This window comes from uncultured Thiohalocapsa sp., assembly GCF_913062725.1.
Classification (GTDB): Bacteria; Pseudomonadota; Gammaproteobacteria; order Chromatiales; family Chromatiaceae; genus Thiohalocapsa.
The window spans coordinates 1-57,671 of record NZ_CAJXWY010000013.1 but is presented as its reverse complement, the minus strand read 5'-3'; the positions used below and the strand labels follow the sequence as shown (position 1 = coordinate 57,671).

Genomic DNA, 57,671 nt, shown 5'->3' with positions numbered 1-57,671 from the left:
TCTCCGTTGGCTGACGGGCGCCGCTTCTCGCGGCTGCCCTCAGGCTTAAGTCTGCGCCATGGAGCGGAAATCGCAAGGGCGATGCGTTGCGCGGGCGCGCTCGCCCCGGGCGGCGGGCGGCGGCGGCATTGTCAGACGACGCTGCGAATGTCGCGTAGGCTTTGACGGGCGACGGGGCAGGGCTCGAGGGCGAAGCGCGTGTCCCACCTCAGGATGCCGTGTGCCACAAGGCGCTTTGCCCGCTCCTGTCGGCGGGTTAGACTGCAATGCCCAAAGCCCGCCGACGGCGCGCATGCGCTCCAGCTTCAGCCCCGCCGCAGTACCCGCATCATGAACGACCTCACGCCCGATCCGTCCGAGCGTCTCGACGTCTCCGCGCCCAGCGCCGAGCAGGACATTGCGCTCTTCGCCAACCTGCTCGGCGACGTGTTGCGCCAGCACAGCCGCAAGCGCGTGCTGGTGGTGGTGGAGCGCCTGCGCGATGGCTTCCTGACCCTGCGCGAGCAGGATGACCCCGAGCTGCGCACCAAGCTCATGAAGCGCATCGATCAGCTCGATCCACAGACGCTTTCTGAAGTCATCCGCGCCTACACCATCTATTTTTCGCTTGCGCACATCGCCGAAGAGGTGCAGGCCTTCCTGGCGCGCCGGACCCGCATCAGCGCCGGCGGGCGACTCTGGCGGGGATCCTTCGACCACACCCTGCGGCAGTTCGCGGAGGAGGGCACCAGCGCCGAGGGCTTCCAGACCCTGTTGGACAAGTTGCTGTACCTGCCCGTATTCACCGCCCATCCAACGGAGGCCAAGCGCCGTACCACGCTGGAGACGCAGCGCCGGATCTTCCTGCTCATGCTGGATTGGCGGCGCTCGGTGCTGAACGCCGAAGAAGAGCAGGACCGGATGGCGGAAATCCTGCGCGAGATCCAGATTCTTTGGAAGACGGATGAGGTGCGGGTGCACAAGCCGCAGGTTACCGACGAGGTACGCCAGGGGCTCTACTTCTTTCACGCTTCCCTGTTCGAGACCCTGCCGCGGATCTACCGCAATCTCGAAAAGGCGGTCAGGCGCGCCTACGGCGTGGGGTCCGGCATCCGCGTGCCGAGCTTCGTCGCCTTCGGCTCCTGGATCGGCGGCGACCGCGACGGCAACCCGTTCGTCAAGCCGGACACCACGGCGCTGGCGGTGCGTATGCACTGCGAACAGGCGCTGAAGGAGTACATCCGCCGGGTCAAGGACCTGACCCGCGTTCTCAGTCACTCCAACACCCTGGTGCAGCCGTCCCAGGCGTTTCTCGACAGCCTGGACGACGACGAAGACTACTGGCTCGGGGCCATGGGCCAGACGGCGCGCCGCTACCATCACGAGCCCTACCGGCGCAAGCTCGCCATCGTGCAGCATCGTCTGCAGACCAACTTGGCACGGGTACAGGCGCGCATCGAGCATCCGGAGGCGCCGACGGACATCGTCAAGGGCTACGACGACGCCAACGCCCTGCTTGCGGACCTGTACCTGATCCGCGATTCCCTGGTGAGCCACGGCGACGCCAGCGCCGCCGATGGCCCGTTGGCGGACCTGATTCGTCTGGTCGAGAGCTTCGGCTTCCATCTGGTGCAACTCGACGTGCGCCAGGAATCCACCCGGCACACGGCTGCGGTCACCGAACTCTTCGCCCGCCAGCCCGGAGCGCCCTTCTACGAGTCCTACAGCGAGCAGCAGAAGCTGCAGGCGTTGGCGGAGGCCATCGCGCACCCTTATCCGTTCCTCATCGACAAGGGCACGCTGACGCCCGAGACGCGGGAGACCCTGGAGGTCTTCGAAATCATGGCCCGCATGCGTGCCGAAATCAGCGAGCATGTGTTCGGCGCCTACGTCATTTCCATGACCCACCAGGCGAGCCATGTCATGGAGGTGATGCTGCTGGCCCGTCTCGCCGGGCTCGCCGGCAAGACCCCCAGTGGCTGGCACTGCGACGTCCGCATCGCACCGCTGTTCGAGACCATCGACGACCTGGAGCGCATCGACAGCGTCATGTCGGCGCTCTTCGACAACGAGACCTACGCGGCCTTGCTCAAGGCATCGGGCAACCTGCAGGAAGTCATGCTGGGCTACTCGGACTCCTGCAAGGACGGCGGTATCCTGTCCTCGGCTTGGAATCTCTACGAGGCGCAGGAGAAGATCGTTGCCCTGGCGGAAGGGCGCGGCGTGCAGTGTCGACTCTTCCATGGCCGCGGCGGCACCATCGGCCGCGGCGGCGGCCCCACCCACGAATCCATCCTGTCGCAGCCCGACGACACCGTGCACGGTCAGATCAAGTTCACCGAGCAGGGCGAGGTGCTCTCCTACCGCTACGCCAACCCCGAGACCGCCCTGTACGAGCTCACCATGGGCATCAGCGGACTCATCAAGGCGAGCCGCTGCGTCATCGAGCCGCCGCCCAAGCCGCGCAAGGACTATCTCGGCGTCATGGAGGAGCTGGCGCGCTTCGGCGAGGAGACCTATCGGGAATTGGTGGACGCCGAGGGCCTGTTGGATTACTTCTACGAGGTCACGCCCGTCGATGCCATCGCCCTGCTGAACATCGGCTCGCGTCCATCGCATCGCAAAAAGGCGGATCGCTCGCTGACTTCCATCCGTGCCATCCCCTGGGTGTTCGGCTGGGCCCAGTCCCGTCACACGCTGCCGGCGTGGTACGGCATTGGCAGCGCCATCGAGCGTTGGCGCGGCGGCGACCTGGAGCGCCTCGCCAAGCTGCAGAAAATGTACGAGGAATGGCCCTTTTTTCGCGCCATCCTCAGCAACACCCAGATGTCGCTGTTCAAGGCAGAGATGCACATCGCCGCCAGCTACACCCAGCTGGCGGCGGACGCCGAGCGTGCAGCCCGTCTCTACGGCCAGATCGCCGCCGAGTACGAGCGTACCCGCGTGCAGGTGCTCAACATCTCGGGCCTCCACGGGTTGATGGAGGAAACCCCGGACCTTCAGCTCTCGCTGGCGCGGCGCAACACCTACCTGGACCCCCTCAACCACGTGCAGATCGCATTGCTCCAGCGCTACCGCAACAGCCCGGATCAGGATGGTCGCGAGCAATGGCTCGATCCGCTGCTGCGTTCCATCAATGCCGTAGCCGCTGGCATGCGCAACACCGGCTAGTGCGGCGTGGCGGCCGCTGATTGTCGTTGATTTTCAATTCGAGGTGCCCTGGTGCTGGGCGCTGCGCCCTGCCGATCCGTCTAGCGGGTGATCCTCATAGCGCTCGTCCTGTTTCGTGTAGATGGCGTCGGAGCCAAGTGTGGCGTCGGTGCGGAAGTGGTCGAGCTCCATGCGCCGTACGCGCTCCAGCGTCATCTCCAGGATTTGGCGGTTGAAGGAGATCAAATCTGCGACCAGGCCGATCATAAAGGTGATGAAGCCGAGGATAATCAGCACACCGCCGAGGAGCAGGGATTGGATATGGCCTTGGCCATCGCCGGTGAAGTAAAAAAAAAGAAAACGCATGATTGGCACTACGCCGATGATGGTCAGAACCGATCCGAGATAGAAAAATACCCGTAACGGCTGATACATGGCATACATCCGTATCATCGTACCGAGGGAATTTTGAATGAAGTGCGGAATGCTCTTGAACAGTCGGGACTCGCGCGTCTTGGGATTGGTGCGCACAGGCACGGACTGCACCATCAACTGGCGCTTGCCGGCCTGGATGATCGTCTCGATGGTATAGCTGAAGGAGGAGACGATATTGATACGGATGGCGGCCTCGCGAGAGAGGGCGCGAAATCCGCTCACGGTGTCTGGTACGTGGATGCCGGCGAGCATACGTACGACGGCGCTGCCCACGGACTGCAGGAATTTCTTGAGTGGTGAGAAGTGCGGGATCTTGCGGGTTTCGCGATCGCCGATGACCATGTCGGCCTGGCCTGTCACGATGGGCTGGACCAACTTCGGGATGTCGGCGCCGGCGTATTGATTGTCGCCATCCGTGTTGACGATGATGTCGGCACCGCGAACCAGACAGGCGTCCAAGCCTTTACGGAAGCTACGGGCCAAGCCGATGTTGCGTTTGTTGCGGATGATGTGATCGACGCCGATCGCCCGCGCAACGTCGACCGTGCGGTCCTTGCTGCCGTCGTCGATGATGAGGATCTCAACCGCGTCGATGCCGTCGACTTGCCGTGGAATGTCCGCGACTGTTTCCGGTAGTGTCTGTGCCTCGTTGTAACACGGAATTTGGATAATAAGCTTCACTGTCGTGTGATCCGTTGACGATACAGGCGGGAAATCCTTGGGTGCTTGTGCGATTGGCCCATTGTAGCCTGCAGGGTGTTGGGGTGCGCCGGTGGTGGCGGGTACCGGTACGGGCGATCATGACTCCGCGGCGAAGCGCACCGTCGATGCCCACCAGTGCCCACAGCCGGCGTACCGGCCGTGCCTTCCGAAGCGCGCTGTGATCCGCCAAAATGCCCCGACCTGGCACCGCCGTGGTGTCGTCACCGCTGGAAGTCGTTCGAGGATGCGTATCAAGGTTTGGGATCTGCCGACCCGTCTTTTCCATTGGCTGTTGTTCGCCGGCGTGACCGGCGCACTCCTGACCGGCTGGATCGGCGGCGGTTGGATCGAATGGCACGGGCGCCTGGGGTTGTTCGTGCTCGGGCTGCTGACATTTCGTCTGGTGTGGGGCCTACTCGGCTCCACCTACGCGCGCTTTGCTCAGTTCGCGCCGACACCAGGACGTGTGATCGCCTACCTGCGTGGGCGCTGGCAGGGCGAAGGGCATAATCCGCTCGGGGCGCTGTCGGTATTCGCGCTGCTGGGCATGCTGACCTGGCAGGCGTTGAGTGGACTCTTCAGCAATGATGATATTGCCTTCGAGGGACCGCTCGCAGATCTGGTGAGCAGTGCAACCAGTACCTGGCTCTCGGGGCTGCACCGGCAGGGGTTGTGGATCATTCTGGGGTTGGTGGCGCTGCATTTGACGGCTATCGCCGTCTATGCAGTGCGTGGAAAGCATCTGGTCAAGCCGATGGTGGTGGGTTGGAAGGAGTCGCAGGATGCGGCTGCCAAGTCCGCCAGAGGCGGTAAGCTCTGGAGTTTGATATTGGGGCTGGCCGTAGCCGCCGGCGTCGTCTGGATCGCCGCGGGCGGGTTGTTGCCGCCGCCGCCACCACCACCGCCTGTGCCAGCTTGGTAGCTGATGTGTCGGCCTTGGCGGAGCGCTATCCGGCCGAGCCGGGTAACGTCCGGTGGGGGCTCACCGTGAATAGGCGCCTATGGCTGCACGAGCGCGGTGTCGGCCCTGGGGTGCTGTGCCGGTCGGCTCAGGCGTGGCGGCGTGCGGTGGGTGTTTGCGAGGATGGGGGCTGGATGGCCCGTCTCATGCGCTGCTTGGGGCGCATGGGCGGGCGTGGTCGGTCGTTTCCGGGAGGGCTGATCAGTCCTTGCGGAACTTGTCGTGACAGGCTTTGCAGGCTCCGCCCAGCTCGCCGAAAGCGGCTTTCACGTCGCCTTTGCCCTCGGCCATGGACGCAACTTCGGCCATGTTGTTGGCGGCCTCGATAAAGTTGCGCGCAACTTCGCCAACCTCTGCCTGATTGGTGAACAGGGCCGGTTTGACGCGGGTCTTGACGTCGCCGATGTCCTGATCCGTGCCCGGTCCATACAGGGCGCCCATGCCGGAGTTGGCGATGCCGGCGATGGCATTGGCGGCGGCGGCCACCTGCGGTTGGCTGAAGTCACCGTCGAGGTTGGCCTTGATCTTGCCCATGTTCCAGGACATGAATTGATAGCCGGCCTGACGCGTTTCGATTTGCTCCACGGGCTTCAGCGGCTCGGCGGCGGCGTTGCCGGCGATGGTGAGCGCCAAGGGGAGGGCGAGGGTCAGGGCGGTGAGCGATGCGATTCTCTGCACGAGGTTGTCTCCGTCTGGCTGGGTGTTTTGGATACTTTGGTTGCCTGCCACACTATTGAGGCGCATGCGCCGTCTGTCCAGTGGTCGCAGGACCAAACCGATGGCCTAGTCGGCGCAGTGGATGCGATGAGGTTCCATATTCGTGTTTCCTTTTCGCTAAATTGTCGTGTTTATGTGTTTAGCCCCACCAAAATGGAGAGGCACATCCGCCTCCCGCGAAGCGCTGCCCCTCGCCGGCCTTTCATAATGAGTCCGTGGTTGCTACTCGTTGCGCTCCAGCACGCGGTAGCCTTCGCGGGCGCAGAGGGCGTCGCGCTCGGCTTCGGCGAGGTCGCTGCACATCATGTCCTGGACCAGTGCTTCGAAGGAAATCTGGGGTGACCAGCCGAGCTTATCGTGTGCCTTGCCCGCGTCGCCGAGCAGGGTTTCCACTTCCGTGGGGCGGAAGTAGCGGGGATCGACGGCGACGATGCATTGACCGGTGGCGGCGTCGTAACCTTTTTCGTCCACCCCTTCGCCCTCCCAACGCATGGACAGGTCAACCGCTCCGGCGGCGGCCTCGACGAAGTCGCGCACGGAGTATTGCTGGCCAGTGGCGATGACAAAGTCTTCGGGCTGCTCCTGCTGCAGCATCAGCCATTGCATGACGACATAGTCGCGTGCGTGACCCCAGTCGCGCTTGGCGTCGAGGTTGCCCAGGTACAACCGCTCCTGGAGGCCCAGCTTGATCCGGGCGATGGCGCGGGTGATCTTGCGCGTGACGAAGGTCTCGCCGCGGATGGGGCTCTCGTGATTGAACAGGATGCCGTTGCAGGCATAAATCCCATAGGCCTCGCGGTAGTTGACCGTGATCCAATAGGCGTAGAGCTTGGCGACGGCGTAGGGTGAGCGTGGGTAGAAGGGTGTCGTTTCCGACTGCGGAATCTCCTGCACCTTGCCGAAGAGCTCCGACGTGGAGGCCTGATAAAAGCGCGTCTTGTCCTCAAGCCCCAGGATGCGGATGGCCTCCAGCAGTCTCAGGGTGCCGAGGGCGTCAGAGTTGGCGGTGTACTCGGGCTCCTCGAATGAGACGGCGACGTGGCTTTGCGCGGCGAGGTTGTAGAGCTCGTCCGGTCGCACCTGCTGCATGATGCGGATCAGACTGGAGGAGTCCGTCAGGTCGCCGTGATGCAGGATGAAACGCTGATCGGGCTCGTGTGGGTCCTGGTACAGGTGATCGATGCGGTCGGTATTGAACAGTGAGCTGCGGCGTTTGATGCCGTGGACCTCATAGCCCTTTTGCAACAACCATTCGGCGAGGTAGGCGCCGTCCTGACCGGTGATGCCGGTGATGAGAGCTTTCTTCACGTATCGGGTTCTCGTGGCGGGGCTCGTTTAGCGTCGCGAGCGTGATTGGGTCGTGCGTCGACGGTGCCGACAGGGCGGATCGGCGCTTTGAGTCCGCCTGCTTCGCATGTCCCATGGACGCTGCGCAGCGGCCCAAGCGGCTTGTGCACTGGAAGCTGATGCGGCACGGGGATAGCGTCCACAGTATTCAGGAACGGCGCTGTGCCAGGCGACCTGCCGGCGCTGGGCTGGTCGGCGCCATGGGTGGATGGCTTATCTGCGGAGCTCGCCTTGGTGGGCCAGAAACCAGTCATAAGCCTGGGCCAGGCCCTCACGCAGGCCGATACCCGGCTGCCACCCGAGGGCTTTGAGCCGGCTCACGTCCAGCAGTTTACGGGGGGCACCGTCCGGCTTGGACGGATCGAAACGGATGTCCCCCTCAAACCTCACCACCTCGCTTACCATCCGGGCGAGCTCGGCGATGGTCACGTCCGTGCCGGTGCCGACGTTGATGTGTGACAATCGCGGACCGGTGTGCGATCGGTAGGTCGGCGCCTCCAGATTCATGACATGCAGGCAGGCTGCGGCCATATCGTCCACGTGCAGGAATTCGCGCCGCGGGGTGCCGCTGCCCCAGACCTCAACGTGCTCGGCGCCACCGACCGTCGCCTCGTGGAACTTGCGGATGAGGGCCGGGATGACATGGCTATTGGCGAGATCATAGTTATCGCCGGGACCGTAGAGATTGGTGGGCATGACGCTGCGAAAGTCCGTGCCGTGCTGGCGGTTGTAGGACTCGCAAAGCTTGATCCCGGCGATCTTGGCGATGGCGTAGGGCTCGTTGGTGGGCTCGAGGGGGCCGGTGAGTAGGGCGTCCTCGCGCATGGGCTGCGCGGCGAGCCTGGGATAGATGCAGGAGCTGCCGAGGAACAAGAGTCTGTCGGCGCGATGCCGCCAGGCGGCGTGGATGACGTTGGCTTCGATGGTCAAATTGTCATAGATGAAGTCCGCCGGATAGGTGTCGTTGGCATGAATGCCGCCTACTTTGGCCGCCGCGAGATAGACCTGTGCCGGGCGCTCGGCGGCGAAGAAGGCCGCAACCGCCGCCTGATTGGTGAGATCGAGCTCGGCGTGGGTGCGGGTAATGATGTTTTCATGGCCGGCGGCGCGCAGTGCACGCACCAGGGCCGCGCCCACCATGCCGCGGTGGCCGGCGACATAAACGGGGCGTTGCGGGTTGGGGTGCTGTGACATGGTTGTGGCTGGCGGCGTAGTCTGCTCGAGCCTCAGTTCGGTGCGCTCATGCTGCCGGTCCCCGGCCCCGGATCAGCTGGGATCAATCCGGGAGGCGCGCCTCGGGGATGTCCCGCAGGCGGGGCGCGTGCAGGTCTTTCGCGGAGAGCTTGGGCTCGCCCTCGAGGGGCCAGGCGATGCCGATGTCCGGATCATCCCAGCGCACCGCGAATTGCGTTTCCGGATGATACAGTTCCGTGCATTTGTAACTGAACAGGGCCGTCTGCGAGAGCACGAGAAAGCCATGCAGGAAGCCCTTTGGCACCCAGAGCTGATGCTTGTTCTCGCCGCTGAGATGGGCGCCGGTCCAGCGACCGAAGTACGGCGAGCTGCGACGCACGTCCACGGCGACATCATAGACTTCACCCTGAATGACCTGCACCAGCTTGCCCTGACCGTGGGGGTTTTGGATGTGCAGCCCGCGCAGCGTGCCATGGCTGGACAAGGATTGGTTGTCCTGCAGGAAATCGGCATCGATGCCCGCCTCGCGATAGCGCTCGCGCTGCCAGCTCTCGACGAACCAGCCGCGTTGGTCACCGTGGATTTGCGGCTCGATGAGCAGCACATCGGGCAGGCTCGTGGGCGTGACGTTCATGGCCTCGTGTCTGCGCTGGAGGTGGCATCCGCGTCGCGACCTGCCATCATGGCTCCTGCTCCCGGTGCAGCAGACTGAGCAGGTACTCGCCGTAGCCGCTTTTGCGCAGCGGCTCGGCGATGGCCATGAGGGCATCGGCGTCGATCCACTGGTGTTGGTAGGCGACCTCTTCCGGCGCGCAGACCTTGAGTCCCTGGCGTTGCTCGATGGTCTCGATGAAGTTGGCGGCTTGGATCAGTGACTCGTGAGTGCCGGTATCGAGCCAGGCGATGCCCCGGCCCAGGCGCTCGAGCCGCAGCGTGCCCTGCCGCAGATAGCGCTTGTTGAGATCGGTGATCTCAAGCTCGCCACGGGCCGATGGGGTGAGCTCGGCGGCCAGTGCGCAGGCCTGCTCGTCGTAGAAATAGATGCCGGTGACGGCATAGTTGGATCTTGGCTTAACCGGCTTTTCCTCCAGCCCGATGACGCTGCCGTCGGCGGCGAACTCGGCGACACCGTAGCGCTCCGGGTCCCTCACCCAGTAGCCGAACACCGTCGCGCCGTCAGTCCGTTGGGAGGCTGCCTTGAGGCTGCTGATGAGACCGTGCCCGTAGAAGATATTGTCGCCGAGAATCAGGCAGCTCGGGTGGCCATCCACGAAGTCGCGGCCGATGACGAAGGCCTGGGCGAGCCCGCCGGGCTGGGGCTGCACGGCATACTCGAGGGCGATGCCCCATTGGCTGCCGTCGCCGAGCAGGGCACGGAAGGCGGGCTCGTCGCGCGGTGTCGTGATGACCAGGATCTCGCGAATACCCGCCATCATCAGCACCGCCAGCGGGTAGTAGATCATTGGCTTGTCGTACACGGGAAGCAGCTGCTTGCTGAGCGACAGGGTCAGCGGATGCAACCGTGTGCCGGAGCCGCCGGCGAGGATGATGCCCTTGCGCGTCATCACATGTCCTGTTGAGTCTTGGTGTCGGGGCGAGCCGTCGAGCGCATCCTGCGCTAGGGCGAGCCGATACCCAAGCGCTGGCCACGGTAGCTGCCGTCCATGACCCGCCGCATCCAGGTCTGGTGATCCAGATACCAGTGCAGCGTGCGCTCGAGGCCGGACTCGAAGGTCTCTTGCGGCGTCCAGCCCAGCTCGCGTTGAAGCTTGCTGGCGTCGATGGCGTAGCGCTTGTCGTGGCCGGGGCGGTCGGTGACGAATTGCTTGAGCTGTGCATGCGGGCGGTGCGGGGCGTTGGGCAGTGCCGCATCGAGCAGGGCACAGAGGGTATCCACCACCTCCAGATTACTCTTCTCGCTGTTGCCGCCGATGTTGTAGACCTCGCCCGGGCGCCCGGCCTCCAGCACCCGGGCGATGGCGCGGCAGTGGTCCTCGACGTACAGCCAGTCGCGGACGTTGCTGCCGTCGCCGTAGATGGGCAGCGGCTCCCCGGCCTGCGCCTTGGCGATCATCAGCGGGATCAGCTTTTCGGGGAACTGATAGGGGCCGTAGTTGTTGGAGCAGTTGGTGGTGAGCACCGGCAGCCCGTAGGTGTGGTGCCAGGCGCGCACCAGGTGATCGGACGCCGCTTTGGATGCCGAGTAGGGGGAGCTCGGCGCATAGGCCGTGGTCTCGGTGAAGGCGCCGGTGGGCCCCAGGGAGCCGTAGACTTCGTCGGTGGAGACGTGGAGGAAGCGAAACGCCGCGCGGGCGTCGGTATCGAGGCGGGCCCAATAGTCCCGGGTACAGTCCAGCAGGTTGAAGGTGCCGAGGACATTGGTCTCGATGAACGCCGCCGGGCCGTCGATGGAGCGATCCACGTGGCTCTCGGCGGCGAAGTTGACCACGGCGTCGACGGCGTGCTCACGCAGCAGTGCGCTCACCAGGCTGCGGTCGCCGATGTCGCCCTGGACGAAGACATGCCGCGGATCTGTCCGCACCGATGCCAAGGTGTCCGGGTTGCCGGCATAGGTGAGCTTATCCAGATTCACGATGCGGATGTCCCGCTCGCGCAGCATCTGTAGCACGAAGTTGCCGCCGATGAAGCCGGCGCCGCCGGTGACGAGGATGGTCTGCATACCTGTGAGCCGCTGCTGGTCGGTGCGGCGCGCTCGAAGCCGCGAAAAACATTCATTAGTTTACCATGCGCCCGGAGAGGGTTCCGAGCGTCGATCGGCGCCCGTGCTAGCCGTGTATTCAGCGTAGTGCATGGTGCAATGAAGAGTACTTGCCGGACGGGCGGCGAACTCCTTCGCCGCAGCACGGCCGGGCGATGGCGCATGGACAACGGGCATCGCATTGCCGCGGTCGCCGGCAAGGGACGCTGCCAGAGCGGTCCTACTATGCGCGGCGGACGCTCAGCACGTCCGGCAACTGTTTGAGACGGGCGATGACGCGCTCCAGGTGCCCCGAGTCCGTCACCGCGATGGTGAAGTGCATATGGGCGACGTCGTTGGTCGGGTCCGTGTGGGTGTCGCTGCCGAGGACGTCGGCGTCGGCGTCGGCCAGTGCCGAGGAGATGTCCCGGAGCAGGCCGCGGCGGTCCGCCGCCGTCAGTTCGACGCCCACCGGGTGGTCTGTCTGCGCCGGCTGCGCGGCCCAGCTCACCTCCACCAGACGCTCGCGCTCGGCATCCGACAGCTTCAGGATTTCTCGACAGTTGCGGCGGTGCACGATGACGCCACGGCCGACGCTCACATAGCCTACCAGCTTGTCGTCGGGCACCGGATGGCAGCAGGCGGCCATTTGCGTCATCAGGTCGCCGACGCCGGCGACCACCACCTCTGAGCGCGCGGCGCGCTCCCGCGCCGGCGGCGTTGACCGCGGCGCCGGCAGTTCGTCGACGGGCTCCCGGCGCTCGGCGCGCGGCTCTCCCACCTGACGCGCCACCTGGCCGGCGGCGAGGTCACCGCGGCCGACGGCGGCGAGCAGATCGTCGCCGGTCTTCAGGTTGAAGCGCTCGGCGAGCTTGTCCCACTGCGGGGCCGACTCGATCCCGAGCCGGCTCAGCTCGCGATCCATGGCGGCACGGCCTTCTGCGAAGTGACGATCGAAGTCTTGCTGCTTGAACCACTGGCGGACCCGGTTACGGGCCCGGGATGTCACCAGATAGCCATGGTGGGCGCTCAGCCAGTCGCGGCTCGGCTGGGCGTTCTTCTGCGTGAGAATCTCCACCGTCTCGCCGCTTTGCAGCTGGTGAGTGAGCGGCACCATGCGGCCGTCCACCCGTGCGCCACGGCAGCGGTGGCCGATCTCCGAGTGGATGGTATAGGCGAAGTCGAGGGGGGTGGCGCCGCGCGGCAGCTCCACCACCTTGGCCTGGGGCGTCAGCACATAGACGTGCGCGGGCGCCAGCGCGCCCGCTGGCGGCGGGTTGGCCTCCTCACCCTGTTCGAGCTCGCCTGTGTGCTCCAGCCATTGGCGCATGGAGACCACCCGGCGCTGGAAGTCCGGGTCGTAGCCCTTCGCCTCCTTGTAGGCCCAGTGGGCGGCGACGCCATATTCGGCATGCTCGTGCATGGCATGGGTGCGGATCTGCACCTCCAGTGGCTTGTCCTCCGGACCCACCACCGCGGTGTGCAGGGACTGGTAGTTGTTGCCCTTGGGCGTGGCGATGTAGTCGTCGAACTCAGAGGGAATATGTGCCCAGAGGCCGTGCACCACACCCAGCGCCGAGTAGCAGGCGGGGATGTCGTCTACCAGCACCCGCACGGCCCGCAGGTCAAAGATTTGATCGATATCCACGCCTTTGCGCTGCATTTTGCGCCAGATGCTGTAAATATGCTTCGGCCGGCCGGTGACCTCGGCGGTGATGCCCGCGGCGGCGAGCTCCGTGCGCAGCACCGTGAGCACGCGGGCGATGGAGTCCTGGCGCTCGTTGCGGCGCTCCGACAGCGCCTTGGCGATGCCCATGTAGGTCTCCGGCTCCGCAGCACGCAGTGAGAGATCTTCCAGCTCCCACTTGAGCTGCCACACACCCAGGCGATTGGCGAGCGGTGCATACACCCGGCGGGTGTCCGCGGCGATGTCGCGCCGGCGCTCGGCCGAGAGGTGCTTGGAGCGGCGCAGCAGATGCAGCCGCTCGGCGAGCACCACCAACACCACGCGCACATCCGTGCCGATGCCGAGCAGCATACGGCGCAGATTCTCTTCCCGCTGCTGGCGGTTGCGGGCGGCGCGCTTGCCGCCTTCGGCGACGTACTCGACCCGGGTCAGCTGCTCGATACGCGCCAGGTCCACGGTCATGCGCACCAGTGCCGGGCCGAAGATGTCCGTCAGCCGTTGCGCAGTCCCGGTGTCGCCGTCGGCGCAGCCCTGGAGCAGGGCGGCGCAGAGGGTATCGGCGTCCAGGCGCAGGCTGAACAGGATGTCCGCCGCCGACAAACGGTGGCGCACGGCGCTCTCGCCGGTGTCGAGCAGCGCATCACCGTGGCAATCGAGCAGTAGTGCGCCGGCGGCTTCCAGCCGGCGGCGGGCGTCGGCGTCGTAGCGCTCCGCGATGCGCCCGAGCCATTGGTGCACGGCGTCGGCGTTGTCCTCGGCGCGCTCGGGGAGATTGGTGGTGGTCTGCACCATAACCGAGCAATGATACTGCGTTGCGAGTGCGATCGTCCGATCGTGACGAAGCCGCCGCCGGGCCTGAATGCATCGCCTTCACTGAGCCGTGATTGGGGTGACCGGCGCATGGGGGCAGCATCTTCGCCGTAACCCGCGGCTGAATGCTGCGCTTGCGCGGGTCGTGGCAGGGCGACCGCTCCCGCCCGGGGAACGGGTTGGCCCTAGTCGGCGTCCAGTAACAGGCTCACCAGTCCGTCGGCGAGCTTGGGCTCGAACCAGGTGGATTTCGGCGGCATGATGGCACCGGCGTCGGCGACGGCCAGCAGCTCGCCGATGCTGGTGGCGGGGAGGGAGAGGGCGAGCTGCGCGCGCCCGGCGTCCACTGCGGCGGTGAGCTCGGCGACGCCCTGGCTGCCGCCGATGAAGTCGATGCGCGGGTCGCGTCGCGGGTCCACGATGCCCAGCACGGGCTCCACCAGGTGAGTGTGCAGCAGGCTCACGGCGAGGCTCGAGACCGCGTCGTCGGCCGCTGGCCGGAACGCGTTGCGCAGCCTAAGCCGCCACCAGCGCCCGCCGCAGTAGAGTCCGAGCTCGGTGTTGGTGCCCGGCTGCACCGGCGCGGTCGTCGCAGTCACCTCGAAGCGCTCGTCCACCTGCGTCAGCAGCCAGTGGCAGTCGTGCCCTGCCAGATCGCGCACCAGCCGGTTGTAGGGCAGGATTCGCAGTTCGTCATCGGGAAAGGCCACCGCCAGGAACCGGGCGCCTTGCGTGTGCCCTCGCGCTGCCGCCACGCGCGCCGCCGCCGCAGCGCGGTGATGACCGTCGGCGATATAGAGCGCGCTCAGGTCCGCACAGGCGGCGGTGAGTGCGGCGATGTGCCCGGCATCCGCGATCACCCAAAGCCGGTGGCGGACGCCATCGGCGGCGGATACATCCACGTCCGGTGCCCGTGTGTCGCAGGTGCAGGCAAGCAGACGGCGGATCTCAGGGTGTGCGCGGTGCACCAACAGGACCGGCCCGGTCTGGGCGTCCAGCGCGGCGATCTGCCGGACGCGGTCGTCTTCCTTTGCCGGACGGGTCAGCTCATGCTTCTTGATGCGCCCGGCGAGATAGCCGGCGACGGCTGCCGCAGCGACGAGTCCGGTCTGGCTGTGACCGTCGGCATCGAGACGGTAGGCGTAGAAGCCGGGGGCGGCATCCCGCTGCAGCACGCCCGTGCGGCGCAACGCATCCAGGTTGCGGCGGGCGCGTTCGTAGACCGCCGGGGCGTAGGGATCGGTGTCCGCGGGGAGGTCCACCTCCGCCCGGGAGATGTGCAGGAAGCTGTGCGGGCGGTCGGCTACGAGCCGGCGCGCCCGGGCCGCGTCGACCACATCATAGGGCGGGGCAATGACCTCGGCGGCACGACCCGGGGCCGGGCGCAGCGCGGGAAAGGGCGCAAGCAGGGGTGATTGGGACATGGTGTTGACTGAAGACATGGCAGCATTCGTATGGCGGCGATGCATGGCATCGAAGGGGCCGGGCCGGTCGGGGCGTCGGGTGGGCAATCCAATGCTCGCGGCCGCCGGCTCGGCGCGCCGTCAGCCCGCCGCCCGCAATGCCGCCAGCGGCGGTCGCACCAGGGCGCGGTAGGTGCCGAGGGTGCCGGCCAGGCCAATGGCCGCGCCGCTGCCGAGCACGCCGAACACCCATAGCCATGGGTTTGGCGTGAACGGCAGGTCGAAGAGCTGCCGCGCCAGCACCCAGCCGGTGGCCTCCGCGAACATGGAGGCGATGAGCCCCGCCAGGACGCCGGCGGCGGTGAACTCCACCAGCAAGCCACGCAGTAACTGGCGGCGGTTGGCGCCCAGCGTGCGCAGCACCCCGTGCTCGGCCCGGCGCACGGCGAGGCTCGCCTGGATGCCGGCATACATGACCAGCAGCCCCGCCGCCAGCGTGAACAGGAACACATATTCCACGGCGCGGATACCCTGTTCGATGATACCGCGGACCTGTGCCAGCAGGGCGCCCACATCGATGAGGGTCACGCTCGGGAAGGTCCGCAGCAGCTCGGGCACCAGGGCCTCCCGTGTCTCGGGCAGGTAGAAGCTGGTGATGTAGGTGGCGGGCTGATCGGCCAGTAGTCCCGGCGTGCCGATGACGAAGAAGTTGACATTGAAACTGTCCCACTGCACCTGCCGCAGGCTGGTCACCGGCGCCGTCACCTCCTCGCCCGCCACCTGAAACCGCAATCGATCGCCGAGGCTGATACCGAGCGTCTCGGCGATGCCCGCCTCGACGGAGAATTGCGGTTTCGGGTCGCCGTCGGACCACCAGCGCCCGGCGATGACGCTGTTGTCCGGCTGCATCTGCACGGCGTAGCTCAGGTTGAACTCCCGGGCCGCCAGGCGCTCGGCGCGGGGGTCATCGTAGTCTTCCGGCTCGACGTCGCGCGCACCGACACCGGTGAGGCGTCCGCGGATCATCGGAAACAGGCCGGCGCCGTCGATCTCGCGCTGGCTGAGCCAGTCTGCCAGGGCATCCTTTTCATGCGGCTGAATGTTGATCAGGAAGTGGTTCGGCGCCCCCTCGGGCAGGGTCTGCTGCCAGCTGCTGAGCAGATCCACCCGCACCACCGCCAACAGCAGCAGGGCCAGGATGCCGAGACCGAAGCCGGTGATCTGCAGGATGGCCGCCGCCGGCCGTCGCGCCAGCCCGGCGAGGCCCAGCCGCCAGATGCCGCGGCTGCGCGCGGCGGCCCGGGCGGCGAGCCAAACCATCAGGGCGCCCAAGGCGACCAGGGCGGCGACGGCGGCGATGACGCCGAGCAGGAGCTTCCAGGCGAGCTCGAAGTCGCCCGCCTGCCACAGGATCATGAGCGCCAGGGCGCCGGCGGCGCCGAGGCCGGCGAAGGCCACCGAGACCCGCGGCGGTCCCAGGTCACGGCGGATCACCTTCAGCGGCGGCACCTCCGCCAGCTGCAGCAGCGGCGGCAGCGCGAAGCCGGCCAGCGCCACCAGGCCGGTGCCGATGCCGACGAACAGGGGCTGCATGGATGCCGCCGGCAGCGGGCCGTCGAACCATTGCGCCAGCAGCTGCGCCAGGCCGTGCTGGCCGAGCCAGCCCAGCAGGCAGCCGGCGAGGCTCGCCAGCAAGCCGAAGGCGAGGAGCCGGATGGCGAAGAGCCGGGTGAGCAGGTGCCGGGGGGCGCCCAGGCAGCGCATCACCGCCACGGCATCGGTCTGGCGGTCCACCAGCCGGCGGCTCGCCAGCGCAATGGCCGCACCGGCCACCAGCAGCGTGGTCAGGGCCGCCAGATGCAGAAAGCGCGACGCCCGGTCCACGGCGGTGGCGAACGCCGGGCGGGCCTCGCGGGCGTCGATGAGCCCGGCGCCGGCCGGCAGCTGCGGCTCCGCCCAGTCGGCGTAGTCGGTGAGGGCATCGCGCGGCCCCGCCAGCAGCAGCCGGTGACGTACCCGGCTCGCCTCGGTCACCAGGCCCGTGGCCGGCACGTCGTCCAGACGGATCATCACCCGCGGGGCGATCTGGAAGAAATTGCCGCCGCGGTCGGGCTCGTAGGCGATGAGCCGGTCGGCGCTGAAGCGTGCCTCGCCCAGGTCGATGCCGGCGCCGACGTCGGCGCCGAGCACGTACAGCAGTCGCGGCTCCACCCAGGCCGTGCCCTGGCCCGGCGGGCCGCCCGCGGGCTGCTCGGCGGCATCGAGATCGGTCTTGAGGCGGATCTGACCGCGCAGCGGATAGGCGTCGTCCACGGCCTTCACCTGCACCAGCTGGCTGTCGTCGCCGGCCAGCACGACGCTGCGGAAGGTCAGGGTGCGCGCCACACTCAGGCCGCGCTCGGTGGCTGCCTGGGCGAAGGCCTCGGGGATGGGGCGCGAGGCATCGATGGCGAGATCGGCGGCGATCAGCTCGCCGCCCTGGCGCTGCATGGCCCGCTCGATGCGATCGGTGAAAAAACCGACGGCGGTGATGGCGGCGACCGTCACGACCAGGGCGGCGGCGAGCAGGTAGAGCTCGCCGCTGCCCCAGTCGCGGCGCAGCAGTCGCAGGGCCAGGCGCCACACGGGCATGTGCGGGTTGCTCACGGCAGCACCTCCAGATGGCCGTCCCGCATGCCGAGCCGGCGGTCGCAGCGCGCGGCCAGCGCCTCGTCATGGGTCACCAGCACCAGGGCGGCGCCGGCGTCGGCGCGCAGCGCAAACAGCAGATCGATGATCCTGCGGCCGGTGCCCAGATCCAGGTTGCCCGTGGGCTCGTCTGCGAACAGGATCTGTGGCCCCGGCGCGAAGGCGCGGGCGATGGCGACACGCTGTTGCTCGCCCCCGGAGAGCTGGCGTGGATAATGGCCGGCGCGGGCGGCGAGGCCGACGCGCTCGAGCGCCGTGCGGGCCACGGCCTCAGGAGCGTGGCCGTTCAGGCCGGTGTCGGGCCGCACCTGACCACGGCCCTGCGGGCTGCGGGCGCCGGCGGCGGCCAGCTCCAGCGGCAGGGAGACGTTCTCCAGGGCCGTCAGCGTGGGCAGCAGCTGGAAGTTCTGAAACACGAAGCCGACACGCCCGCGCCGCAGTGCGGCGCGGCCGTCCTCGTCGAGCGCGGACAGGCGCGTGCCGCAGAGCTCCACCTCGCCGTCGCTCGGCGCGTCCAGCCCCGCCAGCAGTCCCAGCAGCGTGGACTTGCCGCTGCCGGAGGCGCCGACGATGGCCACCGCCTCGCCGGCGGCGATACTGAGCGAAAGCCCGTGCAGGATGGTCAGACGCCCGCCCGGGCCGCTAACATGCTTGGCCAGGCCATGGGCGCGGCACAAGATCTCTGGGGTATTCATGCGGTCTCCTTGCGTAAGCTCTACATCGGCGTGGCGCCTGCTGCTGCGCGTTGCGGCACTGCTCGCCGGTCTTGTCGTCGCGACGGCCAGCGCTGATCCGCCACCGCGGCTGCTGGTGTTGGGCGATAGTCTGAGCGCCAGCTTCGGGACGGCGCTCGATCAGGGCTGGGTCAGCCTGCTCAAGCAGCGCCTGGCCACCGAGGGCCTGCCGCACCAGGTGGTGAACGCCAGCATCTCAGGCGATACCACGGCGGGCGGTCGCTCGCGCCTGCCGGCGCTGCTCGCGGCGCACGAGCCGGCGGTTGTGGTGATCGAGCTCGGCGCCAACGACGGTCTGCGCGGCTTCCCGCCCAAGCGCATCGCCGCGGCCTTGACGGCCCTGGTCGAAGAGGCCCAGGCCACCGGTGCTCAGGTGTTGCTCATCGGGGTGCGGCTGCCGCCCAATTATGGCACCCGCTATGCCGAACAGTTCCAGCGCTTGTATGCCGAGGTCGCCGAGGACACGGGGGCGGCCCTGGTGCCGCGGCTGCTCGCCGGTGTCGCCGAGGACCGGGCGCTGATGCAGGCCGACGGCCTGCATCCAAGCGCCGCGGCGCAGCCGCGGCTGCTCGAGAACGTCTGGCCCGTGCTGCTGCCGTTGTTGCAAGCCACGGCCCGGGTGAGCGAAGCCGGCGGCTGAGCCGCGAGCACGCGCCCGGTGCCAAAGTCGATCGGTCCATGGCCCGAGGGATTGCACGCCCGGGGCCAGAATCGAATTCCAAGCAATTGCACGCATCGATATGAGGAGGAGATCCGATGCCACGCGTCAGCATCGTTGGTTCCGGTTTCGGGGCGCTCACCGCCGTCTCGTCCCTGCGCGAGGCGGATTCGAGCCTCGACATCACGGTGGTCAGTCCCAAGCCCGAGTTCATTTACTACCCCGGGCTCATTTGGGTGCCCTCGGGCCTGCGCAGCGGCGACGACCTGCGCATCGACCTGACCACCTTCTTCCGCCGCATGCAGGTGTCCCATCACGCCGCCGAGGCGACGGGTCTCAGCGCCGATGGCCGCACGCTGCACACCAGCGACGGCGACATCGCCAACGACGGGCTGATCATCGCCAGCGGCGGGCGCTTCATCAAGAAGCTGCCGGGCATCGAGCACGCCATCACGCCCTGTGAGGGCATTGCGGCGGCCGAGGCCATCCGCGACCGGCTCAAGGCCCTCGACGGCGGCACCGTGGCCATGGGCTTCGCGGGCAATCCGAAGGAGCCGTCTTCCATGCGCGGCGGGCCGATTTTCGAGTTCCTGTTCGGGCTCGACCGCCAACTGCGCAAAGAGGGGCGGCGCGAGCGCTTTCGCATCGTCTTCTTTACGCCCGCGGAGCGCCCCGGCAACCGCTTGGGTCCAAAGGCCGTGGACAAGCTCATGGACGAGATGCGCAAGGTGGGCATCGAGACCCATCTGGGACACAAGATGAAGGGCTTCACCGCGGACAAAGTCATGACCGAAGGCGGCGAGCTGCCGGCGGATCTCATCATCTTCATGCCCGGCATGACCGGCAACCACTGGTTCGACGCGACCTCCCTGCCGCGCTCGCCGGGTGGCCTGATCCAGGCGGACGCCCACTGCAAGGTGCCGGGGACCGATCGGGTCTACGTCGTCGGCGACTCCGGCAGCTTCCCGGGACCGGATTGGATGCCCAAACAGGCGCACATGGCGGATCTGCAGGCCAAGGCGGCGGCGAAAAATCTGGTGGCGGAGCTCAAGGGCGAGCCGGCGCAGGCGACCTTCGACGTCGAGCTGCTCTGCATCGTCGACGCCAACGACCGCGGCATGGTGGTCTGGCGCACCGAGAAGCGCAACTGGATCCTGCCCAACTCCGTGGCCTTCCACTGGCTCAAGCGCGGCTTCGAGTGGTGGTATCTGCGTCAGTATCGGTAGCGGGGCGCGGGGCCTGGGGGCCCTTGTGGCGCCTCGATCCGGGTCCCGGGTTCCGATCCCCTAATCGCCGTATTGGCGCGACAGATCCTTCGCCGCGGCGCTGGCGGCGTCGATGATGGCGCTGCGATCGCCACGGCGCCGGCCCCGATACACCTGATCGAGCCCGACGGTGCCGGTGCTCTTGCGCTGCGCCCGCAGCCGCAGATCGATTTGATTGATGCCGCCGCTGTAGCGCTCGGCGCGTACCACGCTCGGGTCGATGAGGACTTCGGCCTCGTTGCTCTCGCCGCGGGCGGACAAGGCAATGACCGTGGCGAAGCCATCGGACTCGCCGAGCACGCGCACGATTTCCCGTTGCAGCCAGTTGCGGTCCGTCGCCGAGGCGCCCGCGAACTGGACCGGTGACACCGCAGCGGCGAGGGGGCCGCGGTAGGTCTCGTGAGCGCTGATGGCGATGTCCCGCAGGCCGCCGCCGGAGCCACCGCAGCCCGTCAGCGCCATGATGGCGGCGGCGAAGATGAAAACGCGAAGCGCTACAGCAGGCATGGCGAGCGATCTCTCGTGCTCTTTGGTCCGAGTGGGTTGGTCTGATTCAGGGTTGGTCCGAGCCCGACGCGCCGCAGATTCTCGCCCCGACCGTCGCGGCTTGCCAGTCCGGCCCTTGTGCTTGCATCGGGGGCCAGGCTTGGGCTGCATCCATGATCACGCGTCAGCTGCTTGATCGTGATGGCGAAACAACGCACAATGTCCGGCTTTGCCGCGTCAGCGGCACTCTCCTTGCCTCACCGCGGCCGCAGCCGAGCCGCCGTCGGGAGGCTGCAGATCCGTGAGGAGCTCAATGCGACATTATGAAGTAGTATTTCTGGTGCACCCAAGCCAGAGCGAGCAGGTGGCGGCGATGATCGATCGCTACCGCAGTAATCTCGAAGGACGCGGTGGCAAGATCCACCGGCTCGAAGACTGGGGCCGCCGCCAGCTGGCCTATCCCATCAGCAAAGTCCACAAAGCCCATTACGTGCTCATGAACATCGAGTGCGATAAAGAGGCGCTGGACGAGTTGGAGAACGCCTTCCGCTTCAACGACGCGGTGCTGCGCAACCTGATCATTCGCCGGGATAGCGCCGTCACCGACCCCTCGCCACTGCTGAAGGGCGAAGAGGAGAGCGGCGAGGAGCGTGGCGAGCGCGGAGACCGGGGTGGTGAGCGCCGCGGCCGCCGCGACGACGAAGGCGCCTCCCGGCCGCGGCGCGAAGACGCCTGACGTCGCCGTTACCCCAGGATACCCAGAGGATACCCAGCATGGCCCGTTTCTTCCGCCGCAAGCGTTACTGCCGCTTCACCGCCGAGGGCATCACCGAGATCGACTACAAAGATCTCAACTTGCTCAAGGCCTACGTCAGCGAGTCCGGCAAGATCGTCCCGAGCCGCATCACCGGCACCTCCGCCAAGTATCAGCGCCAGCTCGCCGATGCCGTCAAGCGCGCTCGCTATCTGGCATTGCTGCCATATACCGACGGTCACTGATCGGCGCGCGTCGTCGCGGACCCAATCAGGTTTGCTGGCGAGGACGAGCCGCCTCCCACCACAGGCGCTCCACCCGGCAACCAACTCCCGGCCCGGACGCGCGGGCCCCGGCTCATGGCAGGCGCCGCCCGCTCGTGGCCGTGATGTTATTTTTCGAGGACTTCTAATGGATGTCATCCTGCTGCAGAAGGTCGTCGGTCTCGGCGATCTCGGCGACAAGGTCGCCGTGCGCCCGGGGTTCGGTCGCAATTATCTCATTCCAAAAGGTGCTGCGGTGCCCGCCACCGACGACAACCTGAAAGCCTTCGAGGCGCGCCGCGCCGAGCTCGAGGCCCAGGCCGCAGCGGCGCTGGCGCACGCCGAGGGCCGGCGCGAGCAACTCGAGGGTCTGACAGTCACCATCCCACGCAAGGCGGGTGATGAGGGGCGGCTGTTCGGTTCCGTGGGCGCCGCGGACATCGCCGATGCCCTCACCGGCGCCGGCTACGAGGTGAAGAAAAACGAAGTGCGCCTGCCGCATGGCCCCTTCCGTCACATCGGCGAGTTCGAGGTGGAGGTGCATCTGCACTCCGATGTGCACGTGGTCATCCTCATCGAAGTGGTCCCGGCGGATTAGTCGTTCGGGCCTGCGGTGGGGGACAGGGCCGGGGGGTCACCTCCCCGGGCCGCACTGGCCTGCGGGAAGATGCGCGCGCCCATCCCCCCGCCGCCTGCCGCTCTCCGGCGTCATCGCGCCGACCGTCCCCATGGTGGCGCCGATCTCTTCGCCAGCAACCATCTGCCGCGTTGTGCGCCGGTCGGCACAGATCCGTAGCCCGTTGCCGGCGAGCCCCTAGCCGCCGCGCCGCTGGCTGTTGCCCCCGGACGGCGACGGCTCGATACGCGCCGTGACGTTCCGCTGGCCATCCGGTGCTGCTTGCCGCAGCCCGCCCGTGCGTCGACAATCGACCCTCAAGCAGCGCCGAGCATGCGCCGATCCCCCGCAGCCAGCGGGCCCCGACGATGCCGCGGTCGTTGTTGTCTCGCCTGAAAAAAACAGGAGGAAGCCGCGTGGAGATCGACGATCAGGATGCGCAGCCCCCGGCGCCTTTCGGCGGCGAGCATGATGGCGCGGCGGCGTTCGAAGGCATGCGGATTCCGCCGCACAACGTGCATGCGGAGCAGTCCCTGCTCGGGGCGTTGATGCTCGAGAACGGCACCTGGGAGCTGGTGGCGGACAAGGTGCGGGAGGTCGACTTCTACCGCCGCGAGCATCAGCTGATTTTTCGCGCCGTCGCCCTGCTCGCCGAGCAGGACCAGCCCTTCGATGTCATCACGCTGGCGGAGGCGCTGGAGAAGCGCAAGCTGCTCGCGGACGTCGGCGGCATGGACTATCTGGCGGAGATCGACCGCAATACCGCCTCCGCCGCCAATGCCGCCCACTACGCGCGCATCATTCGCTTCAACTCGGTGCTGCGGCAGCTCATCAAGGCCGGCACCGGCATCGCCGATTTGGCCTTCGATACCGGCGGGCGCTCGGAGGCGGAGATCCTCGATGCCGCCGAGGCGAAGGTGTTCGGGATCGCCGAGCAGCTCGCCCGCGGCGGCGGCTTTCAGCCCATCGAGAGCCTGCTCAAGCTCGCCGTCGACAAGATCGACGAGCTGTTCCATCGCGATGAGCCCATCACCGGCCTGCCGACGGGCTTCATCGACTTCGACATGAAGACCTCCGGCCTGCAGCCGGCGGACCTCATCATCGTCGCCGGACGGCCGTCCATGGGCAAGACCAGCTTCGCCATGAACCTGGCGGAGAATGTGGCCATCAAGACTGGTACCGGCGTGGCTGTGTTCAGCATGGAGATGCCCGGCGACTCGCTGGCCATGCGCATGATGTCGTCGCTGGGGCAGATCGACCAGCACCGGGTGCGCACCGGCAAGCTCACCGACGAGGACTGGCCGCGACTGACCTCAGCCGTGCATATCCTCTCGCAGGCGCCCTTGTACATCGACGACACGCCGGCGCTGTCGCCGACCGAAGTGCGCGCCCGGGTGCGGCGGCTGCAGCGCGAGCTGCAGCGCAGCGAGCAGACCCTCGGGCTCATCGTCATCGATTATCTCCAGCTCATGCAGGCGCCCACCGAAGGTGAGAACCGGGCCACGGAGATCTCCGCCATCAGCCGCGCGCTGAAGTCGCTGGCCAAAGAGCTGAGCGTGCCGGTGATCGCCCTCTCGCAGCTGAACCGCTCCCTGGAGCAGCGTCCGAACAAGCGCCCGGTCATGTCGGATCTGCGCGAGTCGGGCGCCATCGAGCAGGATGCGGACTTGATCGTGTTCATCTACCGCGATGAGGTCTACAACGAGGACAGCCCGGACAAGGGCGTGGCCGAAATCATCATCGGCAAGCAACGCAACGGCCCCATCGGTACCGTGAAGCTGGCCTTCCTGGGGCAGTACACCAAGTTCGAGAATCTCGCCGATAATCTCTACGGCGACGACGGTTACTGAGCCGCTTAACGCCGCGGCATGGCCGCGCCCGTCGGGGCACGGCCAAGAGCGACCGGCGACGATAGCCGGGCTGCCCCCGCAACAACATTCATGTCATGGCCCAACGTCCGAAGAAGCCCCGCAGCGCCTATGTCTGTAACGCCTGTGGGGCGCAGCAGCCGAAGTGGGCGGGCCAGTGCCCGGACTGCGGCGCCTGGAACAGTCTCGAGGAGGTTGTTGTGGCGCCCACGCCTTCAGCCCGCGCCGGCGGCGGCTGGGCCGGCGCGGTCGGCCCGGGCGGCGCGGCGTTGTCGCCGAGCGAGGTGCTGTCGCTGGCGCAGGTGACGCCGGAGCAGCAGACCCGCGCGCCGAGCGGTATCGGGGAATTGGACCGGGTGCTCGGCGGCGGTCTGGTGCCGGGCTCGGTGGTGCTCATCGGCGGTGATCCGGGCATCGGCAAGTCGACCCTGCTGCTGCAGGCGGCGGCCGCCGTGGCGGCGCATCAGCCGGTGCTCTACGTGACGGGCGAAGAGTCGCCGCAACAGGTCAGTCTGCGGGCTCACCGCCTGGGGCTGGTGGCGGAATCCACCGCCGCCGACCCGTCGGCGGCGGGCGGCGGGCTGCGACTGCTCGCGGAGACGGGCGTCGAGCAGATTCTCGTCACCGCGGCGGCACAGCGACCGCAGGTGCTCATCGTCGATTCCATCCAGACGCTCTGCACCGACGCCCTCGCCTCGGCCCCGGGCAGCGTCTCCCAGGTGCGCGAGACCGCAGCCCAGTTGGTGCGCTTCGCGAAGCTCACGGCGACCACGGTCTTTCTGGTCGGGCACGTCACCAAGGAAGGCGCGCTGGCCGGCCCGCGGGTGCTGGAGCACATGGTGGATACGGTGCTCTACTTCGAAGGCGAGGCGGACGGCACGCACCGGCTGGTGCGCGCCGTGAAGAATCGCTTCGGCGCCGTCAATGAGCTCGGGGTCTTCGCCATGACCGACAAGGGCCTGCGCGAGGTGCGCAATCCGTCGGCCATTTTCCTCGCCCGCCACGACCGCCCCGTGCCGGGCTCGGTGGTGCTGGTGACCCGCGAGGGCACCCGGCCCATGCTGGTGGAGGTGCAGGCCCTGGTGGATCAGAGCCCGCTGGCCAATCCGCGCCGCGTCGCCGTGGGGCTGGAGCAGAACCGGCTCGCCATGCTGCTGGCGGTGCTGCATCGCCACGGCGGCATCGCGATGTTCGATCAGGATGTCTTCGTCAACGCCGTCGGCGGCGTGCGGGTCACCGAGACCGCCGCCGATCTCGCGCTATTACTGGCGGTGCTCTCCAGCCACCGCGACCGCCCGTTGCCCCTGGATCTTGCGGTGTTTGGTGAAATCGGCCTCTCGGGCGAGATCCGTCCGGTGCCGAACGGCCCGGACCGGCTGCGCGAAGCCGCCAAGCACGGACTCAAGCAGGCCATCGTGCCCAAGGCCAATGTGCCCAAGGGCGGTGTCCAGGGGCTCGCCATCAAGCCGGTGCTGGCCCTCGCCGAGGCACTGGATGCCATTTGACGGCGCTGCGTCGCACCCAACCAAGATCAGCGCTGTGCCATAATTCGGGGTTTTTCGACGCTACGCCGCGCCTGCTCTGACGTGTGGCGCCCCCGGGGCACGTGCGATGGCCGCCCCGCGGCAACCCAGAGATTCGCCGCCCATGAGCCTTCCGGAGACCAAGCCCCTGACGCCCCGCTCACCGATCTGGCGCGCGCGCCTGGACGCCTATGTGCGGCTGGTGCGCCTGCATAAGCCCATCGGCATTTTTCTGCTCATGTGGCCGGCGCTGTGGGCCCTCTGGCTGGCGGGCGAGGGGTATCCGCCCTGGCGCGTGGTGCTGATCTTCATCACTGGCGTGGTGCTGATGCGCTCGGCGGGCTGTGCCATCAACGACTACGCGGATCGCGAGCTCGATGGCCATGTGGCGCGCACCAGCGCCAGACCCCTGGCGCTCGGGATCATCGCGCCGGCGGAGGCTGTTGCCGTCTTCGTGGTGCTGTGCCTGGTCGCCTTCGCCCTGGTGCTGATGCTCAATTGGCAGACGGTGGCATTGTCGGTGGTCGCGGTGGTGCTGGCGACCATTTACCCCTTCATGAAGCGCTACACACACTTTCCGCAGCTCTTCCTGGGGGCCGCCTTCGGTTGGGCGGTGCCCATGGCGTTCATGGCCATCCAGGAAGGCATTCCCGGCTTCACCTGGGTGCTGTTCGCGGCGACGGTGATTTGGGCGCTGGTCTACGATACGCAGTACGCCATGGTGGACCGCGATGATGATCTGAAGATCGGCATCAAGTCCACCGCGATCCTGTTCGGTCGTTACGATCGTCTGGTGGTCGGTCTGTTGCAGGTGCTGATGTTGGCGCTGCTCGCCTGGGTGGGCGCCGCCGGCGCCCGCGGCTGGGTCTACTTCGCCGGGCTCGGTGTGGCGGCCCTGCTGGCGGTCTATCAGCAATGGCTGATCCGTGACCGCGAGCCGAAGCGTTGCTTCGTCGCGTTTCTGAACAACAACTACTTCGGCATGGCCATTTTCCTGGGGCTGGTGCTGGATTATCTGCTCTACCCGGTGACCGCCGGCTAGCCGCCATGGGCGACCGCGGCGGTGGCCGGTGTCCATGCGAGGGCGCTGGATGACGGCCATGCCCCCCGGCCCGCCGTCGCACCGGACGGCGTCCACCCCATACGGGCACCTGCATAATCCGCGTCGGCGTCCCCACCTGCCATGCAGTCGGCGCATGTCGGCGCCGTTCCCTTCGAGACCGCTGAAAGAGGAGAGCTCAGTCATGACCATGCAACCGTATACACTGCACCGCTTGCTGCCGCTGGCGCGGATGGGCGTACTGCTGGCCCTGCTCTCGGCAGCAGGCATCGTGCCGGCGGCCGACGGCTTCGATGAGGGGATCGACTACCGCGTGGTGGCAGAGCCCGCACGTGCCGAGGCGGGCGACGACGTGGAGGTGCTGGAACTGTTTTGGTACGGCTGCCCACACTGCTATCAGTTGGAGCCCCTCATCGAGCGCTGGCTCACCGATAAGCCTGCGGGTGTGACCTTCCGCCGCATGCCGGCCGCCGCTTCACCGCGCTGGGTGCCGCATGCCAAGGCCTATTTCGCCGCCGAGCAGATCGGCGCCCTCGATAAGCTGCACGAGCCCCTGTTCAAAGCGCTGCACGACCAACGCCGTAAGATTTTCACCGAGGAGCAGATCATCGCGTTCGCCGGCGAGCAGGGCATCGACGAAGCGCAGTTTCGCGCCGCCTACAACTCCTTCCCGGTGGATATGCAGGTCCGTCAATCAGCTGATCTGGTGCGTCGCTATGCCATCGATGGCGTGCCGGCGATGGTCGTCAATGGCAAGTACGTCACCAGCGCCAGGCAGGCCGGCAGCAGTGCCCGCATGTTTCAGGTGATCGACCACCTGGTGGATCGTGAAGGCGGTGACGGCCAGGCACGGTCGACACAGACCACCGAGGAAGCGGGCTGAGGGCGTCTGTAGGGTGGGTGCCGCCTGTGGGCGCCCACTAGAGCCCGAGCCGGGCATCCATGTCGCTGGTGGAGAGCCCGCGCAGGAGATCGACGATGATCTCGCGGCTCTTTTCCTCGTGTGCCGTGTCCTCTTTACCGCGCCGGGCGGCGACGAAGAATTTGGCCAGTGTGCGGTGGTCCTCGGCGCTGAGGGTCTCGGTGAAGCCACGCTTGCGCCCGAGATCTTTCTCCGGGACGCGGTTGGGCGCCGTCTCGTCCGCCGCCTTCCGGCCGTGGGCCCAGTTCATGGCCCGCGCAGCGTAGAGGATGATCCGATCGAGCAGCACGAAGGGAAAGCGCGGGTTGGTCACCGGACCCAGCGAAAAACGCTCGACCCCCAGGGTGCGTTGGATGTCGAGCTTCGCGAGCGCGGCGCCTCCGAGCACGCCGAGCGCACCGCCAACCACGCCGCCGATGAGTGCACCCGTGCCGAAGGACAGGCCGCCGAGCCCGAGATCGATGGCGCCGCCGGAGACGGCTCCGGCGGCGGCACCGGCCATCGCCAACTGGCGCTGGCGCAGTCCGAGCGCCTCTTCCACTTCCTCTGAGAACAGATCCTTCGCCAGCAGTGAGGTGGCGGGCACATCCCAGACGTTGTGGCGGAAGTGGCCGCGAATATCCTGCTGGGCGTCCACCTCCAACTGGCGCAGCGCCTGTTGCAGGGCCTCGGTGAGCTGGCGCTGGATCGCCGTGCGCTGATCGTCGGAGTGAATGTCGTTCGCCTTGACCACCCGGGTGACGCGCTTGGTCAAGGCATTTTTCATCAATCGGATGATGGTGTCTGCGCTGTGCTCGATGCGCCGCGCCCAGTCGTCGCGGAAGGCCCGGATGGTCTCCTCCAGCATGGGCTCCCAGCGCTGGTCGATGGCCTTGAGTGCGCCGAGCAATGCGATGCGCTCGGCATAAGTGGCGCGATGGGCGTTGAACTCCCGCACCGAGTTGAAGGATTTGTTCAGCGCATCCTGCCAAGCTGGCATGTGCCTGGTGACCTTGGAGAGGTTATTCAGGATGGCCATGCGCGGGCGCGCCGTGAGGCGCAGCAGCTCCATCTCGGTGCGGTCCTTTTCCTTGATACGCTTGGAGCCGTCCACGACCAGGATGATGCCGGCGCCGGCGGCCACCGGGCGCAGCAGGGCGCAGTCGTGGCTGAACATCGGGTCATCGCCGTGCGCAGCCACGAAGGCGCCCGCCAGATCCGGCTCGTCGGCATGGGCCTGGAACCACTCGAGAATGTCGCTCGGGTTTTGGAAGCCCGGCGTATCGACGAACATCATCACCGTGCGGCCGTCGATGATGACCGGATAATCGTCGGTGGTGGTGGTGGTCCCGGCGCGCTTGTCGATGGCAATACGGTCGTTCTCGGTGAGGGTCGCCACCACCGAGGACTTGCCCGCATTCGGGTGACCCATGATCGCCAGCACGGGCACCTGCTCGGCCGCTTCGCTCACGCTTTGCGGCACTGGCGATCGAAGCGCGGCGCCGCCGTCGCGCCGCGGCATCTGTATGCGGGCTGCGTGTGCCATTACTCTGTCTCCTCTGCGGGCCCCGTCAGCATCTCCAGCCGCAGGTAGGGGTCGGCCAACTGCTCGAGCTTGCTCTGCCAGTCTTGCAGCTCGAAGGTGGACAACGGCGGCAGCGGGTCATCGCCGTCCGGATCGCCCACGAGCACCAGCAACAGCTGTGCATGGGCACCCGCCGCCGCCCGCGCAGCCCGCAGAAACCTCAGGGTCTCGGTGATAGGGGGCTGAGAGCCGTCCGCCAGTAGGGCGACCCGAGCCGGGGGGGCGCGCCAATGGGCGGACTCGATCATGTCGAGTGCCTGCCTGGCCATGGTGCTGCCGCCGCCGAAGGTGGCGCTGCCCGCGACCTGCCAGCCCGAGTGCCCGTGCAGCAGTCGCTGCAGCCGTTCGTGGTCGGTGGGAGCCAGCACATCCGCCACGTCCACATGCATGAGCAGTACGCAGGCGTCGGCGGCAACGGTCAGAGCGGTTTTGGACTGGGTCGCCGCCGGCGTGGACCGAGACGCCGGCGCTCGTGCCGGGGCGGGCGCCGCGGCTGGCGCTGGTGCCGCACCGGCCTCCGTCGTTCGCTGCGCCGCTGACGAGGCCATCTTCGGCGGTGCCTGGGCCAGCGCGGGCGTCGTCGCTGCGGCGCTTGCTGCGGCAGGCTGCTTGTCGCCCGACGAAGTCCCGGAGCGCTCCACCCGGGATTGCGCCAGCGTCGGCTCGGTCAGCACCGTCGCGGATTCGCGCTCGGGCCGTACCGACGTCATGGGCTGCGGCACCGGCTTCGGCGCGGCTGGCTCGGGCGTCGATGCCGGCGCCGGTGGACGTTGGGCGGGGGCTGCCTCTTTGGTGTCGGCCTGCCCCGCTGCCGGGCGCGGCGTCACAGGCTCCGCAGGCGGTGCCGCGCGCGCCGCGCTCATTGGATGTAATGGTCCCGGGATCGGCATCTCCGGGCCCTGGCCGGTGCCGCCGGCGGTCTCCAACTGGGGTGTGATCATGCGCGCATACAGCGCCTGCGTGCGCTGGTGCGTGAAGGGCAGTGCCGCCAGGGTGCGACGCACCGTCAGCAGCGACAGTCCCAGCAGGAGCAGCCGCGGCAGCAGGCCGTAGACGAGCACCGCCAGCACCAGGAACCAGCGCCAGGAGCGCAGGTGCTCGGCATCCATGATGAACAGCGGGTCCTTCAGGCTGATGCGTGTGCCTTCCACCTGCTCCAGTGTCGGCACGCCCACACCATCGCCGAAGAGCCAGGACCAGGGCAGGGCGATGATGTGGGCGAGGGTGTGGATGGTGCCCGGCTGCACATTCAGCGCCGAGCCCCAGCCGAAGGCCATATCCGTGAACCACTCCAAGGCGATGGTGGTCAGGATGACGCCGACATTGAAACCGATCCCGAACAACTGCGCGGGAATCAGCATGGGCAGATAGGCGGCCGGTCCATAAAGGGCGAAATGGCCGGACAGCAGACCCTGGCGGGCCTTGGCGTGCTCGCGCACATCCGGTGGCAGATGCGCCAGGCGCTGGCGCTGCACCCAGTGCGCGGCGGCGCCGAACAGCGGCTTCAGCAAGTGGCCGACCAGTGTGAAATCCTGCACCGCGGTTTGCATCGCGCGCGAGCGCCGCGTGTACCAGGCCACGGCGGTGACCGCAAGCAGCAGCACCTGCAGGATCACCAGCACGAAGACGTACCAGGACACGTTGACCGGCTGTTCGCCCTCATACTGCAACAGCGCGGAGGCCACGCCAACGCCGCCGAGGAAGCCGAGCACACCGAGGGCGATGGCAACCAGGCGTTGTCCGCGTGCGAAAGCGGAGCCCGGTAGCAATGCCTTGATGGATGCGTCCTCGCCGCCGCGGCGGACGGCGAGCCAGCGGCGCAGCGCGGCGCTACGGTGCGCCGGGGTATGCTCGCGGGCCTTGATGCTCGGCGCGATGCGCTCCCGGTAGAGCCGGCGATCGCGCTCCGCGAGGTGCTTACGCTCGGCCGGGTCCTCGCGCATGCGCTGCTCGTCGCGGTCCACGTAGTAGTCGAAATCAAGCAGGTCCGGCAGGCGCCAGCGGCCGGTATCCGGCTCCGCCAGAGGCGTGGAAGTGGCCGATCGGGGACCGATATGAACAGCGGGTTCCATTGCGACGTGCGTTGGTAACTGGCGTGATGGTGTGGCCGTGGGGTGTGACTGCGGCACGGAATCGGAGTCGGTCGGGTCCCCGCCGCCGGGGCGTGGCACTGCGGGCGGGCTGTCGGCGGCGCGCGCGGCCGAGCCCGAATGCACGTTATACCCTGCTTCTGCCACCAATCAAGGGCTCGGCACCAATGGCCCGCGCCCGGCGTGCCCGATGACAGGCCGCCGACGCCGGCAACACGACCCTGTGCGGGCAGACGTCTGCGCCGCCCGGGCGACGGGCGGCAGCCACGGCTGCACAGCGCAGCGCGCGGGCATCCCTGGTACGGATCGATGGTTGGGGCAGCCGGCGGTAGGCAAAGTGGCGATCGCCAGCGATCTCGAGTGCAGACATGCCGTTGCTTACCCCATCGCGACCTAGCCGCGATGTTCCCGTCAGTCGCAATGTTGTGGCGCCGGGGCTTGCGGCGGTTGATGCGGTTGCCCCACCCGCGGCCAGATCCGTAGACTGACCCGCAACAAACCAATGCCAATGGCCCTGCCTTGCGGCCCACTCCGGCTTGCTACCGCATGCATACCGCCAGTTACGCTTGCTTGATATGGCTCTAGAGCACCACCCGGGCGTGGCGCGCGTCTGCTTGTTATCGGTCTGTCTGTTGGTCGCGATGCCGCCGGCGCTCGCCGCAGACGCTACGCCCGCGTCACCGGGGAACGACACCGGGCAGCGGCCCGCCGCAGTGCAGCCGGGGACCGCCGTCTCTCCGGCCCAGTCGCCGGCCGCAGAGCCGGCGCAGGCGCCCGCGCAGCAGGCGGCGACACTGCCCTTCGACCCAGCGGCGGTGGGACTGCCGGGGTTGGCGCAGCCGCTGACCTCAGCGCAAGACTTGCGTCAGGCCCTGGCCTTGATCGACCTGCGGCTGCAGGCGTTGGAGGCAGCCCTCGAGGCCTTGTCGGCGGACGCCGCCGACGCAGCAGCCACGCACATCACCGCCGATGCAACCGCCGCGGCGGACACCCCTGCTGCGGTGGATGCCCATGGCTCTGCCGAGTATCTCGAGCAGCAGATGGAACTGCTGCGGGCATTGCGTCTGGTGGTGCAGCGGCGTGCCACCCTGGGCGAGCGCCTCGCCGAGGGCGAGGCGGAGTTGGCGCAGCTGCGGGCCGAGGTGGAGACCTTCGAGCGCGATGGATTTGCGCAGGAGCCGCCCTTCCCGGTCTCCCAGCTGGATCAAGCGCGGGCCGAATTGGTGCTGACCGAGGCCGACGAAGACGTGGCGGAAACGCGTCTGCAGACGGCCACCCGGCGCCTTGAGAACGCCGAACGGGCCCTGAGTCGGGCGGTGAGCGAGCGGCGGGCGGCCCGTGACCGGCTGACTGCGGCCGGTGACGTCGGCGACGCCGAGCGCGCAGCGCTGAGCCAGGCACTGCGGCTGGCGCAGTTGAGCGACTTGCGGGCCCGGCAGGAAGTCGCCGCCGCGACGAGCGCCCTCGATTGGGTGCGTGTCCAAGAGGATCTCGCCGCGGTGAAGCAGGTCCTGCTGCGCGAGCGTGTGCGCTACTTGGAGCGTCGCGTCGTGCTGCCGCGTGCGGCGCTGGCAGAGCGCCTCGCGGAGCTGACGGCGCGCATCGATGCGCTCGGCACCCAAGTCGACGACGTTGCGGCGGCGGGCGATGCGGCTGAGGCGGATCTGTATCGGGCCCGTCGGCGCCTGGCGGACGCGGATGCCGATGCCGAAGCCGAGCGCGGCGTGCTGGAGGCGTGGGTCGAGACCCGTCAGACCGAGGTCCGTGTCGCGCGCAATGGCGTCGATGCCCTCACCGCGGCGCTCGCCGACCTCGAGCAGATGCGCCGGCTCTGGGAATTACGCCATCGCTTGATGGAGACGCCGGAGGCGCTGGATCTCCCGCAGATGCTCGCGCAAGTACGCGCCGATCTGGACGGCGCGCGCAACGCGAAGGACGACATCGTCGAGCGTCTCAGTGCATTGCGCTCGCTGCAGCTCGCGCAAGCGCGGCGTCTGCGCGATCCGAGCCTGGACGAGGGCAGACGCGACGCGCTGACGGCACGCAGCGCGGTCCTCGAGGAGGGGGAAGCTTACGGCCGCGAGCTGCTGGAGACCAAGGATGCGCTGATCGCACTGCTCGATGGCATGCGTCATCAGCTGCGCGAACGGGTGCAAACCCAGTCCTTGCGGATACGCCAGGTCCGGGAGGCGCTGGTGAGCTGGTGGCGTGCCGAGCTGCTGGTCATCGATGATCAGAGCATGCGCGCCCGCGATCTGGCGACGGCCCTGGTGATGTTTCTGGTGGTGGTGGTTCTGGTCGCACTGATCCGGATGGGCGCACGGCGGACGCTGCAGCGCCGCCGAGCCCGCGGCAAAAGCGCCGAAGCCGGTGATCTGCGTCTGGTGCTGTCCGCCATTGCCGGAAACACCCGTCAGATATTCGTGCTCATCGCCGCCTTCTACGTGGCCATGGTGTTCTCGGGGCTCGCGACTCCCACGGTCAAGGATTGGCTCTGGACGGCGTTGGTGATTGCCTTCTATGCCCAGCTCGGCATCTGGGCCAACGCGGCGATCGTGGACTACTTCAATCGCCGTCGCACGCGCCAGGAGATGCGCGATCCATCCGCCGTGACCGGCTACGGCGTGATGATGTTCTTCATCCGTGCCGGGATCTGGGTCACCGTCGTCGTCTCCTTGTTGGCCTATTTCCGATATCCCATCGCTGGTCTGTTGGGCGCATTGGGTGTCGGCACCGTGGCGGTGGGCTTTGCCCTGCAGAGCATCCTGGGCGATGTCTTCAGCTCCATGGCCATCGTGCTGGACAAGCCGTTTCGCGTCGGTGATTTCATCCAGGCCGGCGAGACGCTGGGTGTGGTGGAGTACACCGGCGTCAAGACCACCCGTATCCGCAGCCTCTCGGGCGAACAGGTGGTGCTCTCCAACAGCGATCTGCTGAGCAGCCGTATCCACAACTACAAGCACTTGAAGGAGCGTCGTGTGGTGTTTCGCCTGGGGGTCGTCTACGAGACGCCGCGGGCGCAGCTCGAGCGCATCCCGGACATGCTGCGCGGGGCCATTGCGGCGCAGCCGCATGCGCGCTTCGAGCGGGCGCATTTCGTCGAGTTCGGCGACTATGCCCTCGTCTTCGAGGTGGTGTACTACGTGCTGAGCCCCGACTACACGGTGTACATGGACACCCAGCAGGCCATCAATCTCGGCATTCACCGGCGCTTCGAGGAGGCCGGCATCGCCTTTGCGTTCCCGACACAGGAGCTGATTCTGCGCCGCGACGCCGCCGTCAGTGGCTAGCGGTGGGGTGGTGGCGGCCAGGACCGTGCGGAGGCATTACGCTGCGGCGGTGCGCCGGGGCGCCGAGGTGCCGCACCTGTCACGCCTCAGGCCAGGAAGATGCGCTCCAGCGTCCCGCGGGCGACGTTGCCACGCCGATCTTCCGCCTCGACGTAATAGCGCACATCGCCGGCACCAACCGGCAGCTCGGCGGTGACGTAGTCGGCGCTGACGCGGGCGCCGGTCTGCGTGGGGTAGGGGCCGTGATTGTGCATGGGCAGGCGTTGCTCGCCGGCCGCCGTGCGCAGTACCAGCTCGACGCGCTCGAGGCCGGCGCAGTCGGCGACGAAGCTGTGTGCGGTGGCCGCCCGCGGTGCATCCCGCAGACAGCCCTGGCCCCAGCGCTTGCCGCCTGGGTTCTCCGGCACCACCCAGGGCGGGAAGATGGTCGGCGGTGTGCGCTCGCGCCCGGCGGCGAGTAGGGCATCGACGGCGGGCTTGATGAGGGCAAGCCCACGGTTGGCGGCCTGGGTCACCTGCGCGTCCCAGACCGGCTGGCCGGTCCAGTACCAGTAGCAGCTGGTTTCCGCCGTCAGCAACAATCGCAGGGCCGCCGCCAGCTGCGGATCTCCGGGCTCGGCGGCGGCCAGGGTATGCACCAGGTTCTGGAAGGCCGTGAGTACCGCCCAGGAATTCAGGTCAGGCGAGTAGGGCTGGTCGTAGCGGCTGAACCACTTCATGAACTGCGGGTCGCCGTTGTCGGCGCCCGCCCAGGCGCCGGGCTCGATGTGGATGACCCGCTGCGGGTCCGGCGGGAAGCGCTGCAGATAGTCCTCGGGCGTGCTCAGCTCGAAGCGCCGGTCCTGCTTGAGCCAGCGCACCAGCTCGCCGGTGTTGTGGTGGTAGTAGCTGTCGGCGCCACCGCCGTGATTATCGCCGTCGGAGTGCAGCAGGAAGTAGGGCGGATGCGCGGGATCGAAGCCGCCGCTGTCGACGATGCGCTGGTAGAGCTGGCCCAGAACGTCGGGATACTGCAGCGCACCGAAGCCGCCGCGGGCGTCCTCGTTGCCGATGTAGCGCTCGGCGGGGATGGCAATGATCTTGTGGACCCGGCCGTCCGGGTCTTCGTAGCCCACGTACTCAGGCTTGAGCAGCGTCGGCGAGATCTGCGATGCCGCCCAGATGTTGTGCAGCTGCAGCCAGTCGTCCACCGGCGGGTTCACCTGCTCGGCGGGGTTTGGCGGCAGCATGCCCTCCTCGATGCCGGCGTAGGGATAGTCGCGGCAGGCACGAAAGCGGTGGATGGAGTCGTAGATCACCGCCTCCACGCCGGCCTCGAGCAGCGCCGGGATCATGCGCACATGAAAGGCCGTCTCCGGCGGGAACAGCACCCGCGAGGCCGGTACGCCGAAGGCCTGCTCGATGGCTTCGCGGTGCCAGGCGATCTGGCGCACCATGTCCTGCGGCGGGATGAGCGGCATCAGCGGATGGAAGAAGCCGAGCCCGGAGAAGCTGATGCGCGGGTTGCCGAGCGCCGTGGTGGCGCCGGCCATGCGGCGCAGTGGCTCGCGCCAGCCGCCGAAGCGTCCGCCGCAGCGGCCTTGATCGGCGCAGCGGTCCAGCTGCTCGATGAGCGAGCCGCTCCAGCTGGTGGACAGTCCGGCGTGGGGCAGGTCGCCGTCGATGTACTGCTGCACTGCGGCGGGGACGAAGTCGGTGTAATTGCCGCCGCGGGAGCCGAAGATTGCGTCTTTCTCGCCGTCCCAGGCGTCGGGGTCGGTGGTGTTGTAGCAGGGCTGATGCATGTGCTTGTGGATGCCGAAGTAGAGCGTCACTTCGGCCCCGCCGGCCAGGGCGGGGGCGATGCTGGCGCGGGGCCCGGTGGCCCGGGCTCCGTCCGCGGCGCCGCCCGGGCACTCATCGCCATCGGTGCCGGCATCGTGGCCACCGCCCACCAGGCGGATCGCGCGGAAGGCTTTGATCCAGTCGCCGCCGCCGGCGCGGGCGATGTCGGCCCGGCGGCAGCCTTCCACCTGCACTTCGATGCGGTCGCCGGCGACGCTGTCCGCGGGAATCTCGACCCCGTGCAGCCAATCGCCGGTGTCGGTTCGTCGGGCCTCGATTGCGTCGCCGTTGAAGAGGGTTTCCCGACCCGCAGCGCGCAGAATGACCTGCGCGAAGGGGATGCGGCCATCCGTGGCGAAGCGAACGGTAAAGGCCGGATGCGCGCCGTTGCGATCTATGGGCAGTTGCTGCGGGCACTCGATGGCGCGGAAGGTGGTGAACGTCGACATGGACCCAAGCAGGCGGTTGTGGTGCTCTGACCCCTGACCCTAACACAGTGCGGGCCAGGGCTCGCGACGGCGGGACACCGCCCGCGACGGCGCGCGGCGACGGCGCCGGCCTCGGCCTGTAAAGGCCTTAGTGCGATGCGTCGCGCGCGCTCAGGCGCTGCTGCACCAGATGCACGGCGGCGGAGTCGAGCTCGCCCTCGCCCTGGCCCACCAGCGCGTTCAACAGCTGTGCCACCAGCGCCGAGCCCGGCAGTGCGAGCCCGAGCGCATGGGCGGTCTCCTGGACGATGCGCATGTCTTTTTGGTGCAGTGCGGCCTTGAAGCCCGGCTGGTAGTCGCCGTCGAGCATGCGCTGGCCGTGCACTTCCAGGATGCGGCTGCCGGCGAAGCCGCCGAGCAGCGCCTCGCGCACCCGCGCCCCGTCCACGCCGGCGGCCGCCGCCAGCAGCAGGGCCTCGCCGACCCCGGCGATGGTCTGGCCCACCACGATCTGATTGCACGCCTTGCAGACCTGCCCGGCGCCGTGGTCGCCGATGTGCACCACGTGCCGGCCCATCACCTGAAACAACGGCTCGACCCGTGCGAAGGCGGCGGCCGGGCCGCCCACCATGATGGACAGCGTGCCGTCGCGGGCGCCGATGTCGCCGCCGGAGACGGGGGCATCGAGCATCGTGGCCCCGGCGGCGGTCAGCTCGGCGGCGATCTGCCGCGTCACCGCCGGCGAGATGGTGCTCATGTCCACCACCACGCCGCCGGGGCGGATACCGGCGATGACGGCCCGGGCGCGTCGGCCCCCGTCGCCATCCTCGCCAGCGCTGTCGTCCGCCCTGGCCCCGCCGGTGCCCAGAATCACCTCGGCCACGTCGGGCGTGTCGGCGAGCATGGTGAAGACGATGTCTGTCTCGCGGGCGACGGCGGCCGGGCTCTCGCAGGCGCGGGCGCCGGCCTCGATGAGAGGGGTGATGGCGTCTGCCCGGCGCGCGTAGACGCTGAGCGCGTGTCCGGCTGCGAGCAGGTTCAGGGCCATGGGTCGGCCCATGATTCCGAGGCCGATGAAGCCGATGCGTGCTGTCATCAGGGACTGTCTCCTTGGCTGACCTACACCGGCGCCGTGGCCGGCGCCGGTGCTTGTGAGACCGGGCAAGCATCCGCGGCGGGGTGCGCAAGGCCAGGCGTGCGCATCCCGCATCGAGACTGCGCTGGCCGGCGGCCCGCGAATCCCTGCCCAATCGCGTGTGTGGAAGCCTCTCAGTTTACGATGCTTGAAGCCGGCGCGCGGTTGCGCGTGGACAGCACGCATCCGGCGGCGCCGGCGGCTGGCCGCTGCGACCTCGGGCACGTTGTCGTCGGCGGCTCGGCAGGGTGCGGTAAGCGGTTGATGGCGTTGCCGACGGGCGCTGCGCGCTGACGCGCATCAACCTTTTTTGGACAAGGGGCTTTCGCTATATCTAGGGATCGCTATAATGTCAGACACAATATATAGTGCTTAAGATGATTCGAGGGTGACGGGATGGAGATGCCAGTCAAGGTCTTGGCAGTGCTGCCGACACGGGTTACCAAGCGCGACGGCGGCGAGGTGCCCTTCGACGCAGGCAAGATCGAATCCGCCATCCTGCGCGCCGGGCAGGCCACCGGCGAATTCGACGCGCCGGAAGCGAAGCTGCTGACGGCGCAGGTGGTGAAGGTGCTCGCACATCGCTACGGTCGCGATGACATTGCGCAGATGCCGGACATCGAGGGCATCCAGGACGTCGTCGAGCAGACGCTCATCGCCGCCAACCACTTCGAGACCGCGCGCTCCTACATCGTCTACCGCGAGCAGCGCGCCAAGCTGCGCAGCGACCGCCACACCCTGGTGGATGTGGCCACCTCCATCAACGAGTACCTGGACCGCTCCGACTGGCGGGTGTCGGCCAACGCCAACCAGGGCTACTCGCTGGGCGGGCTGATCCTGAACACCTCCGGCAAGATGATCGCCAACTACTGGCTTTCCCATGTCTATCCGCCGCAGGTGGGGGAGGCGCACCGCGCCGGCGATCTGCACATCCACGACCTGGACATGCTCGCCGGCTACTGCGCCGGCTGGTCCCTGCGCACGCTGCTCAGCGAGGGCCTGAACGGCGTGCCGGGCAAGGTGGAGGCCGGGCCGCCCAAGCACATGTCGAGCGCCGTCGGGCAGATCGTGAATTTCCTGGGCACGTTGCAGAACGAGTGGGCGGGTGCCCAGGCCTTCTCCAGCTTCGATACCTACATGGCGCCCTTCGTGCGCATCGACGGCCTCGGCTACCGCCAGGTCAAGCAGTACATCCAGGAACTGATCTACAACCTGAACGTGCCGAGCCGCTGGGGCTGCCAGACGCCCTTTACCAATCTCACGTTCGACTGGGTCTGCCCGGAGGATTTGCGGGCACAGGTCCCGGTCATCGGCGGCGAGGAGCAGCCCTTTACCTACGGCGAGCTCCAGGCCGAGATGGATCTGATCAACCGCGCCTATATCGAGGTGATGACCGAGGGCGATGCCAAGGGGCGGATCTTCACCTTCCCGATTCCGACCTACAACATCACCGACGACTTCCCGTGGGACGCCGAGAATACCGAGCGGCTGTTCTCGATGACGGCCAAGTACGGTCTCCCGTATTTCAGCAATTTCGTCAGCTCCGACATGGCGCCCAACATGGTCCGCAGCATGTGCTGCCGCCTGCGCCTCGACGTATCGGAGCTGCTCAAGCGCGGTAACGGCCTGTTCGGCTCCGCGGAGCAGACCGGCTCGCTCGGCGTCGTCACCATCAACTGTGCCCGCCTTGGCTTCACCCACGCCGGCGACGAGCCGGGGCTGTTGGCCCGCCTGGACGAGCTGATGGAGCTGGCCAAAAAGAGCCTGGAGCTCAAGCGCAAGGTCATCCAGCGGCACATGGACGCCGGCCTGTTCCCCTACACCAGGCGCTATCTCGGCACCCTGCGCAACCACTTCAGCACCATTGGTGTCAACGGCATCAACGAGCTGATCCGCAACTTCACCGCCGACGCCGAAGACATCACCACCGACGGGGGCCACGCCTTCGCGGCGCGGCTGCTGGATCACGTGCGCGAGCGTATGGTGCAGTTCCAGGAGGAGACAGGCCACCTCTACAACCTGGAGGCGACGCCGGCGGAGGGGACCACTTACCGCTTCGCTCGCGAGGACAAGAAGCGCTGCCCCGGCATCATCCAGGCCGGCTCGGAGGACGCACCCTATTACACCAACTCCTCCCAACTGCCGGTGGGCTACACCGACGATGCCTTCCAGGCCCTCGCCATGCAGGATGAGCTGCAATCCAAGTACACCGGCGGCACCGTACTGCACCTCTACATGGGCGAGCAGATCAGCTCCGCCGACGCCTGCAAGCGTCTGGTCCGGCGCGCGCTCACCAACTTCCGCCTGCCCTACATCACCGTCACCCCGACCTTCTCCATCTGCCCGCACCACGGCTACATCGCCGGCGAGCACGCGTTCTGCCCGAAGTGCGATGCGGCGCTGATCGAGAAGAAGCGCAAGGAGCGGGCCGGGATACCTAGCGATCACAAGACCTGCGAGCCGCCCATGCAACCCAACCTTTCAACCGCAAAACCAACGAGGAGCCGATAGATGATCATCGATGGCATCGAGATCCAGGACGCAGAGCGCACCCGCTGTGAGGTCTGGACCCGCGTCATGGGCTATCACCGCCCGGTGAGCGCATTCAACACCGGCAAGCAGTCCGAGCACCGCGAGCGCACTTGCTTCAGCGAGCAGCCCGGCGGCGCCCGGGCCGAGCATCCGCGCCGCGCCGAGCTCGCCTGAGCAGGCCGAATGGGTCTGCCACCTGCCCCGCACGGCCGCGATGCGCTTCGTGGTTGATGCCGGCTCCTGCGGCGAGCCGATAGCCAATCCAAGCATCGATCCAAGGCAAAAGGCGCAATGACCGGTTCTGTCGACAATGCCGAGCGCTTGCGCATCGGCGGCCTCACCCCGCTCACCAGCGTCGACTACCCGGGCGAGCTGGCGGCGGTGATCTATTGCCGCGGCTGCCCCTGGCGCTGCCCCTACTGCCACAACGCCGACCTCCAAAACCCGGACGGCCCGTCCGAGCCCGCCTGGCCCGAGGTGCTCAATTTCCTCGAGCAACGTTACGGCCTGCTCGACGCCGTGGTCTTCTCCGGCGGCGAGCCGACGGCGCAGCGCGCGCTCCCCGCGGCCATGGCCGAAGTCCGCGCCCTGGGCTTCAAGATCGGCCTGCACACCGGCGGACCCTATCCGGCGCGCCTCGCCCGGCTCCTGCCACTGGTGGACTGGGTGGGTCTCGACATCAAGGCCCTGCCCGAGGACTACCCCCGCATCACCGGCGCCGCCGGCTCCGGGGCGCCGGCGTGGGAGAGCCTGTGCCTGCTGCTGGATGCCGGCGTGGATCTCGAAGTCCGCACGACGCCCATGCCCGGCATGGATGATCAAGTGTACCTAGAGAGTCTATCAAAGCGTATCGTTGATGCAGGTGTCGGATGTTGGGCGCTGCAGCAGTGTCAGGAGTTCGCGGGGCCGTACGGAAGCGACTCCGTGCCTCGACGGCTGACGGCATCTGATCCGGATATCGTTGCTTCGGCACAGCGGTTCGCGCGGTTCTCACTGCGGGGCGGCGTCGTCGCTGCGTCGCTCAAGCGCGGCCGCCGTGTCCCCGGCGACCGGTGACGCGTCGGACGAGGACACGGCGGCGGCCATGGCGGCGGCGGTGGCGTCGTCGTACGCATCGTCCCTGGCAACAGCGCGGGCTGGCGCCTGTACGGTCTCATCCGCCACCGCCGGCAGCACGTCATGGAAGGCCTCGCCGTAGATCTCCCAGATGGTGAGAAACAGGGAGGCGATCACCGGCCCGACGAACAGCCCCGCCATGCCAAAGGTGAAGAGTCCGCCGAGGGTCCCGAAGAAGATCATGAGCTCGTGCATGTTGGTGTCCTTGCCCACCAGGATGGGCCGCAGGAGGTTGTCGATGCTGCCTACCACCAGCGCACAGAACACAAACAGTCCGATGCCGGCGGCGACACTGCCCTGCAGCACGAGAATGATGGACGCCGGCACCCAGACCACCGCCGAGCCAATGCCGGGGACGATGGACAGTACCGCCATCACGGTGCCCCAGAAGACGGCCTGCGGCACGCCCGCGATGCCGAAGGCGATACCCGCCAGCGCGCCCTGCAGCAGACCGATCAGGAAGGTGCCCTTGAGCATGGCCTGAGTCACCAGGGTGAACTTGGTGAGCAGGCGCCGTTCCATGCGATCCTCCAGCGGCAGGTAGTACAGGATGGCGTGCACCACCTTGTGGCCGTCGAGCTGGAAGAAAAAGAACGTGTAGAGGAACACGAGCGCCATGAACAATAGGTTTACGGTGCCGATGGCCACCTGCGATAACCCGCCCACCAGAACGCTCCCGGCTGCCTCGATAGAGGCGGCGAGGCGGTTTTTCAGCTCGTCCTCGTAGGCCATCACCTCGTGGTAATACGGCAGATTCTGCAGCCAGCTCACGAACGCCTCGGGCTCGCGCACGAACTCCACCGCGATGGGCGTCAGCGACCTGCCCACGTCCATGGCCTGCGCGATGAACACGCCGGCGAGCAGCGCCACCGGCAGGAGGACCACCAGCACCAGCAGCAAAAGGTTCACCGCGGCACCCAGGTAGCGGTTGCCACCGAAGAGCCGGGTGAGCCAGCGAAACACCGGCTGGGTCAGGGCCGAAAACAGCCCGGCCATGAGGATGGCCATCAGAAACTGGGCGATCATGCCGAGGAAGAGCAGCGAGATCACTGCCACCAGGGCCAGCAGCACCAGTTTGTTGAGGTTGTTCTGTGTCATCGCCTGTGTGGATCGTCGTTCCTGGCTCGGGATGGAATGGGCGGGGGCGTGCAACGGCCGCCCGTGCACGGGCGTGGATGGAGCGATGGTTGCGGGCATGGCCTGCTCGAGCATCGTCACGGCTGCGGCTGGTGACCTGCTCTGGGCCCGCCCTTGCGGTTCTTCATGGCGCGCCGTGCGCAGGCACAGGCACCCTGTGCTCAGCCTATGCGGCCGGTGGCCGCGGAATATCAAGTGGCTCACGCCGCCTGCTGGAGATGCCCATGGATACCTTCACGCGTAACTACAGCGTTGCCCTCGTCGCCATCGTGCTCGGTCTGCTCGTTTGGTGGGTGAGTGTGAGCTGGAACCCGCGCGTCGGCGCGCTGAACGCCGTGCTCGAATCCGACCCCGCGCTCGCCGGCTACGTCTACGACTTTCGGGTCGTCGATTATGATGACGGTGTGGCGATGATTTCGACACCGCGCTCTTTCGCCGTCCCCGCCATGCGCTTTCTCGAGATCGTTGAGCCCGGCCTCGCCGGCAAGGCCCAGGACGACCCCGCGATGGTAGCCGCCCAGCAGGCGCTCATCGAGCATCAAAAGCGCGCGCAGACGTTGATCCTCGGCCAGCCAGACGTGGAGCGCGTGGATTGGCAACTCGACGTCCGGTGGCTCGCCGAGCATGGCGTTCAGGTGCCGGCGCGCTAACTTCCCGGTGCGGCCTTCGCGGCGCGGCCAATTCCATGCCGGCATGGGTGGATTTTGCCGCACCCCGACCGCAACTTCAGCCACAATGACGGGCGCAGCGCCGACGCACCGGGTGGCGGCAACCGCCGACGAGCACTCCCAGCCTGAGTGAGCAATGCCTGTATCGCGGGACAAGGTCCACTCGCCCCCTTGCATCGGAGCCGCCGTTGAGGCAGCGTACGGCGCCCGCGGCACGTTGGCTACGGGCCGGGCGAGCAAACAGCTCGGAGGCTGCGGACTCAGCGCGCGGTCATCGGACGCACTCGTGCCCGCTGCCGCATCCGCACATGGTGGCCGTCGCGGGCGTCGGTGCGTCGGGCGCATCGATCGTCGACAGCTGCGCCCGAACGGGCCACGGACGCGGGGCTGCGGGCCACGGCCCGTGATCTATCGGGCGACCGCACTCGGAGGGTCTGCGACAGCGCTTCGATGCGCGACGACAGGCGCCGGCCGCGTCGTTCGCAGGGGCGCACGCCGGCCGCGGCTCGCTGGCATGCCGAATGACCGGATGCGGTCCGCGCCCACGCAGTACCTCAGGTGCCGGAGCCAGACTTCACTCGGATTTCACACACGATAAACACATCGCCTTAACAGAGGATCACGACTGTGAGCAACGCACTGTCCTGGCTGGCTAAACAGTTTTCCACGCTCTACACCAACGACATCGGAACGCTGATGGTGAAAGGCACCGTCGTCTTTCTGGTGGTGGGGGGCGCCTATCTGCTGCTGGGACAGACCGCCAGCAAGCTCGATGCGCCCTCGCCGGCGGAGGTGGCTGCAAACCTCGCGCCCATCGGCACCGTCGCCGTCGCGGAGCCGCCGCAGCCTGAGCCCGTCGCAGCGGCGGCGCCACCCGCGCCTGCCACGACGGCGTCGGCTGCGGATGCGGCGCCCAAGGAGAGCCCAGCTGCGCCGGCGCCGGCGCCGGCGGAGGAGGAGGCCGCAGCGCAAGCAAAGGCTCCGCAACCCGTTCAGGAGGCCGCGGCCGCAACGCCGGCGGCCACTGCTGAGCCGGCCGCCGCCGAGGCGCCCGCCGCCGCACAAGCGCCCGCCGAGCCGGCTGCGGAACAGGCCCCGGCCGAGCCCGAGGCACCGGTGACGGCGGCAGCCCCGTCAACGCCGGCGGCGCCCGCGACGACGGATACGCCGGCCGAGCCCGCAGCAGCACCGGCAGCCGCCGAGGCACCTGCCCCGGCCGCCGCTGAGGCACCCGCTCCGGCCGCCGCTGAGGCACCCGCTCCGGCCACCGCTCCGGCCGCTGCTGAGGCACCTGCCCCGGCCGCTGCTGAGGCACCCGCACAAGCCGCCGCTGAGGCACCCGCTCCGGCCGCCGCCGAGCCCGCCACGGCCCCGGCGCCCGCCGAGCCCACCGAAACCGCAGCAGCGTCGGAGCCACCGGCGGAAGCCGCACCCGCTGAGGAGGCGCCGGCAGCGCCAGCACAAACGGCACAACTGCCCACCGCAAAGCCCATGCTGCGCGAGCCCGAGCGCCGGCTGATGCCCCTGGTGCCCACCGGCGGGCCGAACACCTTCGTGGTGCCGATTGCACCGAGGCCCATGGTGCCAAGCCGGCCGGTCCCCATGTGGGCGCCGCAATACTCGCCGATGCCGCCGATGCCCGAACGCCGCTGAGGGCATAACGGAGACATCCGCGCCGAAAGCACTGGCCGCTCGTCGGCGACAGTCCAAACGGCGCCCGACCCACCCATGGCCCCGCAACACAGGTTGCGGGGACATTGATCCCGCAGGTGTCAGGCTGCCGTTGGCGTCGCTGGACGCCGTGCCCCCGGCGCTTCCTCTCAGACGGCCGGACCGTCCGTCAGCAGGCCCAGCGCACTGCCCATGCGCAGTGGCTGTCCTGCCCGCCGCTCCGCCAGCCAGGCGACCCGGCCCGGCGCTAGCAGCATCACCACGGTGGAGCCCATGTTGAAGCGCCCGAGCTCGGCGCCGCGGGCGAGCGTCGGCGCCGGTGTCGGCACTGGCAAACGCCGCAGCGCGCGCCCCCGTGGCGGTGTCACGACGCCCTGCCAGACGGTTTCGATGCCACCGACGAAGATCGCCCCCACCAACACCACCGCCATGGGCCCGGCGGCGGTCTCGAACACGGTCACGACGCGCTCGTTGCGGGCGTAGAGCCGCGGAACCCGATTGGCGGTGACGGCGTTGACGCTAAACAGCCGGCCCGGCACATGGAAGGCGTCGCGCAGCGTGCCGGTGAGCGGCATATGCACCCGGTGGTAGTCCTGAGGCGCCAGGTAGAGAGTCGCGAAGGCGCCGTCACTGAAGGTCGCCGCCAGACTGGCATCGCCGCCGAGCAGCGCTTGGACATCGAAGGTGTGGCCCTTGGCCTGCAGCAGGCGCCGACCCCGGAGGTTGCCGATTTCGCTGATGCGCCCGTCCACCGGCGCCAGCACAGCCTCGGGTCTGGGGTCCAGCGGGCGGGCATCCGGGCGCAATGCCCGCGTGAAAAACGCGTTGAAGGTTCGGTAGGACGGTTGTGCGGGCGGCGCCGTGTCTTGCAAGTCGACGCCATGGGCGCGCACGAAGGCATCCACGGCGAACTGCGTCATCGGTCCCCCGGGCAGCCTTGTCAGGCCGTGCATGACGCGTGACAGCGGATGCTGCGGCAACACCGTCTGGAGGCCCACGAACAAGCGCTCCCAGGCCGCGTGCAGGCGCCATCGGGCGCGGGTGTTGGTGATGTTGCTCATGACTCGCGTGCCCGCTGCTCGGCGAGCGCGGCAACGTCCTCGGCGATGGTCGCCGCTGACAGGGCGCCGGGGAAGATGGCCACGAGCTCGGCGCGCGGATCCACCAGGAACAGGGTCGGTGGGGTATCCGAAGCACCGTCGAGCACGCGCTGCGCGTCCGCCCCCAAGGCCGCCGCAAGCTCGGTGATCGCGTTGCGCTCGCCACTCAGCACGGCGATGGTTGGAGACAACCGCTCGAAGTCCCGCGCCAGGGACGGGGCCGCATCCGCGGTGGCCAGCAGCAGCCTGAGGCGCCCGCGCACGTCCGGTACGTCGGCGAGGCGATTGGATACCGCCACCAGTCGGGAGATGCCCCGGTGGCCGCCGGCGCCGGACAGATGACCGAAGGCGAGGAGGCTCCAGCGCTTGAGGAGGGCGCCGCGCTCGACCGGCTCACCGGTCGTGTCGTACAGCACGAAGTCCGGTAGCGGCTGCGGCGGGCGGATGAGCACACCACCGATGACCGGCGGCTCGCCGCCGCCGTATCGGTATTGATTGCCCCATTGATAGGCCAGCAGGAAAAGACCAATGGCGGCTAACGCCATCACCAGTCGCGGCAGCAGCCCCCGGCCGCGCCGCCGACCGCGTGCGCTGTGCGGTGGCCGGTTCAAGTGCGGAGCACCGCCGATGGCGCAGTGGCCGAGCTCACTGGCTCAGCATGGCTTGTGCCGCGGTCAGGGCTGCGCCGGTGTCCGCCTGCTGGCCGGCGTCGTTCAGGACGCTGCCGAGCGCCGCGAGGCAAAGCAGTATGTTCTCGGCGCGACTGGAGTAGCCCATGAGCCCGATGCGCCAGACCTTGCCGGCGAAGGTGCCGAGCCCGGCGCCGATTTCGAGGCCGTAGGTGCTGAGCAACCGCGAGCGCACGGCCGCCTCGTCAACGCCGCCGGGCACGGCGACGACGTTAAGCTGTGGCAGGCGCTCGGCCTCCGGTACCACGAGCTCCAGACCCAGCGTCTCGAGCCCGGCGCGCAGCGCCAGATGGTGACGATAGTGCCGTTCCCAGGCCGCCTCGAGGCCCTCTTCGGTGAGCATTACCAGGGCCTCGTGCAGACCATAGAGCGCATTCACCGGTGCCGTGTGGTGATAGGCACGCTTGCCGCCGCCCGTCGGGCCTTGCCAGTAGCCGAGCACCAGGTTCAGATCCAGGAACCAACTCTGCACCGGGGTGCTGCGGCCGGTGACTTTGGTCAGCGCCCGCTCGCTGACGCTGATGGGGGCGAGGCCCGGCGTGCAGGACAGGCATTTCTGACTGCCGGCGTAGATGGCGTCGATACCCCAGGCATCCACTTCCAGCGGCGAGCCGCCGAGGGCCGTGACGGCGTCGACGATGGTCAGGCAGTCGTGACGGTGGGCGATCTCGGTCAGGGTTTTCACGTCCGAGCAGGCGCCGGTGGATGTCTCGGCATGCACGAAGGCCACCAGCCTGGCGTCCGCATGGGCTTTGAGCGTGTCTTCCAGCTTCTGCGGGTCTACGGCCCGCCCCCATTCGTCCTCGACGACGACGGCCTCGCCGCCACAGCGCCGCACGTTCTCGCGCATGCGCCCGCCGAAGACGCCGTTGATGCAGACGACCACCTTATCCCCCGGCTCCACCAGGTTGACGAAACAGGTCTCCATACCCGCGGACCCCGGGGCCGACACCGGCATGGTGAGGGGGTTGTCGGTACGGAACGCGTAGCGCAGCAGGCACTTCAGCTCTTCCATCATGGCGCCGAACGCCGGATCCAGGTGGCCGACGGTGGGTCTCGCCAGCGCTGCGCTCACACGTGGGTGGACATCGGCGGGACCCGGCCCCATGAATGTCCGTACGGGCGGTTGGAACGAGCTGATTTGCATGGCGGTTTCCGTTATCTTTCAGCCTCTTGGGGGTGCCCGATGGCTGAACGGGCGAGCCCGTCAGTATAACGGCGCTGGGGTTGCGCTCACAACCGTATCCGGCCAGAGCCGCGTTGCCGTCATGTGGTGGGTAGTCGTTTCATCGTCCGCCAATGCGTTGTGAGGAGAGTCTGATGACCGAAAAGATCGAAAAATCCGATGCCGAGTGGCGTAGCGAGCTGACCGCAGAACAATATCGTGTCCTGCGCCAACAGGGGACTGAGCCCGCCTTCACCGGGGCCTACTGGGCAACCAAGGACGCCGGACGCTATCGCTGTGCCGGTTGCGGTGCCGAGCTGTTTGCGTCCGCGCACAAGTTCGACTCCGGCACCGGTTGGCCGAGCTTCTGGCAGCCGAGCGTCGATGGCGCCGTCGCGACCGAGACGGACACCAGCCACGGCATGACACGCACCGAGGTGCATTGCGCCCGTTGCGGCGCACACCTCGGTCACGTGTTTCCGGACGGCCCGCGGCCCACCGGCCAGCGCTATTGCATCAATTCGATCTCGCTGGCCTTCGAGCCGGAGGGCTGAGCAGTGCTTGGCGGCCCCGCCAAGCGCAAGCCACGACCACCGCCCGCCGCGGCTGCGGGCAATCACCGCGGGCGCGGCGGCTGCCGCGGCGATGCCCGCCACTCAGCCCATAACAACCGAAAATCCAGGTAATTTACGGTTACACTGTCGCTCCCGCCGCGGGCCCAAGCCCGCAGACGCGCCCGGTCTTGCATCCCCGGGCGCCACGTCCAGCATTGCAGAATCTTCGGAGTCCCCCATGCCCGACGCCAGTCCGCTCGAAGCCCCCTCCCGTTACTCGCCCGACACCCATCAGCGCGGCCGCGACAAGGTGGCCCGTATCCCGGTGAAGATCGAGCCCACCGGTGCAATACCACGCAAGCCGCAGTGGATACGGGCCAAGGCACCCACCGGGCCGGGGGTGAGTCGCATCAAGCGCTTGCTGCGTGAGAGCGGGCTTGCCACCGTCTGCGAGGAGGCACAGTGTCCGAATCTTGGTGAGTGCTTCGGCCATGGCACGGCCACCTTCATGATCCTCGGCGACATCTGCACCCGCCGCTGTCCCTTTTGCGATGTCGCCCACGGCCGACCGCAGCCGCTGGACGCGGCGGAGCCCGAGAACCTCGCCGCGTCCATCGCCCGCATGGGTCTGCGCTACGTGGTCATCACTTCGGTGGACCGCGACGACCTGCGTGACGGTGGCGCCGGGCATTTCGCCGCCTGTCTACGTGCCGTGCGCGCCCGTAGCCCCGAGATCCGTCTGGAAGTGCTCGTGCCGGATTTCCGCGGCCGCGAGTCGCGGGCCCTGGATGCCTTCACCGGCACCGCCGTGCCGGATGTGTTCAACCACAACCTGGAGACCGTGCCGCGGTTGTATCGTGAAGCGCGCCCCGGTGCCGACTATCAGGGCTCACTGGACCTGCTCGCGGCCTTCAAGGCGCGGCATCCTGACGTGCCCACCAAGTCCGGGCTCATGCTCGGCCTCGGTGAGACGCGTGCAGAGGTGTTGGCCGTGCTCCGGGATCTGCGCGTCCACGGCTGCGACATGCTCACGCTGGGGCAATACCTGCAGCCGAGTCGCGACCATCTGCCGGTGAAGCGCTTCTGGACCCCGTCGGCGTTCGATGAGCTGGCCGCCGAGGCGCAGGCCATGGGTTTCTCCGCGGTCGCGAGTGGCCCCATGGTGCGCTCCTCTTATCACGCCGACCAGCAGGCGCAGGCGCTGGCCCGCGCATGATGGGCCCGGCCGCCGTATCGTCGCCGGCGGCGTCGATGCTGGCGCCGTTGCATGGCTGAGTGCCGATGGCCTGGCTCTGGCTCTTGCTTGCCTTCGGTGTCTTCATGGCGCTGCTGGGCAGTGTCTATGCGCTCAACCGGGCTGCGCTGCGGCGTTACGGCTATGCGCCCTTTTCGGTGCCCAATGCGGCGCTGATGCTGGTGGTGAATCTGCTGCTGCTCTCGGCGTTGACGCCTGCGCAGACGCCGGCGCACGTCGGCGATCCCGCCTTGCGACAGGCGGTGATGCTCGGTGGCGCGGCGCTGCTGGCGACGGGCTTGCTGGTGGTCGTCGCGCGGCGCACGAGCGTTTGGCTGGGGCTGTACGCGGTGGCGCTGATGAGCGTTGCTGCCATCGCCGTGCTGCCGAGTCTGTTATTCACCCGCTTCGCCGCCGCGGCGGAAGCGGCCGATCAGGCGGGGACCGACGACCCGGGGGATCACCCGCCTTGACGGGCTTACGCCCTGAGGATTGGCCCGGGCCACCCTTCGGTGTCCTGCGCCCCCGGGTGGGCGGGCATATCTGCTCTACAGCAAACATCCCGAGCGCCCCGGCCCCGCCTCAGCAGGGGCTGATGCCAATTATGCACAAGTCATCGCCACCGGGATTCGCTCGGCACGCTGGGCCGTGCGACCCGCGAACCGCTCAGGGGCTGAGATTTAAGTCTCTGATTATAAAGAGTTAATGAGGTTTGACCAAGTTCTGGTCAGTTGCTCGGGAATGTCTCTAAGTCAGGGACTTAGCGGCTTTACACCAGCTTCTTCCACAGAGTTATCCACAGGCTCTGTGCAAAGATTCGGCTGCCACCAAGTGGATGCGCACGCTGAGCTGCGATCACGAAAAAGCGTCTGAGCCATCGTTGCCAAGCGACCAACAGGTGCGGCGATGGCCCGTCGAGTCATGTTTGCCCGACTTGCGTTGCCCTGTTGCGGCTGACGCCGCTTCGCGCTCGGGCCGGCGCGTGGGCTTCGGGCGCGTGGGCTTCGATTGAGCACGGACCTGCGGTTGGTGTGGAAGCGGACGGTTTGCCAAGTATTCCGCCTCGGGGCTACCCTTGGGCGAGATTAGGGGTTTTGGCGGGACATGCTGCGTTCGGGCCCCGAGCGAAGCGGTGGCGACGGCCACATGTGGCGTGCCGGCGCCGGTGCGTCGGGGCACAGCCATCGCACTCGGGCCGATGTCCGGGTTTCCGGGTACGCTTGCGTCGTGTCGTCCGCGCAGATCAACCACCGAGGAGGGGCCCATGACCGATGCCGATAACCAACCCAAGCCGAAGCCCAAGAAGGCCGTCGCCCTGTCCGGTGTGACGGCGGGCAATACCGCCGTGTGCACCGTCGGGCGCACTGGCAACGATCTGCACTACCGCGGTTACGATATCCTGGATTTCGCCGACCACGCGGAGTTCGAGGAAATCGCCCACCTGCTGATCCACGAGCGGCTGCCGAGCCGCGCCGAGCTTGCTGCCTACAAGCGCAAGCTGCGCGGCCTGCGTGGCCTCCCGGCGGCGTTGAAGACGGCGCTCGAGCAGCTGCCGCCATCGGCGCACCCCATGGATGTGCTGCGCACCGGTTGCTCGGTGCTCGGCGCCCTGGAGCCCGAGTCGCCCGCCATGCCGACGGCGGCCGCCCGCGATATCGGCGACCGGCTCATGGCGAGCTTCGGCTCCATGCTGCTTTATTGGTACCACTTTGCGCACAATGGCCGGCGCATCGAGGTGGAGACGGACGACGCCTCCATCGGCGGACACTTTCTGCACCTGCTGCACGGCACGGCGCCCGCCGCGGACTGGGAGCGGGCCATGCACACCTCGCTGATCCTCTACGCGGAGCATGAGTTCAACGCGTCCACCTTTACGGGGCGCGTCGTCGCCGGTACCAACTCGGACATGTACAGCGCCCTCACCGCCGCCATCGGCGCCCTGCGCGGGCCCAAGCATGGGGGCGCCAACGAGGCCGCCTGCGAGATCCAGCAACGCTACGCCAGCGCCGACGCGGCCGAGGCCGACATCACCGAGCGGGTGGGGCGCAAGGAAATCGTCATCGGCTTCGGGCACCCGGTCTACACCGTCGGCGACCCCCGCAACGAGGTGATCAAGTCCGTCGCCAAGCGCCTGTCCGAGGCCAACGGCGACATGCGCATGTTCGACGTCGCCGCGCGGCTGGAGCAGGTGATGTGGAACCTCAAGAAGATGTTCCCGAACCTGGACTGGTTCTCGGCGGTGTCCTATGCGCAGATGGGTGTGCCGACGGCGCTGTTCACGCCGCTGTTCGTGATTTCGCGCACCAGCGGCTGGGTGGCGCACGTCATCGAGCAGCGCATCGACAAGAAAATCATTCGCCCGAGCGCGAATTACGTGGGCCCCGAGAACCGTACCTGGGTCCCCATCGAGGATCGCTGAGGTTTCGACAACAGGCGCGCGCAACGCATGGCATGATGAACACCGCATACCGCAAGCCCCTGCCGGGCACCGACCTGGACTATTTCGATGCCCGCGAGGCCGTGGAGGCCATGGCGCCGGGCGCCTATGCCAAGCTGCCCTACACCGCGCGCGTGCTGGCGGAGCAGCTGGTGCGCCGCTGCAATCCGCAGGCGCTGCCCGAGGCACTCGCACAGATCGTCCACCATCAGCGGGAGCTGGATTTCCCCTGGTACCCGGCACGCGTGGTCTGCCACGACATCCTGGGACAGACTGCGCTGGTGGACCTGGCGGGCCTGCGCGACGCCATCGCCGAGCGCGGCGGCGATCCCGCCAAGGTGAACCCGGTGGTGCCGACCCAGCTCATCGTCGACCACTCCCTGGCGGTGGAGGCGCCCGGCTTCGATACCGACGCCTTCGCTAAGAATCGCGCCATCGAGGACCGCCGCAACGAAGACCGCTTCCACTTCATCGACTGGTGCAAGACGGCCTTCGACAACGTGGATGTGATCCCGGCGGGCAACGGCATCATGCACCAGATCAACCTGGAGAAGATGTCGCCGGTGATCCAGCGCCGGGACGGCGTGGCCTTTCCGGACACCTGCGTCGGCACCGACTCCCACACCCCGCACGTGGACTGCCTGGGTGTCATCGCCATCGGCGTCGGCGGCCTGGAGGCCGAGACGGTCATGCTCGGGCGCCCCACCATGATGCGGCTGCCGGAGATCGTCGGCGTGGAGCTGACGGGTAAGCGCCAGCCGGGCATTACGGCGACGGACATCGTGCTGGCGCTCACCGAATTCCTGCGCAACGCCAAGGTGGTCTCGGCCTATCTGGAGTTCTTCGGCACCGGCGCCCGCTCGCTCACCATCGGCGACCGGGCGACCATCGCCAACATGACGCCCGAGTACGGCGCCTCCGCCGGCATGTTCGCCATCGACGAGCAGACCATCGCCTATCTCAAGCTCACCGGCCGCGACCCGGAGCAGGTCGCACTGGTGGAGACCTACGCCAAGACCGCGGGCCTTTGGGCCGATGATCTGGCCGCCGCCGAATACGACCGCGTGCTGACGTTCGATCTGTCCACCGTCGGCCGCACCATGGCCGGCCCCTCCAACCCTCACCGTCGGCTGCCCACGTCGGCCCTGGCCGAGCGGGGCATCGCCGGCGCCTGGACGGCGCAGCAGGGCGAGTTGCCCGACGGCGCCGTGATCATCGCCGCCATCACCTCCTGCACCAACACGTCGAATCCGCGCAATGTGGTGGCGGCCGGCCTCCTGGCGCGCAAGGCCAACCAGCTTGGCCTGACCCGCAAGCCCTGGGTGAAGAGCTCCTTCGCGCCGGGCTCCCGGGTGGCGCGGCTGTACCTGGAGGCCGCGGGCCTGCTGCCGGAGCTTACGGCGCTCGGCTTCGGCATCGTCGGCTACGCCTGCACCACCTGCAACGGCATGTCCGGGGCGCTGGACCCCAACATCCAGCAGGAGATCATCGACCGCGATCTCTATGCCACCGCGGTGCTCTCGGGCAATCGCAACTTCGACGGCCGCATCCACCCCTATGCCAAGCAGGCCTTCCTGGCCTCGCCGCCGCTGGTGGTGGCCTATGCCATCGCCGGCACCGTGCGCTTCGACATCGAGCGCGACGCGCTGGGCACCGACGCCGACGGCAACGCCATTACGCTCAATGACATCTGGCCGTCGGATGCGGAGATCGACGCCATCGTCGAGCAGTATGTCAAGCCGGAGCAGTTCCAGCAGATCTACACGCCCATGTTCGCGCAGGGCGCCCGCGAGCGGGCCGACAGCCCGCTCTACGACTGGCGCGCCACGAGCACCTACATCCGCCGGCCGCCGTATTGGGAAGGCGACTTGGCCGCGGCGCCCGCGCTACGGGGCATGCGCCCGCTGGCGATCCTCGGCGACAACATCACCACCGACCATCTGTCGCCGTCCAACGCCATCCTGGCCACCAGCGCCGCCGGTGAATACCTGGCGCGCATGGGCTTGGCCGAAGCGGACTTCAATTCCTACGCCACCCACCGCGGCGACCATCTCACCGCCCAGCGTGCCACCCTGGCCAACCCCAAGCTCTTCAACGAGATGGTCCGGGATGACAAGGGCGAGATCATCCAGGGCTCCCTGGCCCGGGTGGAGCCGGACGGCGAGCAGATGCGCATGTGGGAGGCCATCGAGACCTACATGAGCCGCGGCCAGCCGCTGTGCATCATCGCCGGCGCGGACTACGGCCAGGGCTCGTCCCGCGACTGGGCGGCCAAGGGCGTGCGCCTGGCGGGGGTCGAGGCCATCGTCGCCGAAGGCTTCGAGCGCATCCACCGCACCAACCTCGTCGGCATGGGGGTGCTGCCGTTGCAGTTCCGCGACGGCGAGGGCCGGTATACCTACGCCATCGATGGCACCGAGACCTTCGATGTGGTCGGCGCGCCGGCGCCCCGGGCCGAGCTGACGGTCGTCATGCACCGCCGCAACGGCGAGCAGGTGGCGATCCCGGTCACCTGCCGGCTGGATACGGCCGAGGAGAAGCGGGTCTATGCCGCCGGCGGCGTGCTGCAGCGGTTTGCGCAGGACTTTGTGGCCGCGGCCTGAGGTGGGATTCGATCCGCTGCAGTGACGCAGCGAAGCTTGCCCATAAGATTCATGAATGCGCCCAAGTCTGGAGAAGCTCGGGCAGCCCGCTCCGCAACCCAGACATCGCCTCCAAAAGAATACAGTCGATGCCCCACCCACCCCAGATCAGAATCCCTGCAACCTACATGCGCGGCGGCACCAGTAAGGGTATCTTCTTCAAGCTCGACGATCTCCCGGAGCCCGCCCAGGTGCCGGGTGAGGCACGGGACAAGCTCCTGCTGCGGGTCATCGGCAGCCCGGACCCCTATGGCAAGCACACCGACGGCATGGGCGGCGCCACGTCCAGCACCTCCAAGACGGTGATCCTGTCCAGGAGCGCGCGCCCGGACCATGACGTGGATTATCTGTTCGGACAGGTCTCCATCGACGCGCCCTTCGTGGACTGGTCCGGCAACTGCGGCAACTTAAGCGCCGCGGTCGGCGCCTTCGCCATCAGCCATGGCCTGGTGGACCCGGCGCGCATCCCCGACAACGGCGTCTGTGCGGTGCGGGTGTGGCAGCAGAACACGGCCAAGACCATCGTCAATCACGTGCCCATCACCAACGGCCAGGTGCAGGAGACCGGCGCCTTCGAGCTGGATGGCGTGGCCTTTCCGGCCGCCGAGGTGCCGGTGGAGTTCGTGCGTCCCATCGCCGACGGCGAGGCCGTGTTTCCCACCGGCAACCGGATGGATGCGCTGGATGTGCCGGGTGTCGGGCGCTTCGAGGTGACCATGATCAACGCCGGTATCCCCACGGTGTTCCTGCGGGCTGAGGATCTGGGCTATGACGGCACCGAGCTGCAGCCCGCCGTCAACGATGATCCGGCCGCCCTGGCGCGCTTCGAGACCCTCCGCGCCCACGCCGCCGTGCGCATGGGGCTGATCGGGCAAGTGACCGAGGCCGCCGCCCGTCAGCACACGCCGAAGGTGGCCTTCTGCGCGCCGCCGCAGGGTTACACCGCCGCCAGCGGCAAGACCGTCAAGGCCGCGGACATCCACCTCAATGTCCGCGCCCTGTCCATGGGTAAGCTGCACCACGCCATGATGGGCACGGCGGCGGTGGCCATCGCCGGCGCCGCGGCCATTCCCGGCACCCTGGTAAGCCGGACCGCCGGTGGCGCTGCGCGGGAAACCGTCACCTTTGGTCACCCGTCGGGCACGCTCAAGGTTGGCGCCGCCGCAGCCGAGCACGACGGCCACTGGCGCATCGACAAGGTCACCATGAGCCGCAGCGCGCGGGTGCTGATGGAGGGCTGGGTGCGGTTACCCGGCGACGCCTTCTGACCGAAACCGGACCACTGTCGGGCCGCTGCGGCCGATCGGGTCCGCTGCGCGGTCCGACGCGAACGATTTTGCGTCAGCGGCAGATCGGCGAGACGAGCAGTGCTTGTTGGCCCATGGCGGGGCGGGTAGGCTGCGACGAGGTCCGGACGGCGGCAGCCGTGTCGGTGGCCAAAACAGCCATGTAGCCATTGCGCTCATACCAGACGAGGAGTCCCCCTTATGTTCCGTCACACCGCCCTCACCGCGGCCGCCATGAGTCTGTTGCTCGTCGGTCCGCTCTCCGCCGAGGTGGATTTGCAAACCCAGCCCGTCGCCGCCAGTGTCATCGAGACCGCGGTCGACGGCGAGGTCATGGTGGTGAACACCGATACCCGTCTGATGACCCTCAAGCTCGCCGATGGCACCTACAAGGTGCTGCACGTGCCGCCGGAGGTGACGCGCCTGGACGAGATCAAGATCGGCGACAGGGTGAGCATCACCGAGACCACCACGGCGCTCATCGAGCTGCAGACCGGTCGCGACGCCGGCGCCATGGGCGCCGAAGGCGAGACCGAGGTCACGGCGAAGCCGGGCGACAAGCCTGCGGGCACCATCACCGACGAGCTGACGCTCTACGGCAAAGTGGTCGGCGTCGACAAGGCCGCCGGCACCGTCACCGTCAAGGGCGCCGAGACCACCCGCGTGTTTCCGGTACAGAGCCAGGCCCTGCTGGACGAGCTCAAGGTGGGTGACGGCGTCGTCGCCCGGTTCCGCAACGTCATCACCGGCGAAGTCACGGTCAAATAACCGCAACGCGCCGCCTGGGGGCTCGGCATCGGGCCCCGCGAGCAAGGCCACCGACGGGCGGCTTTTTCGTGCCGGGCCGCAGGACCGCCACGGCCCGTCGCGGTTGGGGTGATTCCAGGGCGCCGAATCGCGGCAGCGGATACCGATGATCGGGAAGCCGTTGATCTCGATTCACAGTCTTCCAAGGTCTGCCGCCGGATGCTGCGCAGCGCCCAGCGCAGGACTTGCGGCCGGCGATACGCCGCAACGATGATCGACTCCAGAGGAGCGGCTTGGATGCGCATTGAACTGCTCCCTCTCGGTTCGGCGACGCGATCTACGGCAACAGGCCCCGACCGAGATTTCGCGTTCGGGCACTACCGCGACGGTGGGTTCTTGACTCCGTACGCATCCATGTAGGCCGCGAGCACGGGCTCCACGT

General features: G+C 67.8%; 44 protein-coding genes. 24 read left to right on the top strand and 20 right to left on the bottom strand.

The annotated features are described in order from the left end of the window. Positions 1 to 330 precede the first annotated feature (330 nt). Positions 331 to 3,150 (top strand): phosphoenolpyruvate carboxylase, encoded by a 2,820-nt coding sequence (gene ppc, locus QZ588_RS05325; protein ID WP_295540607.1) that lies wholly within the window; start codon positions 331 to 333, stop codon positions 3,148 to 3,150. A gap of 33 nt (positions 3,151 to 3,183) precedes the next feature. On the opposite strand, the gene QZ588_RS05320 is transcribed toward ppc, so the two are convergent. Beyond that, positions 3,184 to 4,245 carry a glycosyltransferase family 2 protein gene (locus QZ588_RS05320; protein WP_295540605.1) on the bottom strand — a complete coding sequence of 354 codons (1,062 nt, stop codon included), beginning with the start codon at positions 4,243 to 4,245 and terminating at the stop codon, positions 3,184 to 3,186. Positions 4,246 to 4,510: 265 nt separating this feature from the next. On the opposite strand from QZ588_RS05320, the gene QZ588_RS05315 reads away from it, so the two are divergent. Further along, positions 4,511 to 5,188 carry a cytochrome b/b6 domain-containing protein gene (locus QZ588_RS05315; protein WP_295540603.1) on the top strand — a complete coding sequence of 226 codons (678 nt, stop codon included), beginning with the start codon at positions 4,511 to 4,513 and terminating at the stop codon, positions 5,186 to 5,188. Between the two features lie 240 nt (positions 5,189 to 5,428). Here QZ588_RS05315 and QZ588_RS05310 read toward each other — a convergent pair whose 3' ends face one another. From QZ588_RS05310 to QZ588_RS05265, 10 genes are all read right to left on the bottom strand, one after another. Further along, the gene (locus QZ588_RS05310) at positions 5,429 to 5,905 is read right to left on the bottom strand and encodes a cytochrome c (protein ID WP_295540601.1); all 477 of its coding nucleotides are present in this window, start codon (positions 5,903 to 5,905) and stop codon (positions 5,429 to 5,431) included. Positions 5,906 to 6,166: 261 nt separating this feature from the next. Further along, positions 6,167 to 7,252 carry a GDP-mannose 4,6-dehydratase gene (gmd, locus tag QZ588_RS05305; RefSeq protein WP_295540600.1) on the bottom strand — a complete coding sequence of 362 codons (1,086 nt, stop codon included), beginning with the start codon at positions 7,250 to 7,252 and terminating at the stop codon, positions 6,167 to 6,169. A 252-nt stretch (positions 7,253 to 7,504) separates the two neighbouring features. Beyond that, on the bottom strand, positions 7,505 to 8,485 hold the full coding sequence (locus QZ588_RS05300; protein WP_295540598.1) for a GDP-L-fucose synthase: 981 nt from the start codon (positions 8,483 to 8,485) through the stop codon (positions 7,505 to 7,507). Positions 8,486 to 8,567: 82 nt separating this feature from the next. After that, complete coding sequence (gene rfbC, locus QZ588_RS05295; RefSeq protein ID WP_295540596.1) at positions 8,568 to 9,119, bottom strand: dTDP-4-dehydrorhamnose 3,5-epimerase; 552 nt, start codon at positions 9,117 to 9,119, stop codon at positions 8,568 to 8,570. 46 nt (positions 9,120 to 9,165) lie between these two features. Then, positions 9,166 to 10,050 (bottom strand): glucose-1-phosphate thymidylyltransferase RfbA, encoded by an 885-nt coding sequence (gene rfbA, locus QZ588_RS05290; RefSeq protein ID WP_295540594.1) that lies wholly within the window; start codon positions 10,048 to 10,050, stop codon positions 9,166 to 9,168. 53 nt (positions 10,051 to 10,103) lie between these two features. Beyond that, a complete protein-coding gene (rfbB, locus tag QZ588_RS05285) occupies positions 10,104 to 11,165 on the bottom strand; it encodes a dTDP-glucose 4,6-dehydratase (RefSeq protein WP_295540592.1) in 1,062 nt (353 codons plus the stop codon). A gap of 262 nt (positions 11,166 to 11,427) precedes the next feature. Then, complete coding sequence (locus tag QZ588_RS05280) at positions 11,428 to 13,662, bottom strand: bifunctional (p)ppGpp synthetase/guanosine-3',5'-bis(diphosphate) 3'-pyrophosphohydrolase (RefSeq protein ID WP_295540590.1); 2,235 nt, start codon at positions 13,660 to 13,662, stop codon at positions 11,428 to 11,430. A 203-nt stretch (positions 13,663 to 13,865) separates the two neighbouring features. Continuing rightward, positions 13,866 to 15,104, bottom strand: coding sequence for a DUF1015 family protein (locus QZ588_RS05275; protein ID WP_295540588.1), 1,239 nt, complete (start codon positions 15,102 to 15,104; stop codon positions 13,866 to 13,868). Positions 15,105 to 15,224: 120 nt separating this feature from the next. Continuing rightward, positions 15,225 to 17,714, bottom strand: a complete 2,490-nt coding sequence (locus QZ588_RS05270; RefSeq protein ID WP_295540655.1) for an FtsX-like permease family protein — start codon at positions 17,712 to 17,714, stop codon at positions 15,225 to 15,227. Between the two features lie 11 nt (positions 17,715 to 17,725). Next, on the bottom strand, positions 17,726 to 18,466 hold the full coding sequence (locus QZ588_RS05265; protein ID WP_295540587.1) for an ATP-binding cassette domain-containing protein: 741 nt from the start codon (positions 18,464 to 18,466) through the stop codon (positions 17,726 to 17,728). On the opposite strand from QZ588_RS05265, the gene QZ588_RS05260 reads away from it, so the two are divergent. Further along, on the top strand, positions 18,465 to 19,145 hold the full coding sequence (locus tag QZ588_RS05260) for an arylesterase (protein WP_295540586.1): 681 nt from the start codon (positions 18,465 to 18,467) through the stop codon (positions 19,143 to 19,145). The genes QZ588_RS05265 and QZ588_RS05260 overlap by 2 nt on opposite strands. Positions 19,146 to 19,261: 116 nt before the next feature. Continuing rightward, on the top strand, positions 19,262 to 20,389 hold the full coding sequence (locus QZ588_RS05255; RefSeq protein WP_295540585.1) for an FAD-dependent oxidoreductase: 1,128 nt from the start codon (positions 19,262 to 19,264) through the stop codon (positions 20,387 to 20,389). 60 nt (positions 20,390 to 20,449) lie between these two features. On the opposite strand, the gene QZ588_RS05250 is transcribed toward QZ588_RS05255, so the two are convergent. Then, positions 20,450 to 20,935, bottom strand: a complete 486-nt coding sequence (locus QZ588_RS05250) for a hypothetical protein (RefSeq protein WP_295540584.1) — start codon at positions 20,933 to 20,935, stop codon at positions 20,450 to 20,452. 292 nt (positions 20,936 to 21,227) lie between these two features. Between QZ588_RS05250 and rpsF the strand changes: the two genes are divergently transcribed. From rpsF to QZ588_RS05215, 7 genes are all read left to right on the top strand, one after another. Further along, positions 21,228 to 21,650: a 30S ribosomal protein S6 gene (gene rpsF / locus QZ588_RS05245; protein ID WP_295540583.1), complete on the top strand. Its 423-nt coding sequence runs from the start codon at positions 21,228 to 21,230 to the stop codon at positions 21,648 to 21,650. A gap of 38 nt (positions 21,651 to 21,688) precedes the next feature. Beyond that, positions 21,689 to 21,913, top strand: a complete 225-nt coding sequence (rpsR, locus tag QZ588_RS05240) for a 30S ribosomal protein S18 (RefSeq protein ID WP_200237904.1) — start codon at positions 21,689 to 21,691, stop codon at positions 21,911 to 21,913. Between the two features lie 166 nt (positions 21,914 to 22,079). Continuing rightward, entirely contained in the window at positions 22,080 to 22,529 is a 450-nt protein-coding gene (gene rplI / locus QZ588_RS05235; RefSeq protein ID WP_295540582.1) for a 50S ribosomal protein L9, read from the top strand. A gap of 512 nt (positions 22,530 to 23,041) precedes the next feature. Next, on the top strand, positions 23,042 to 24,397 hold the full coding sequence (gene dnaB, locus QZ588_RS05230) for a replicative DNA helicase (RefSeq protein ID WP_295540653.1): 1,356 nt from the start codon (positions 23,042 to 23,044) through the stop codon (positions 24,395 to 24,397). 95 nt (positions 24,398 to 24,492) lie between these two features. Continuing rightward, positions 24,493 to 25,920, top strand: a complete 1,428-nt coding sequence (radA, locus tag QZ588_RS05225; RefSeq protein WP_295540579.1) for a DNA repair protein RadA — start codon at positions 24,493 to 24,495, stop codon at positions 25,918 to 25,920. Positions 25,921 to 26,062: 142 nt separating this feature from the next. Then, positions 26,063 to 26,980 carry a 4-hydroxybenzoate octaprenyltransferase gene (gene ubiA / locus QZ588_RS05220; RefSeq protein ID WP_295540577.1) on the top strand — a complete coding sequence of 306 codons (918 nt, stop codon included), beginning with the start codon at positions 26,063 to 26,065 and terminating at the stop codon, positions 26,978 to 26,980. Positions 26,981 to 27,182: 202 nt separating this feature from the next. Then, positions 27,183 to 27,881, top strand: coding sequence for a thiol:disulfide interchange protein DsbA/DsbL (locus QZ588_RS05215; RefSeq protein ID WP_295540575.1), 699 nt, complete (start codon positions 27,183 to 27,185; stop codon positions 27,879 to 27,881). Positions 27,882 to 27,918: 37 nt separating this feature from the next. Here QZ588_RS05215 and QZ588_RS05210 read toward each other — a convergent pair whose 3' ends face one another. Together QZ588_RS05210 and QZ588_RS05205 are read right to left on the bottom strand one after the other, a co-directional pair. Beyond that, complete coding sequence (locus QZ588_RS05210) at positions 27,919 to 29,331, bottom strand: GTPase/DUF3482 domain-containing protein (protein ID WP_295540651.1); 1,413 nt, start codon at positions 29,329 to 29,331, stop codon at positions 27,919 to 27,921. Between the two features lie 113 nt (positions 29,332 to 29,444). Beyond that, positions 29,445 to 31,556 (bottom strand): DUF2868 domain-containing protein, encoded by a 2,112-nt coding sequence (locus QZ588_RS05205; RefSeq protein ID WP_295540573.1) that lies wholly within the window; start codon positions 31,554 to 31,556, stop codon positions 29,445 to 29,447. Between the two features lie 731 nt (positions 31,557 to 32,287). On the opposite strand from QZ588_RS05205, the gene QZ588_RS05200 reads away from it, so the two are divergent. Further along, the gene (locus QZ588_RS05200) at positions 32,288 to 34,864 is read left to right on the top strand and encodes a mechanosensitive ion channel domain-containing protein (RefSeq protein ID WP_295540571.1); all 2,577 of its coding nucleotides are present in this window, start codon (positions 32,288 to 32,290) and stop codon (positions 34,862 to 34,864) included. 86 nt (positions 34,865 to 34,950) lie between these two features. On the opposite strand, the gene QZ588_RS05195 is transcribed toward QZ588_RS05200, so the two are convergent. Continuing rightward, positions 34,951 to 37,137: a glycosyl hydrolase family 57 gene (locus QZ588_RS05195; protein ID WP_295540569.1), complete on the bottom strand. Its 2,187-nt coding sequence runs from the start codon at positions 37,135 to 37,137 to the stop codon at positions 34,951 to 34,953. Between the two features lie 127 nt (positions 37,138 to 37,264). Continuing rightward, on the bottom strand, positions 37,265 to 38,212 hold the full coding sequence (locus QZ588_RS05190; protein WP_295540568.1) for an NAD(P)-binding domain-containing protein: 948 nt from the start codon (positions 38,210 to 38,212) through the stop codon (positions 37,265 to 37,267). A gap of 435 nt (positions 38,213 to 38,647) precedes the next feature. Here QZ588_RS05190 and QZ588_RS05185 point away from each other — a divergent pair, with 435 nt between their 5' ends. From QZ588_RS05185 to QZ588_RS05175, 3 genes are all read left to right on the top strand, one after another. Then, positions 38,648 to 40,762 (top strand): ribonucleoside triphosphate reductase, encoded by a 2,115-nt coding sequence (locus QZ588_RS05185; protein ID WP_295540566.1) that lies wholly within the window; start codon positions 38,648 to 38,650, stop codon positions 40,760 to 40,762. Beyond that, positions 40,763 to 40,957: an anaerobic ribonucleoside-triphosphate reductase gene (gene nrdD, locus QZ588_RS05180; protein ID WP_295540564.1), complete on the top strand. Its 195-nt coding sequence runs from the start codon at positions 40,763 to 40,765 to the stop codon at positions 40,955 to 40,957. It begins immediately after the preceding gene. Between the two features lie 117 nt (positions 40,958 to 41,074). Then, the gene (locus QZ588_RS05175; protein ID WP_295540562.1) at positions 41,075 to 41,839 is read left to right on the top strand and encodes an anaerobic ribonucleoside-triphosphate reductase activating protein; all 765 of its coding nucleotides are present in this window, start codon (positions 41,075 to 41,077) and stop codon (positions 41,837 to 41,839) included. Here the strand turns inward: QZ588_RS05175 and QZ588_RS05170 are convergent. Further along, positions 41,774 to 42,997 carry an AI-2E family transporter gene (locus QZ588_RS05170; protein WP_295540561.1) on the bottom strand — a complete coding sequence of 408 codons (1,224 nt, stop codon included), beginning with the start codon at positions 42,995 to 42,997 and terminating at the stop codon, positions 41,774 to 41,776. The two genes, QZ588_RS05175 and QZ588_RS05170, sit on opposite strands and share 66 nt — an antisense overlap. 263 nt (positions 42,998 to 43,260) lie before the next feature. Between QZ588_RS05170 and QZ588_RS05165 the strand changes: the two genes are divergently transcribed. Both QZ588_RS05165 and QZ588_RS05160 read left to right on the top strand, forming a co-directional pair. Next, positions 43,261 to 43,686, top strand: coding sequence for a hypothetical protein (locus QZ588_RS05165; protein WP_295540559.1), 426 nt, complete (start codon positions 43,261 to 43,263; stop codon positions 43,684 to 43,686). Positions 43,687 to 44,331: 645 nt separating this feature from the next. Continuing rightward, entirely contained in the window at positions 44,332 to 45,357 is a 1,026-nt protein-coding gene (locus QZ588_RS05160) for a hypothetical protein (protein ID WP_295540558.1), read from the top strand. Between the two features lie 167 nt (positions 45,358 to 45,524). On the opposite strand, the gene asd is transcribed toward QZ588_RS05160, so the two are convergent. The 3 genes from asd to QZ588_RS05145 form a co-directional block, all read right to left on the bottom strand. Continuing rightward, positions 45,525 to 46,436 (bottom strand): archaetidylserine decarboxylase, encoded by a 912-nt coding sequence (gene asd, locus QZ588_RS05155; protein ID WP_295540556.1) that lies wholly within the window; start codon positions 46,434 to 46,436, stop codon positions 45,525 to 45,527. After that, positions 46,433 to 47,020, bottom strand: a complete 588-nt coding sequence (locus tag QZ588_RS05150; RefSeq protein ID WP_295540555.1) for a hypothetical protein — start codon at positions 47,018 to 47,020, stop codon at positions 46,433 to 46,435. The genes asd and QZ588_RS05150 overlap by 4 nt, the downstream gene beginning before the upstream one ends. Positions 47,021 to 47,120: 100 nt before the next feature. Beyond that, on the bottom strand, positions 47,121 to 48,311 hold the full coding sequence (locus tag QZ588_RS05145; protein ID WP_295540554.1) for an alanine--glyoxylate aminotransferase family protein: 1,191 nt from the start codon (positions 48,309 to 48,311) through the stop codon (positions 47,121 to 47,123). A gap of 173 nt (positions 48,312 to 48,484) precedes the next feature. Here QZ588_RS05145 and msrB point away from each other — a divergent pair, with 173 nt between their 5' ends. The 7 genes from msrB (at position 48,485) to QZ588_RS05110 (ending at position 57,250) form a co-directional block, all read left to right on the top strand. After that, entirely contained in the window at positions 48,485 to 48,883 is a 399-nt protein-coding gene (gene msrB / locus QZ588_RS05140) for a peptide-methionine (R)-S-oxide reductase MsrB (protein ID WP_295540553.1), read from the top strand. Positions 48,884 to 49,121: 238 nt separating this feature from the next. Further along, entirely contained in the window at positions 49,122 to 50,099 is a 978-nt protein-coding gene (gene lipA, locus QZ588_RS05135; protein WP_295540552.1) for a lipoyl synthase, read from the top strand. Positions 50,100 to 50,164: 65 nt separating this feature from the next. Further along, positions 50,165 to 50,590, top strand: a complete 426-nt coding sequence (locus QZ588_RS05130) for a hypothetical protein (protein ID WP_295540551.1) — start codon at positions 50,165 to 50,167, stop codon at positions 50,588 to 50,590. 791 nt (positions 50,591 to 51,381) lie between these two features. Then, entirely contained in the window at positions 51,382 to 52,536 is a 1,155-nt protein-coding gene (gene prpC / locus QZ588_RS05125) for a 2-methylcitrate synthase (RefSeq protein ID WP_295540550.1), read from the top strand. A gap of 35 nt (positions 52,537 to 52,571) precedes the next feature. Then, positions 52,572 to 55,157, top strand: coding sequence for a Fe/S-dependent 2-methylisocitrate dehydratase AcnD (gene acnD / locus QZ588_RS05120; protein ID WP_295540649.1), 2,586 nt, complete (start codon positions 52,572 to 52,574; stop codon positions 55,155 to 55,157). A 128-nt stretch (positions 55,158 to 55,285) separates the two neighbouring features. Next, entirely contained in the window at positions 55,286 to 56,464 is a 1,179-nt protein-coding gene (gene prpF / locus QZ588_RS05115) for a 2-methylaconitate cis-trans isomerase PrpF (RefSeq protein ID WP_295540548.1), read from the top strand. Positions 56,465 to 56,683: 219 nt separating this feature from the next. Beyond that, on the top strand, positions 56,684 to 57,250 hold the full coding sequence (locus QZ588_RS05110) for a copper-binding protein (protein WP_295540546.1): 567 nt from the start codon (positions 56,684 to 56,686) through the stop codon (positions 57,248 to 57,250). Positions 57,251 to 57,671 lie beyond the last annotated feature (421 nt).

Excerpts from the sequence above, each read along its gene's own strand:
- QZ588_RS05270 (WP_295540655.1), bottom strand. The coding sequence starts at position 17,714 with ATGCCCGTGTGGCGCCTGGCCCTGCGACTGCTGCGCCGCGACTGGGGC.
- QZ588_RS05170 (WP_295540561.1), bottom strand. The coding sequence starts at position 42,997 with ATGACACAGAACAACCTCAACAAACTGGTGCTGCTGGCCCTGGTGGCA.
- asd (WP_295540556.1), bottom strand. The coding sequence starts at position 46,436 with ATGAGCAACATCACCAACACCCGCGCCCGATGGCGCCTGCACGCGGCC.
- QZ588_RS05205 (WP_295540573.1), bottom strand. The coding sequence starts at position 31,556 with ATGGAACCCGCTGTTCATATCGGTCCCCGATCGGCCACTTCCACGCCT.
- QZ588_RS05210 (WP_295540651.1), bottom strand. The coding sequence starts at position 29,331 with ATGGGTCACCCGAATGCGGGCAAGTCCTCGGTGGTGGCGACCCTCACC.
- ppc (WP_295540607.1), top strand. The coding sequence starts at position 331 with ATGAACGACCTCACGCCCGATCCGTCCGAGCGTCTCGACGTCTCCGCG.
- prpC (WP_295540550.1), top strand. The coding sequence starts at position 51,382 with ATGACCGATGCCGATAACCAACCCAAGCCGAAGCCCAAGAAGGCCGTC.
- prpF (WP_295540548.1), top strand. The coding sequence starts at position 55,286 with ATGCCCCACCCACCCCAGATCAGAATCCCTGCAACCTACATGCGCGGC.
- QZ588_RS05175 (WP_295540562.1), top strand. The coding sequence starts at position 41,075 with ATGACCGGTTCTGTCGACAATGCCGAGCGCTTGCGCATCGGCGGCCTC.
- lipA (WP_295540552.1), top strand. The coding sequence starts at position 49,122 with ATGCCCGACGCCAGTCCGCTCGAAGCCCCCTCCCGTTACTCGCCCGAC.
- QZ588_RS05130 (WP_295540551.1), top strand. The coding sequence starts at position 50,165 with ATGGCCTGGCTCTGGCTCTTGCTTGCCTTCGGTGTCTTCATGGCGCTG.
- rplI (WP_295540582.1), top strand. The coding sequence starts at position 22,080 with ATGGATGTCATCCTGCTGCAGAAGGTCGTCGGTCTCGGCGATCTCGGC.
- QZ588_RS05255 (WP_295540585.1), top strand. The coding sequence starts at position 19,262 with ATGCCACGCGTCAGCATCGTTGGTTCCGGTTTCGGGGCGCTCACCGCC.
- QZ588_RS05250 (WP_295540584.1), bottom strand. The coding sequence starts at position 20,935 with ATGCCTGCTGTAGCGCTTCGCGTTTTCATCTTCGCCGCCGCCATCATG.
- QZ588_RS05145 (WP_295540554.1), bottom strand. The coding sequence starts at position 48,311 with ATGCAAATCAGCTCGTTCCAACCGCCCGTACGGACATTCATGGGGCCG.
- rfbB (WP_295540592.1), bottom strand. The coding sequence starts at position 11,165 with ATGCAGACCATCCTCGTCACCGGCGGCGCCGGCTTCATCGGCGGCAAC.
- dnaB (WP_295540653.1), top strand. The coding sequence starts at position 23,042 with ATGCGGATTCCGCCGCACAACGTGCATGCGGAGCAGTCCCTGCTCGGG.
- QZ588_RS05185 (WP_295540566.1), top strand. The coding sequence starts at position 38,648 with ATGGAGATGCCAGTCAAGGTCTTGGCAGTGCTGCCGACACGGGTTACC.
- msrB (WP_295540553.1), top strand. The coding sequence starts at position 48,485 with ATGACCGAAAAGATCGAAAAATCCGATGCCGAGTGGCGTAGCGAGCTG.
- ubiA (WP_295540577.1), top strand. The coding sequence starts at position 26,063 with ATGAGCCTTCCGGAGACCAAGCCCCTGACGCCCCGCTCACCGATCTGG.
- rpsF (WP_295540583.1), top strand. The coding sequence starts at position 21,228 with ATGCGACATTATGAAGTAGTATTTCTGGTGCACCCAAGCCAGAGCGAG.
- QZ588_RS05150 (WP_295540555.1), bottom strand. The coding sequence starts at position 47,020 with ATGGCGTTAGCCGCCATTGGTCTTTTCCTGCTGGCCTATCAATGGGGC.
- rfbA (WP_295540594.1), bottom strand. The coding sequence starts at position 10,050 with ATGACGCGCAAGGGCATCATCCTCGCCGGCGGCTCCGGCACACGGTTG.
- QZ588_RS05280 (WP_295540590.1), bottom strand. The coding sequence starts at position 13,662 with ATGGTGCAGACCACCACCAATCTCCCCGAGCGCGCCGAGGACAACGCC.
- QZ588_RS05260 (WP_295540586.1), top strand. The coding sequence starts at position 18,465 with ATGCGGTCTCCTTGCGTAAGCTCTACATCGGCGTGGCGCCTGCTGCTG.
- QZ588_RS05190 (WP_295540568.1), bottom strand. The coding sequence starts at position 38,212 with ATGACAGCACGCATCGGCTTCATCGGCCTCGGAATCATGGGCCGACCC.
- rfbC (WP_295540596.1), bottom strand. The coding sequence starts at position 9,119 with ATGAACGTCACGCCCACGAGCCTGCCCGATGTGCTGCTCATCGAGCCG.
- QZ588_RS05195 (WP_295540569.1), bottom strand. The coding sequence starts at position 37,137 with ATGTCGACGTTCACCACCTTCCGCGCCATCGAGTGCCCGCAGCAACTG.
- QZ588_RS05110 (WP_295540546.1), top strand. The coding sequence starts at position 56,684 with ATGTTCCGTCACACCGCCCTCACCGCGGCCGCCATGAGTCTGTTGCTC.
- QZ588_RS05315 (WP_295540603.1), top strand. The coding sequence starts at position 4,511 with ATGCGTATCAAGGTTTGGGATCTGCCGACCCGTCTTTTCCATTGGCTG.
- radA (WP_295540579.1), top strand. The coding sequence starts at position 24,493 with ATGGCCCAACGTCCGAAGAAGCCCCGCAGCGCCTATGTCTGTAACGCC.
- QZ588_RS05265 (WP_295540587.1), bottom strand. The coding sequence starts at position 18,466 with ATGAATACCCCAGAGATCTTGTGCCGCGCCCATGGCCTGGCCAAGCAT.
- nrdD (WP_295540564.1), top strand. The coding sequence starts at position 40,763 with ATGATCATCGATGGCATCGAGATCCAGGACGCAGAGCGCACCCGCTGT.
- acnD (WP_295540649.1), top strand. The coding sequence starts at position 52,572 with ATGAACACCGCATACCGCAAGCCCCTGCCGGGCACCGACCTGGACTAT.
- QZ588_RS05215 (WP_295540575.1), top strand. The coding sequence starts at position 27,183 with ATGACCATGCAACCGTATACACTGCACCGCTTGCTGCCGCTGGCGCGG.
- QZ588_RS05165 (WP_295540559.1), top strand. The coding sequence starts at position 43,261 with ATGGATACCTTCACGCGTAACTACAGCGTTGCCCTCGTCGCCATCGTG.
- QZ588_RS05275 (WP_295540588.1), bottom strand. The coding sequence starts at position 15,104 with ATGTCCCAATCACCCCTGCTTGCGCCCTTTCCCGCGCTGCGCCCGGCC.
- rpsR (WP_200237904.1), top strand. The coding sequence starts at position 21,689 with ATGGCCCGTTTCTTCCGCCGCAAGCGTTACTGCCGCTTCACCGCCGAG.
- QZ588_RS05300 (WP_295540598.1), bottom strand. The coding sequence starts at position 8,485 with ATGTCACAGCACCCCAACCCGCAACGCCCCGTTTATGTCGCCGGCCAC.